The organism is Streptomyces sp. NPDC093568, assembly GCF_044764945.1.
Taxonomy (GTDB): Bacteria; Actinomycetota; Actinomycetes; order Streptomycetales; family Streptomycetaceae; genus Streptomyces.
The window spans coordinates 1-56117 of record NZ_JBIWJD010000007.1 but is presented as its reverse complement, the minus strand read 5'-3'; the positions used below and the strand labels follow the sequence as shown (position 1 = coordinate 56117).

52 protein-coding genes are annotated in these 56117 nt (G+C 70.9%); 28 read left to right on the top strand and 24 right to left on the bottom strand.

Translation table 11 applies throughout. The features are described 5' to 3' along the window. Positions 1-173: 173 nt before the first annotated feature. The 3 genes from ACIRD7_RS26840 to ACIRD7_RS26830 all read left to right on the top strand — a co-directional run bounded on the left by ACIRD7_RS26840 (position 174) and on the right by ACIRD7_RS26830 (position 3191). Positions 174-950, top strand: coding sequence for a hypothetical protein (locus ACIRD7_RS26840; protein ID WP_403457604.1), 777 nt, complete (start codon positions 174-176; stop codon positions 948-950). A gap of 484 nt (positions 951-1434) precedes the next feature. Then, complete coding sequence (locus tag ACIRD7_RS26835) at positions 1435-2097, top strand: RNA polymerase sigma factor (RefSeq protein ID WP_403457602.1); 663 nt, start codon at positions 1435-1437, stop codon at positions 2095-2097. Continuing rightward, entirely contained in the window at positions 2097-3191 is a 1095-nt protein-coding gene (locus ACIRD7_RS26830) for a hypothetical protein (RefSeq protein WP_403457600.1), read from the top strand. The genes ACIRD7_RS26835 and ACIRD7_RS26830 overlap by 1 nt, the downstream gene beginning before the upstream one ends. A gap of 198 nt (positions 3192-3389) precedes the next feature. Here the strand turns inward: ACIRD7_RS26830 and ACIRD7_RS26825 are convergent, their stop codons facing one another. Next, the gene (locus ACIRD7_RS26825; protein ID WP_403457599.1) at positions 3390-4217 is read right to left on the bottom strand and encodes a L,D-transpeptidase family protein; all 828 of its coding nucleotides are present in this window, start codon (positions 4215-4217) and stop codon (positions 3390-3392) included. A 144-nt stretch (positions 4218-4361) separates the two neighbouring features. Between ACIRD7_RS26825 and ACIRD7_RS26820 the strand changes: the two genes are divergently transcribed. Both ACIRD7_RS26820 and leuE read left to right on the top strand, forming a co-directional pair. Then, entirely contained in the window at positions 4362-5942 is a 1581-nt protein-coding gene (locus ACIRD7_RS26820; RefSeq protein WP_403457597.1) for a methylmalonyl-CoA mutase, read from the top strand. A 49-nt stretch (positions 5943-5991) separates the two neighbouring features. Then, positions 5992-6639, top strand: a complete 648-nt coding sequence (leuE, locus tag ACIRD7_RS26815; protein WP_403457596.1) for a leucine efflux protein LeuE — start codon at positions 5992-5994, stop codon at positions 6637-6639. A gap of 1 nt (position 6640) precedes the next feature. Here leuE and ACIRD7_RS26810 read toward each other — a convergent pair whose 3' ends face one another. Then, the gene (locus ACIRD7_RS26810; protein WP_403458193.1) at positions 6641-8053 is read right to left on the bottom strand and encodes an FAD-dependent oxidoreductase; all 1413 of its coding nucleotides are present in this window, start codon (positions 8051-8053) and stop codon (positions 6641-6643) included. Between the two features lie 86 nt (positions 8054-8139). Here ACIRD7_RS26810 and ACIRD7_RS26805 point away from each other — a divergent pair, with 86 nt between their 5' ends. From ACIRD7_RS26805 to ACIRD7_RS26795, 3 genes are all read left to right on the top strand, one after another. After that, the gene (locus ACIRD7_RS26805) at positions 8140-8790 is read left to right on the top strand and encodes a TetR/AcrR family transcriptional regulator (protein WP_403457594.1); all 651 of its coding nucleotides are present in this window, start codon (positions 8140-8142) and stop codon (positions 8788-8790) included. A 103-nt stretch (positions 8791-8893) separates the two neighbouring features. Further along, complete coding sequence (locus tag ACIRD7_RS26800) at positions 8894-9880, top strand: glycosyltransferase family 2 protein (RefSeq protein WP_403457593.1); 987 nt, start codon at positions 8894-8896, stop codon at positions 9878-9880. Then, complete coding sequence (locus ACIRD7_RS26795) at positions 9877-11220, top strand: alpha-2,8-polysialyltransferase family protein (protein WP_403457592.1); 1344 nt, start codon at positions 9877-9879, stop codon at positions 11218-11220. The genes ACIRD7_RS26800 and ACIRD7_RS26795 overlap by 4 nt, the downstream gene beginning before the upstream one ends. A 158-nt stretch (positions 11221-11378) precedes the next feature. On the opposite strand, the gene ACIRD7_RS26790 is transcribed toward ACIRD7_RS26795, so the two are convergent. From ACIRD7_RS26790 to ACIRD7_RS26780, 3 genes are all read right to left on the bottom strand, one after another. Next, entirely contained in the window at positions 11379-12554 is a 1176-nt protein-coding gene (locus tag ACIRD7_RS26790; protein ID WP_403457590.1) for an acyltransferase family protein, read from the bottom strand. Between the two features lie 171 nt (positions 12555-12725). Further along, entirely contained in the window at positions 12726-14084 is a 1359-nt protein-coding gene (locus ACIRD7_RS26785) for a polysialyltransferase family glycosyltransferase (RefSeq protein WP_403457589.1), read from the bottom strand. Continuing rightward, positions 14084-15064: a glycosyltransferase family 2 protein gene (locus ACIRD7_RS26780; protein ID WP_403457587.1), complete on the bottom strand. Its 981-nt coding sequence runs from the start codon at positions 15062-15064 to the stop codon at positions 14084-14086. The genes ACIRD7_RS26785 and ACIRD7_RS26780 overlap by 1 nt, the downstream gene beginning before the upstream one ends. A gap of 198 nt (positions 15065-15262) precedes the next feature. On the opposite strand from ACIRD7_RS26780, the gene ACIRD7_RS26775 reads away from it, so the two are divergent. From ACIRD7_RS26775 to ACIRD7_RS26760, 4 genes are all read left to right on the top strand, one after another. Continuing rightward, on the top strand, positions 15263-16576 hold the full coding sequence (locus ACIRD7_RS26775) for a DUF6716 putative glycosyltransferase (protein ID WP_403457585.1): 1314 nt from the start codon (positions 15263-15265) through the stop codon (positions 16574-16576). 80 nt (positions 16577-16656) lie between these two features. Beyond that, a complete protein-coding gene (locus ACIRD7_RS26770; RefSeq protein WP_403457584.1) occupies positions 16657-17910 on the top strand; it encodes a cytidylyltransferase domain-containing protein in 1254 nt (417 codons plus the stop codon). A 13-nt stretch (positions 17911-17923) separates the two neighbouring features. After that, a complete protein-coding gene (locus ACIRD7_RS26765) occupies positions 17924-18862 on the top strand; it encodes an N-acetylneuraminate synthase family protein (protein WP_403457582.1) in 939 nt (312 codons plus the stop codon). A gap of 145 nt (positions 18863-19007) precedes the next feature. Then, positions 19008-20078 carry a hypothetical protein gene (locus ACIRD7_RS26760; RefSeq protein WP_403458191.1) on the top strand — a complete coding sequence of 357 codons (1071 nt, stop codon included), beginning with the start codon at positions 19008-19010 and terminating at the stop codon, positions 20076-20078. On the opposite strand, the gene ACIRD7_RS26755 is transcribed toward ACIRD7_RS26760, so the two are convergent. Further along, the gene (locus ACIRD7_RS26755; protein ID WP_403457581.1) at positions 20065-20766 is read right to left on the bottom strand and encodes a class I SAM-dependent DNA methyltransferase; all 702 of its coding nucleotides are present in this window, start codon (positions 20764-20766) and stop codon (positions 20065-20067) included. The genes ACIRD7_RS26760 and ACIRD7_RS26755 overlap by 14 nt on opposite strands. Positions 20767-21089: 323 nt before the next feature. Here ACIRD7_RS26755 and ACIRD7_RS26750 point away from each other — a divergent pair, with 323 nt between their 5' ends. From ACIRD7_RS26750 to ACIRD7_RS26715, 8 genes are all read left to right on the top strand, one after another. Next, positions 21090-22310 (top strand): M20 family metallopeptidase, encoded by a 1221-nt coding sequence (locus ACIRD7_RS26750; protein ID WP_403457580.1) that lies wholly within the window; start codon positions 21090-21092, stop codon positions 22308-22310. A gap of 421 nt (positions 22311-22731) precedes the next feature. Continuing rightward, complete coding sequence (locus tag ACIRD7_RS26745) at positions 22732-23784, top strand: BMP family protein (RefSeq protein WP_403457579.1); 1053 nt, start codon at positions 22732-22734, stop codon at positions 23782-23784. Between the two features lie 283 nt (positions 23785-24067). Continuing rightward, positions 24068-25117, top strand: a complete 1050-nt coding sequence (locus ACIRD7_RS26740) for a BMP family protein (protein ID WP_403457577.1) — start codon at positions 24068-24070, stop codon at positions 25115-25117. Positions 25118-25328: 211 nt separating this feature from the next. Beyond that, positions 25329-26906: an ABC transporter ATP-binding protein gene (locus ACIRD7_RS26735; protein WP_403457575.1), complete on the top strand. Its 1578-nt coding sequence runs from the start codon at positions 25329-25331 to the stop codon at positions 26904-26906. Beyond that, the gene (locus tag ACIRD7_RS26730) at positions 26906-28027 is read left to right on the top strand and encodes an ABC transporter permease (protein WP_403457574.1); all 1122 of its coding nucleotides are present in this window, start codon (positions 26906-26908) and stop codon (positions 28025-28027) included. Before ACIRD7_RS26735 ends, ACIRD7_RS26730 begins: the two co-directional genes overlap by 1 nt. Next, complete coding sequence (locus tag ACIRD7_RS26725) at positions 28024-29301, top strand: ABC transporter permease (RefSeq protein ID WP_403457573.1); 1278 nt, start codon at positions 28024-28026, stop codon at positions 29299-29301. The genes ACIRD7_RS26730 and ACIRD7_RS26725 overlap by 4 nt, the downstream gene beginning before the upstream one ends. Continuing rightward, positions 29298-29705 carry a cytidine deaminase gene (locus ACIRD7_RS26720; protein ID WP_403457571.1) on the top strand — a complete coding sequence of 136 codons (408 nt, stop codon included), beginning with the start codon at positions 29298-29300 and terminating at the stop codon, positions 29703-29705. The genes ACIRD7_RS26725 and ACIRD7_RS26720 overlap by 4 nt, the downstream gene beginning before the upstream one ends. 91 nt (positions 29706-29796) lie before the next feature. Continuing rightward, on the top strand, positions 29797-31074 hold the full coding sequence (locus ACIRD7_RS26715) for a thymidine phosphorylase (protein WP_403458189.1): 1278 nt from the start codon (positions 29797-29799) through the stop codon (positions 31072-31074). A gap of 61 nt (positions 31075-31135) precedes the next feature. On the opposite strand, the gene ACIRD7_RS26710 is transcribed toward ACIRD7_RS26715, so the two are convergent. Then, entirely contained in the window at positions 31136-32056 is a 921-nt protein-coding gene (locus ACIRD7_RS26710; protein WP_403457570.1) for an AEC family transporter, read from the bottom strand. 158 nt (positions 32057-32214) lie between these two features. Here ACIRD7_RS26710 and ACIRD7_RS26705 point away from each other — a divergent pair, with 158 nt between their 5' ends. After that, a complete protein-coding gene (locus ACIRD7_RS26705) occupies positions 32215-32601 on the top strand; it encodes an STAS domain-containing protein (RefSeq protein WP_403457567.1) in 387 nt (128 codons plus the stop codon). Here the strand turns inward: ACIRD7_RS26705 and ACIRD7_RS26700 are convergent. After that, entirely contained in the window at positions 32485-33507 is a 1023-nt protein-coding gene (locus ACIRD7_RS26700; protein WP_403457566.1) for a sigma-70 family RNA polymerase sigma factor, read from the bottom strand. The two genes, ACIRD7_RS26705 and ACIRD7_RS26700, sit on opposite strands and share 117 nt — an antisense overlap. A 192-nt stretch (positions 33508-33699) precedes the next feature. Then, a complete protein-coding gene (locus ACIRD7_RS26695; protein ID WP_403457565.1) occupies positions 33700-34971 on the bottom strand; it encodes an MFS transporter in 1272 nt (423 codons plus the stop codon). A gap of 63 nt (positions 34972-35034) precedes the next feature. Here ACIRD7_RS26695 and ACIRD7_RS26690 point away from each other — a divergent pair, with 63 nt between their 5' ends. Continuing rightward, positions 35035-35988: a LysR family transcriptional regulator gene (locus tag ACIRD7_RS26690; RefSeq protein WP_403457563.1), complete on the top strand. Its 954-nt coding sequence runs from the start codon at positions 35035-35037 to the stop codon at positions 35986-35988. A gap of 23 nt (positions 35989-36011) precedes the next feature. Here ACIRD7_RS26690 and ACIRD7_RS26685 read toward each other — a convergent pair whose 3' ends face one another. Then, a complete protein-coding gene (locus ACIRD7_RS26685; protein WP_403457561.1) occupies positions 36012-36773 on the bottom strand; it encodes an alpha/beta hydrolase in 762 nt (253 codons plus the stop codon). Positions 36774-36907: 134 nt separating this feature from the next. Between ACIRD7_RS26685 and ACIRD7_RS26680 the strand changes: the two genes are divergently transcribed. Beyond that, complete coding sequence (locus ACIRD7_RS26680) at positions 36908-38071, top strand: adenosine deaminase (RefSeq protein ID WP_403457559.1); 1164 nt, start codon at positions 36908-36910, stop codon at positions 38069-38071. A 138-nt stretch (positions 38072-38209) separates the two neighbouring features. Further along, positions 38210-38611, top strand: a complete 402-nt coding sequence (locus ACIRD7_RS26675) for an ATP-binding protein (RefSeq protein WP_403457558.1) — start codon at positions 38210-38212, stop codon at positions 38609-38611. A gap of 91 nt (positions 38612-38702) precedes the next feature. On the opposite strand, the gene ACIRD7_RS26670 is transcribed toward ACIRD7_RS26675, so the two are convergent. The 5 genes from ACIRD7_RS26670 to afsQ1 all read right to left on the bottom strand — a co-directional run bounded on the left by ACIRD7_RS26670 (position 38703) and on the right by afsQ1 (position 42563). Continuing rightward, on the bottom strand, positions 38703-38909 hold the full coding sequence (locus ACIRD7_RS26670) for a PspC domain-containing protein (protein ID WP_403457557.1): 207 nt from the start codon (positions 38907-38909) through the stop codon (positions 38703-38705). Between the two features lie 111 nt (positions 38910-39020). Next, complete coding sequence (locus ACIRD7_RS26665; protein WP_403457555.1) at positions 39021-39572, bottom strand: VanZ family protein; 552 nt, start codon at positions 39570-39572, stop codon at positions 39021-39023. A 125-nt stretch (positions 39573-39697) separates the two neighbouring features. Continuing rightward, positions 39698-40309: a hypothetical protein gene (locus tag ACIRD7_RS26660; protein WP_403457554.1), complete on the bottom strand. Its 612-nt coding sequence runs from the start codon at positions 40307-40309 to the stop codon at positions 39698-39700. Next, positions 40309-41889 (bottom strand): ATP-binding protein, encoded by a 1581-nt coding sequence (locus ACIRD7_RS26655; protein ID WP_403457553.1) that lies wholly within the window; start codon positions 41887-41889, stop codon positions 40309-40311. The genes ACIRD7_RS26660 and ACIRD7_RS26655 overlap by 1 nt, the downstream gene beginning before the upstream one ends. Continuing rightward, the gene (afsQ1, locus tag ACIRD7_RS26650; RefSeq protein WP_403457551.1) at positions 41886-42563 is read right to left on the bottom strand and encodes a two-component system response regulator AfsQ1; all 678 of its coding nucleotides are present in this window, start codon (positions 42561-42563) and stop codon (positions 41886-41888) included. The genes ACIRD7_RS26655 and afsQ1 overlap by 4 nt, the downstream gene beginning before the upstream one ends. A 267-nt stretch (positions 42564-42830) precedes the next feature. On the opposite strand from afsQ1, the gene ACIRD7_RS26645 reads away from it, so the two are divergent. Next, entirely contained in the window at positions 42831-43592 is a 762-nt protein-coding gene (locus ACIRD7_RS26645; RefSeq protein WP_403457550.1) for a SigE family RNA polymerase sigma factor, read from the top strand. A gap of 191 nt (positions 43593-43783) precedes the next feature. Here the strand turns inward: ACIRD7_RS26645 and ACIRD7_RS26640 are convergent, their stop codons facing one another. The 5 genes from ACIRD7_RS26640 to deoC all read right to left on the bottom strand — a co-directional run bounded on the left by ACIRD7_RS26640 (position 43784) and on the right by deoC (position 48319). Further along, the gene (locus ACIRD7_RS26640) at positions 43784-44116 is read right to left on the bottom strand and encodes a DUF6281 family protein (protein WP_403457549.1); all 333 of its coding nucleotides are present in this window, start codon (positions 44114-44116) and stop codon (positions 43784-43786) included. A gap of 58 nt (positions 44117-44174) precedes the next feature. Continuing rightward, positions 44175-44810 carry a uridine kinase gene (locus tag ACIRD7_RS26635; protein WP_403457548.1) on the bottom strand — a complete coding sequence of 212 codons (636 nt, stop codon included), beginning with the start codon at positions 44808-44810 and terminating at the stop codon, positions 44175-44177. 184 nt (positions 44811-44994) lie between these two features. Further along, the gene (locus ACIRD7_RS26630; RefSeq protein WP_403457547.1) at positions 44995-45894 is read right to left on the bottom strand and encodes an aldehyde dehydrogenase family protein; all 900 of its coding nucleotides are present in this window, start codon (positions 45892-45894) and stop codon (positions 44995-44997) included. After that, a complete protein-coding gene (locus ACIRD7_RS26625; RefSeq protein ID WP_403457546.1) occupies positions 45891-47348 on the bottom strand; it encodes an aldehyde dehydrogenase family protein in 1458 nt (485 codons plus the stop codon). Before ACIRD7_RS26625 ends, ACIRD7_RS26630 begins: the two co-directional genes overlap by 4 nt. Before the next feature lie 5 nt (positions 47349-47353). Further along, positions 47354-48319, bottom strand: a complete 966-nt coding sequence (deoC, locus tag ACIRD7_RS26620; RefSeq protein ID WP_403457545.1) for a deoxyribose-phosphate aldolase — start codon at positions 48317-48319, stop codon at positions 47354-47356. A gap of 201 nt (positions 48320-48520) precedes the next feature. On the opposite strand from deoC, the gene ACIRD7_RS26615 reads away from it, so the two are divergent. Further along, positions 48521-49210, top strand: a complete 690-nt coding sequence (locus ACIRD7_RS26615; RefSeq protein ID WP_403457544.1) for a PH domain-containing protein — start codon at positions 48521-48523, stop codon at positions 49208-49210. A gap of 74 nt (positions 49211-49284) precedes the next feature. Here ACIRD7_RS26615 and ACIRD7_RS26610 read toward each other — a convergent pair whose 3' ends face one another. The 3 genes from ACIRD7_RS26610 to ACIRD7_RS26600 form a co-directional block, all read right to left on the bottom strand. Next, entirely contained in the window at positions 49285-50916 is a 1632-nt protein-coding gene (locus ACIRD7_RS26610) for a phospho-sugar mutase (RefSeq protein ID WP_403457542.1), read from the bottom strand. Between the two features lie 243 nt (positions 50917-51159). After that, on the bottom strand, positions 51160-51984 hold the full coding sequence (locus ACIRD7_RS26605) for a purine-nucleoside phosphorylase (protein ID WP_403457541.1): 825 nt from the start codon (positions 51982-51984) through the stop codon (positions 51160-51162). A gap of 121 nt (positions 51985-52105) precedes the next feature. Beyond that, a complete protein-coding gene (locus ACIRD7_RS26600; protein WP_403457540.1) occupies positions 52106-52543 on the bottom strand; it encodes a gamma-glutamylcyclotransferase in 438 nt (145 codons plus the stop codon). A gap of 96 nt (positions 52544-52639) precedes the next feature. Between ACIRD7_RS26600 and ACIRD7_RS26595 the strand changes: the two genes are divergently transcribed. Together ACIRD7_RS26595 and ACIRD7_RS26590 are read left to right on the top strand one after the other, a co-directional pair. Next, entirely contained in the window at positions 52640-54088 is a 1449-nt protein-coding gene (locus ACIRD7_RS26595) for an NAD(P)H-quinone dehydrogenase (RefSeq protein ID WP_403457539.1), read from the top strand. 166 nt (positions 54089-54254) lie between these two features. Continuing rightward, positions 54255-55214 (top strand): DeoR/GlpR family DNA-binding transcription regulator, encoded by a 960-nt coding sequence (locus ACIRD7_RS26590; RefSeq protein ID WP_403457538.1) that lies wholly within the window; start codon positions 54255-54257, stop codon positions 55212-55214. An 82-nt stretch (positions 55215-55296) separates the two neighbouring features. Here ACIRD7_RS26590 and ACIRD7_RS26585 read toward each other — a convergent pair whose 3' ends face one another. Beyond that, on the bottom strand, positions 55297-55845 hold the full coding sequence (locus ACIRD7_RS26585; protein ID WP_403457536.1) for a TetR/AcrR family transcriptional regulator: 549 nt from the start codon (positions 55843-55845) through the stop codon (positions 55297-55299). Between the last annotated feature and the right edge of the window lie 272 nt (positions 55846-56117).

Genomic DNA, 56117 nt, shown 5'->3' with positions numbered 1-56117 from the left:
TGTCGCACAGGTCACGCAGGTTGCGCACGTTGCGCAGTCGCGGAAGCAACACGTGCAGTCACAAGAGCAACAAAAGGCCTACCAAGCAGGTCGGACAGGAACGGGAAACGGACATGGGTGAGCGGCAGAGCGGCGGTGGGTCCCCCGGCCGTCGGCGTGTGCACCCTGACGGCATGGTGTCCCGGCCCGCCTCCGGCCAGGCCGTGGCGCTCGACGGCGCCGAGCTGGAGGCGCTGCTCTCCGCCGCCGTCCTGCGCGGTCACCGACCGGACGTCGAGGGCGAGCAGCGGGCCGTCGCCGCGTTCCGTGCCGCCCGGGAGGCGGGCGCGCTGCGGGCGGCCACCCGGCGCCGGGACGACTGGCGGCCCCGTGAGCGCCGCCGCCTCGCGCTGTCGCTGAAGACCACGCTCTCCCTGTTCTTCGCGAGTCTCACGCTGGGCGGCGCGGCGTTCGCCGCGATCGGCTCGTCGGACTCCTCGGACGACCCCGCCGCCGACAAGGGCAGGCCCACCCCGTCCGCCGGCGCCCCCGACCGTCCGGGCGAGTCGCGGTCGACGCTCGGCGCCGGCTCCGCGAGGCCCGGCCATCCGACCACCGCGCAGGACACCGAGGCCAGGTGCCGCGCCTACGACCAGGTCAAGGACGGCGGCAAGGCCCTGGACGCCACGGCCTGGCAGCGGCTGATCGAGGCGGCGGGCGGCGAGGACAAGGTGGCCGCCTACTGCGCCGCGCAGTTGGCGGCGGCGAAGCCCGATCCGACCCGCGAGCCCGACAAGGACGCCAAGGGCGGCGCGGACGGCGAGGGTGGCGCCGACGGCAACAGCGGCGTCGACGGCGAGGGTGGCGCCGACGGCACCAGTGGCGCCGACGGCAACGGTCAGGGGCAGAGCGAGAACGGCAACACCGGCAACACCGGCGACGCCGGCAGCGGTTCCGGCAAGAAGAACTGAGGCGGCGGCCGTTCGCGGCCGGGAGCGAAGTCATCGGGTCCGTGCCGGGAGCGAAGCCATCGGCTCCGCGCCGGGACTGAAATCATCGGCTCCGCGCCGGGGCTGAACCATCGGCTCGCGCCGAGCCCGAAGCCGTCCGCTCCGCGCCGAGGCAACGGCCGGGGCCGCCACCCCCCACAGGAGAGGCCCCGGCCGTCGCGCGGCACGGGCCGCGCGGCGGCCCGTACTTTCTACAGCGTCATGACTGCGTTTTCTGTCACACCCGGGCAGACACATTCCGGGATTCCGGGGTAGTTGCATGTTGTACGGACATGGACGAGCAGCGGTTTCAGGCCGTAACGTGCCTTTCGCGCCGACGGCGGAGGAGAGCAGACCACCGCAAGACCATCGGTCTTGACACCGCAACCATCCATTGAGAAACCACAACGGCGAGAACCCGGTCCGCGCGAGCGGAACCGGTCCAGGCGCAGAAGGGCGCGCACCAGTGCTGGGGGACGACGCGGAGCTGACCGCCGCGGTGCTTGCGGCACAGGACGGGGACGAGACCGCGTTCCGGACTGTGTACCGCTCCGTGCACCCGCGGTTGCTCGGGTACGTACGGACGCTGGTCGGCGACCCCGACGCCGAGGACGTCGCGTCGGAGGCATGGCTGCAGATAGCGCGTGACCTGGAGCGGTTCAGCGGGGACGCGGACCGCTTCCGCGGCTGGGCCGCCCGGATAGCCCGTAACCGCGCGCTGGACCACATACGCATGCGCGGCCGCCGCCCCGCCATCGGCGGCGACGAGACGGAGCTGACCGGGAAGGCCGCCGAGTCCGACACCGCCGGCGAGGCCATGGAGGCGCTCGCCACCGACGGCACCCTCTCCCTCATCTCCCGCCTCCCGCAGGACCAGGCCGAGGCCGTCGTCCTGCGCGTGGTGGTGGGGCTCGACGCCAAGACGGCCGCGGAGACGCTGGGCAAGCGCCCGGGTGCCGTACGGACCGCCGCGCACCGGGGTCTGAAGCGGCTCGCCGAACTGCTCGGCGACGATCCGGAATCCGCCGGGGTGCTCGACGCCCTGCCTCCCCAGCGAGGAACCCGGGACCGTGCGGTGACGTCTGCGAGTGTGACGCATATGCGTTCGCGGACGCAGAAGGATGTGTGATGGCCGACGAGCTGTACAGATGGCTGGACCGCGAAACGGCGGAGCGTTTGCTGAGCGGAGAGCCACTAGAGGCTGTCGACGGCGCCGACCGCGATCAGGCCGAACGGCTCGCCAAGACCCTTGAGTCGCTGACCGTGGAACCCCCGCTGACCAGCGAGGAACTCCCCGGAGAGGCCGCCGCGCTGGCGGCGTTCCGGGCGGTGCGCGCCCAGCGGGAGGATTGGTCCGCCGCCGTCGCCGGGAGCACCGGCCCGCACGCCCCCGACGCCTCCGACGTCGGGCTCGTCCGCATCGGCGGCCCGGCCCGCGCCGCCCGCCGCCCCCGCTGGGCCCGTCCGGTACGGCTCTCGCTCGCCGCCGCGCTGGCCGTCGGCATGGTCGGCGGGATGGCGGTCGCGGCCGGAACCGGAGTCCTGCCCACGCCGTTCGACGAGAACGAACCGGCCCGCCCGGCCGCCACGGTCTCCGCACCGGCACCGCAGCGGCCGCTCATCACGCCCTCCCCCGGGACCGGAGCGCAGGACAAGCCCACCCCCGACGGCGGCCCGAAGGCCCCGACCGGCTCCGGTGCCCCCGAGCACGTGACGCCCGGTGGCTCGGCCGGTGACCGCGACCCGGACTCGGCTTCCGGCGAACGGGACGCAACGGGCGGCCACTGGAAGGCCGTCACCCGTTACTGCCGCGACCTGCGCGACGGCAAGGCGCTGCCGCCGGACCGCCGACGCACCCTCGAGGGCGCCGCGGGCAGTTCGGCACGCGTACGGACCTACTGCAAGGCGGTCCTGGCCGGCGCGGGCGAGAACGCCCGGCCGCAGCGCGGCGACGACGAGGGCGACAGGGCCAGGGACAAGGGCAAGGGCGACGACGGCCAGGACGAGGAGAAGCACAGAGGCACGGTGAACGGGAAGGGAAAGGACCGGGGGAAGGGCACGGGCGACGGGAAGGGCAGGGACCGGGACGGGCGCCGGGGCGGCGACGAGGACCGCTCCCGTGACCACGACGGCCGCCGTACCGAAGGCATCGCACAGCCCTCGTCCACGGTGACCGGCCGCCCGGCGGACCGGACCCCGCCTTCCCCGACCACGCCCATCTGACCTGCGGTTTTCTGACTCAAGGAAAATTCTTCGGCCGCGGAGTGACGTTTTCGGCCGCCACGGCGCTGATGTGAGTGAGCCGACTGGTCATCGGCCGTCGCACAGAGCCGGGGTTCCCCCCGTACCTGCGGCTCGTGCATCGGCGCGGGCGGGACACGTTCCCCCGGTCCCGCCCGCGCCCCACATCTTCTCCGCGCCTCACCAGTGCACGACGACCTTGTCGCCGTTGCGCACCTGCGCGAACATCTCCTTGATCGCCGGCTCGTCCGCGACGTTGACACAGCCGTGCGAGGCGCCCGCGTAACCCCTCGCCGCGAAGTCGGACGAGTAGTGCACCGCCTGGCCGCCGCTGAAGAACATCGCGTACGGCATGGGGGAGTCGTAGAGCGTCGACACATGGTGCCGTGACTTCCAGTAGACGGTGAACACACCCTCCCGGGTCGGGGTGTACTGCGATCCGAACCGCACCGGCACCGTCACGACCGTCCGCCCGTCGACCATCCAGCGCAGGGTCCGGCTCGACTTGCTGACGCACAGCACCCGGCCGGTCAGGCACCGCGCGTCCGGCGCGTCGGCGGGCTGCCCGCCCATCAGGTACAGGTCCCACTTGCCGGGTTCACGGGTCATCCGCAGCAGCCGCTCCCAGGTGACCTCGTCCGTCCTGCCCGTCCTCGGCAGGCCGCGCTTGCCCTGGAAGCCCTCGACCGCCCGCTCGGTGAGATCGTCGTACGTCCCGGTCGGCCCGTCGAAGAGCCAGGCGATCTGCCGGAGCCGGGCCTGGAGCTCGCGTATGTCACGGCCCGTGTCGCCCCGCCGCCACAGCACGGCGGGCGCGGTGGGGGCGGTGGGGGCCGGGTCGGCGCTCGGCTTGTCGTCGGGCGGAGCCGACTTCGGGGACGGTGTGTCGTCCGGGAGTTCTATGCGGATCGGTGAGCGCCGCTCCTCGCCGGAGGCCTGCACCGTGCACCCGCACAGCAGCACGGTGAGCGCGGCTCCCGCGGCCAGTACGGCATTCGTTCTCCCCATCCCCATGCCCTTGGTACGCATCCCCACCCCCGGCGTCTCACACCGGCCGTCCCGATGTCACCTGAGATGTTCCCCGCGCGTGACCGGTCGCGAACTACGCGGCATCGTGGGACACAGGAGGGAACGGTCCACGGGAGGCACAGCATGGCGCGTGAGTCGGAGTCCGGACTGCCCATCGAGCCGGTCTACGGACCGGACGCGCTGTCCGGCTGGGACCCGGCCGAGAAGCTGGGCGAGCCGGGCGCGTACCCCTTCACCCGCGGTGTGTACCCCACGATGTACACCGGCCGCCCCTGGACGATGCGCCAGTACGCCGGCTTCGGCACGGCGGCCGAGTCCAACGCCCGCTACCGTCAGCTCATCGCCCACGGCACGACCGGCCTGTCGGTCGCCTTCGACCTGCCCACCCAGATGGGCCACGACTCCGACGCCCCGCTCGCGCACGGCGAGGTCGGCAGGGTCGGCGTGGCCATCGACTCGGTCGACGACATGCGGGTGCTGTTCGACGGGATCCCGCTGGGCGAGGTGTCGACGTCGATGACGATCAACGCGCCGGCGGCCCTGCTGCTGCTCCTCTACCAACTGGTGGCGGAGGAACAGGGCGTCGACCCGGCCCGGCTCACCGGCACGATCCAGAACGACGTGCTCAAGGAGTACATCGCGCGCGGGACGTACATCTTCCCGCCGAAGCCGTCCCTGCGGCTGACCGCCGACATCTTCCGGTACTGCCGGGCCGAGATCCCGAAGTGGAACACCATCTCGATCTCCGGCTACCACATGGCCGAGGCCGGGGCGAGCCCGGCGCAGGAGATCGCCTTCACCCTCGCCGACGGCATCGAGTACGTCCGTACGGCGGTCGCGGCCGGCATGGACGTGGACGACTTCGCACCCCGGCTGTCGTTCTTCTTCGTGGCGCGTACGACGCTCCTGGAGGAGGTCGCCAAGTTCCGCGCCGCCCGCCGGATCTGGGCCCGGGTGATGCGGGAGGAGTTCGGCGCCCGGAACCCGAAGTCCCTGATGCTGCGCTTCCACACCCAGACGGCCGGCGTGCAGCTGACGGCCCAGCAGCCGGAGGTGAACCTGGTCCGGGTCGCGGTCCAGGGCCTCGCCGCGGTGCTCGGCGGCACCCAGTCCCTGCACACGAACTCCTTCGACGAGGCCATCGCGCTGCCCACGGACAGGTCGGCCCGGCTGGCCCTGCGCACCCAGCAGGTCCTCGCCCACGAGACGGACGTGACCGCGACCGTGGACCCCTTCGCCGGTTCCTACGTCGTCGAGCGGATGACGGACGACGTGGAGGCGGCGGCCCTCGGTCTGATGCGGCGGGTCGAGGACCTGGGCGGCGCGGTCGCCGCCATCGAGCAGGGCTTCCAGAAGAGCGAGATCGAGCGCAGCGCGTACCGCATCGCCCAGGAGACCGACTCCGGTGAGCGGGTGGTCGTGGGCGTCAACCGCTTCCGGCTCGACGAGGAGGAGCCGTACGAACCCCTCCGGGTCGACCCGGCGATCGAGGCCCGGCAGGCGCAGCGCCTCGCGCGGCTGCGCGCCGAGCGCGACGGGCAGGCGGTGGACGCGGCCCTGGCCGCCCTGAAGAAGGCGGCCGAGGGCGAGGACAACGTGCTGTACCCGATGAAGGAGGCGCTGCGGGCGCGGGCGACCGTGGGCGAGGTGTGCGGCGCGCTGCGCGAGGTGTGGGGGACGTACGTCCCCTCGGACGCCTTCTGACGTGAGACGCCGGGGCCGGATGTCGGAGCCCCGTGCGACACTCCCTCTCATGTTCGGTGTCATCGACCTCCCCACCTATCTGGCCGGTCTTGTCCTGATCGTCCTGCTGCCCGGCCCCAACTCGCTGTACGTGCTGTCGGTGTCCGCCCGCAGGGGCGTACGGGCCGGGTACACCGCGGCGGCCGGGGTGTGGTGCGGGGACACCGTGCTGATGACCCTCTCGGCGGCCGGCGTCGCCTCGCTGCTGCAGGCCAATGCCGTGCTGTTCGGGATCGTGAAGTACGCGGGCGCCGGGTATCTGACCTGGCTGGCCATCGGCATGCTGCGCGCGGCCTGGGCGATGTGGCGGACCCGGCGGGAGAAGGCCGCCGAGGAGGGGCCCGAGCCGGTCACCGGCGAGCGGCCCTTCCGCCGTGCCTTCGTCGTCAGCCTGCTCAACCCCAAGGCGATCCTGTTCTTCGTCGCCTTCTTCGTGCAGTTCGTCGACCCCGGATACGCCTACCCGGCCCTGTCGTTCGTCGTCCTCGGGGCCTTCGCCCAGCTCGCGAGCTTCCTGTACCTCACCGCGCTGATATTCAGCGGCACGAAGCTGGCGAGTGCCTTCCGACGCCGCAAGCGCCTGTCGGCGGGCGCGACGTCGGCGGCGGGCGCGCTGTTCCTCGGGTTCGCGGTGAAGCTGTCGCTCGCCAGTTCCTGAACTACAGGCCGACGCGCGCCAGGTACCGCGGCAGCCCGGCGGCCGTGTCGCCGGCCCAGCCGACATAGCCGTCCGGCCGCACCAGGAACAGGCCCGTGCCGTACGACGCCTGGGCCGCGCCGCGGACCACGGCGACCGAGGCGGGCAGCTCCGGCGCCTGCACGCCGACCGCCAGCAGCGTCCAGTGCGGCCCCCGGAAGGCGTCGAAGAGGCGCACGCCGCCCAGCGTGCCGTCCGGTGCGCGGTCGCCGGCCCGCACCGCTCCCGGCGCCCGCCGCGTCTCGGCGGTCAGGCTCGACTCCCGGTAGCCGAGCCCCAGCTGCCGGGTCGCCTTCCCGCGTCGCACCTCACCCCGGTGCACGCTCGTCGACAGTCCGAGCATGTCCGCGGCGACCGGCCGCCGTTCCTCCTCGTACGTCTCCAGAAGGGCCTCGTCCACCCCGTCCCGCAGGACCGCGCCCAGCTTCCAGCCCAGGTTGTAGGCGTCCTGCACGCTGGTGTTGAGCCCCTGCCCGCCGGCCGGCGAGTGGACGTGCGCGGCGTCGCCGGCGAGGAAGACCCGCCCGGCGCGGAACCGGTCCGCGAGCGCCGCCCGCGGCCGGAAGTCCGAGGCCCACCGCACCTCGGTGACGTCCTCCGGCGCCAGGTGCGAGCGCGCGGCGACCACCTTGCGCACGCCCTCCAGGGAGAGGTCCACCGCCGAGCCGTCCGTGAGCTGAGCGGCGACCTGGAAGTCCTCCGTGCCCGCGAGGGGGCAGATCGCGAGGAAGCCGTCGCCCTCACCGCGGGGCGGGAAGATGTGCCAGTTGTCCCGGTCCAGGCCGGTGATCCGGACGTCCGCCACCAGCGTCGGGTTCGGGTCGACCGTCTCGCCGGTCATGCCGATGCCCAGGGCCCGGCGCACGGCCGAGCGGCCGCCGTCGGCGGCGACGACGTACCGGGCGCGGACCTCCGCCGGCGGCGTGGCCGAGCCGGCGTTCAGGCGGACCGTCACCCCGTCCTCGTCCTGTTCGATCCCGACCGCCTCCAGGCCGCAGGCGACCTTCCCTCCCAGTTCCTCCAGCCGCGCGAAGAGGATCCGCTGGGTCCGCCACTGCGGGACCATCCACGGCGCCTCGTAGGGGGAGTCCTCCGTCGACTCGGCGGGGTCGAACATCTGGTGCTCGCCCACCCGCCGCCCGTCCTGCCAGATCATCCCGACCGGGTAGCTGCCGCCCGCCGCGTGGATCGCGTCGAGCACGCCGAGATCGTCGAAGACCTCCATCGTGCGCGGCTGGATCCCCTTGCCGCGCGAGCCCGGGAACAGCTCCTCGGCCCGCTCCACGACCAGCGCGTCCACGCCCCGCCGGGCGAGGTCGATGCCCAGCGCGAGCCCGGTCGGGCCCGCCCCCACGATCAGTACCTCCGTGGACATAACGCCTGCATTCATGACCATCCCCCTTAACACCGTTAAGTGCCGTCGACGACGAGAGTGCCCTTAACGCCGTTAAGCTGTCAAGCGTGACTACGGAACGACGAGCGCCCCTCGACCGTCGGCGCGTCGCGGCCACCGCCCTGGAGCTCCTGAACGAGGCCGGCCTGGACGGGCTGACCCTGCGTGCCATCGCCAAGGAGCTGGACGTCAAGGCGCCGGCCCTGTACTGGCACTTCAAGGACAAACAGGCGCTGCTCGACGAGATGGCGACCGAGATGTACCGCCGGATGATCGCCGGGACCCCCCTCGACCCCGACGACACCTGGCGGGAGCGGCTGCTCAAGGCCAACCGCGGACTGCGCTCCGCGCTGCTCGGCTACCGCGACGGCGCCAAGGTGTTCAGCGGCTCACGCTTCACGGCCACGGTGCACGCCGAGCAGATGGAGGACACCCTGCGCCTCTTCACGGCCGCGGGCTTCTCCCTCGCCCAGGCGGTCCGCGCGACCTCGACGACGTACCTCTACACCCTCGGCTTCGTCACCGAGGAACAGGGCGTCGAGCCGCTCCCGGGGGAGCGCCGCGAGGGGTACGACGTCGACGAGCGTGCCGCCCTGATGGCCGACTTCCCGCTGTCGGCCCAGGTGGGCGCGGAGATCTTCGCCGACTACGAACAGCACTTCGAGGAGGGCCTCGCCCTGGTGATCGCGGGGATCGAGGCGCGATACGGGATCAGCTGACCGTTACTCTTCGTTCACCTGGAAGTCGGACGGGAGTTGGTATCCGGCGTCGAACATCTCCTACGGTCGTCGGGATCCCCCCGGAGAGAGCCCAGGTGTACGCGTGACCAACCGCCCCCCGACACTGTCCGTGATCGTCCCCTGCTACAACATCGAGTCGTATGTTCCCGAGACGGTGACCAGCCTGGTCAACAACGAACGGGACGACTTCGAGTTCATCTTCGTCGAGGACCGGTCCACGAAGGACAAGACGTACGAAGCGCTGCTGACGCTGACGAAGAGACTGAAGAACAGCCGGGTGATACGGCACGAGCAGAACGGCGGACTGGCCACCGCGCGCAACACCGGCATCGACGCCTCGGAAGCCCGCTACCTCACCTTCCTGGACGGCGACGACTGGCTCGCCCCGGGCTATCTCGCGGATCTCGTGGACGCCATCGAACGGTTCGACGTCGACTTCGTGCGCACCGACCACGTCCAGGTCACCGGCATCGAGCGACAGGTGCACCGGGCCCCCGAGGGCCGCCGGCACACCCCCCTCGACCCGCGCACCTCGATCCTCCCGGTCGACGACACGACCATGGTCGACTACCCCTACGCCTGGGCCGGCATCTACCACCGCCGCCTCCTCGAGAAGGGCATGCTGCGCTTCCACGACGGACTGAAGACCGCCGAGGACCGCCCCTGGATCTGGGACCTGCACCGCAGGGCCGAGTCCTACGCCGTCGCCAGCCTGCGCGGCGTCTTCTACCGCCGGGGCGTGGCCAGTTCGCTCACTCAGATCGGTGATGTGCGTCAACTGGACTTCTTCCGCTCCTTCGACCTGGTCCTCGCCGAGCTCGCCGACGACCCCGAGGTGGGAAGGCTGCGCAAGAAGGCGCTGCGCAACTACTGCGTCGTCATCGCCCACCAGCTGCTCAGCCGCGGCCGGTTCGAGCGCAGCATCGCCGCCAAGCTGAAGCAGATGGCCGCCGAGGCGCTGGGCAGGATGTCGGAGGACGAACTGGAAGAGGCCCTCGTCGGGATGGGCGAGGAGCGCGTGTACATGCTGCGCCGGATACGGGGTGGCATGAAGGGAGTGGCGGCATGATCCAGATCTTCTTCTCGGCCACGCAGTACGCGGCCGCGACCGTCACCGCCGCCATACGGTCCGGCCAGTTCGGCCCGCGCGAGGGCGTCCGCCGCATCCTCGTGGTCAGCAACACCGCCGCCATCCCCGAGGTCGGCACCCCGCTGAACAAGATGGCCGGCTTCGAGAAGCTGGCCCCCGAGTTCGACGAGGTGCGCTCCTGGAACGAGTTCATCTCCCCGCACCATCCGGCCGGCTGGTCGCCGCGCGGCCAGGACACCCTGCTGTGGGAGAAGGCCGTACGCCTCGCCTGGAACCTGGGCGACGAGCCCGTAGAGATCGCCTGTGAGTCGATCCAGGCCAACCCCTCGCGCGCGGTCGCGGACATCTTCGCGGACAGCCCGATCCATGTGTACGCGGACGGCCTGATGAGCTACGGCCCCACCCGCAACCGCATCCCGCACGGCATGAGCAGCCGCATCAAGCGCGTCCTGCACCTCGACCTGGTACCGGGCCTCGCGCCCATGCTCCTGTCCGAGTACGGCGTCACGCCCGAGGCCGTCCCGAACGACGCGATCGTCGACGTCCTCGCGCAGATCGGCGAGTCCGGCGCCGGCATCCTCGCCGAGCGCCTCCCGGCCGACAACCCGCCCACCGCCGTGCTCCTCGGCCAGTACCTCTCGGCCATCGACCTGATCACCCAGGACGAGGAGGAGCAGCTGCACATCCGCTTCCTGCGTGCCGCCGCCCGTGCCGGTCACCAGGACGTGCTGTTCAAGCCGCACCCGAGCGCGCCGGCCGTCTTCAACGAGTCACTGGAAGCGGTGGCCAAGGAACTCGGCGTCAACCTCACCGTGCTGAACGAGCCGGTCCTCGCCGAGACCGTCTTCGCCTTCCTGAAGCCGAAGCTCGTCATCGGCTGCTTCTCGACGGCACTGATGACGGCGGCCGCCTTCTACGGCATCCCGGTCGCCCGCGTCGGCACGGACCTGCTCCTCGAACGCATCACGCCGTACGAGAACAGCAACCGCATCCCGCTGACCATCATCGACGCGGCCCTCCCCGACGCGGAGAACGCCGAGATCGGCTCGCCGCTCGAACTCATCGGCATGGCCGAGGCGCTGGCCCCGCTGGTGCGCAGCGTCGGTTTCTGCATGCAGTCCCGCAAGCACCACGCCCTGCGCGACGAGGTGACGACCTGGCTCGGCGCCAACCTGGCCTCCTACCAGCGCTACTTCAAGCGCCGCCGCCTCACCAGCCTGCGCCTCCCCGGCGGCAGCCCGGTCCGCGCGGAGGCCCTGCGCAGGCACCCGGCGGTCCGCAAGGCGGTACGGCAGCTGCGGCAGACGACGAAGAAGTAACGGACGGTCCCGAAAAACGCGTTCGGCGCGTCCCCCAGCTCGGGGGATGCGCCGAACGCGTTTGGGGCGCGGGGCTGTGTCAAGGTGCGGCTCCGCCGCGTGGGCGCGCTCAGCCCCCACCGGCCCGCAGCCGAATCACGGCCCCGCCGGCGGAGCGCCTAGCGCAGCCGTACCGCGGGCAAGGCCCGCTTCAGCCGCGGCCCGAACGGCTTCTCCACGAACCGGTGCATCAGATACGCCAGCACCAGCAGACTCAGCACGGAGAGGGCCAGCGTCTCGTAGGAGCCGAGCCCCAGACCCCGGTGCAGCACCCGGATGAAGAACCAGCCCAGGTGCTCGTGGATCAGATAGAAGGGGTACGTCAGCGCCCCGGCCACCGTCAGCCAGCGCCAGTTGGCCCAGCTCGTCCAGCCCAGCGCCACCACGGCGACGGCGGCGAAGGCGCAGAAGACGATGGCCTGGATGACCAGCGGGTTGCGGTGGAAGTCGCCCTGCGCGCCCGGGTGCCACAGCGCCGTCACCGAGTAGCGCTGGCCCAGCAGGAAGGACATGCCGACGATTCCCCACAGCAGCATGTCGCTGCCGAAGCGGTGGATCAGGTACAGCGCGAGGCCGCCGATGAAGAACGGGGCGTGGTCGCGCATGACCAGCTCGTCGGTCAGCGGGTTGTCGGCGACCCGGGCGAAGGCGCCGGCCAGCGTCCACAGGATGCAGAAGGTGACCACGCGCTTGTAGGTGACGCCCTTCCAGATCACGAACAGGGCGAAGAGCACGTAGAACTTCAGCTCCACCCAGAGCGTCCAGCACACGCCCAGGACGCGCGGCACGCCCAGCGGCTGCTGCATCATCGTGAGGTTGACCAGCAACTCATCGGGCCGGACCGGGTGGACGACCACCGGCAGGAGCACCGCGGCGCCAGTGACCATCACGATGGCCACCCAGTACGCCGGGTAGAGGCGGGAGATCCGGGAGCGGAAGAAGTCGCCGAGGGTGCGGCCCCAGCTGCTCATGCAGATCACGAAGCCGCTGATGACGAAGAAGAACTGCACGCCCAGGCTGCCGTAGGTGGACAGCTGCGACAGCGTCGGGAACATCTGTCCGGGGGACTGGTGCCAGGAGTTGGCGACCTCACCGTTCTTGCCGGTGAAGTGGTACATGCACACCATCAGGGCGGCCATCAGCCGCAGCCCGTCCAGGGCGCGCAGTCGGCTCTCCTTGCGGGGCCGGACCGGAGGCCGCGCGGCTATGACCTGGTTGAGCCGGGGTTTCGCCGGCACCGCCGACGCCGGCGGTGCCGTGGCTTGTTCGGCCGTGGCCTGGTCAGCCGCGCTCATCCTGGGGCCTTTCTCCTGGGAGCCTCGGGGCGGGTTCAGTCGTACGTGATGGACGATGCCATTTCATACGATGACCGAACGCTATGTCCCTCGGACGGGTGAAAGGTGAGTGACGGTTGACGCTCAGGGAGCGCGAAGATGTCACACGGATGAACGACCACCCCTTCTTGGTTACTTTCGGCCGGCCACCTGCTTCAGCGCCCGCGCCCGGCGCGCCAGGCGGCGCACGGTCGCGTTGCGCGGAATGAAGGAGAGCTGGGCCGGCACGGCCCCGGGCAGGGCCAGCGAGGTCAGGCGCTTGCGCTTGAAGTAGCGCCAGGTGTGCGGGTTCAGGTGCTTGGAGAGGTAGGCCTCGGCCGCGCCGCGCAGCCCCGGGTAGATCTTCGGCTGCATCGCGAAGCCGACCGCCTTCAGGAGCGCGGCCAGTTCCTCGACCCGCTCGCGCGCGGGCATCGTCCAGCCGCTCACCGCGGCCGCGTCGGCGATGTCCGGCAGCAGCGCGTCGACGATGGTCAGCGGCACGCGGTTGCTGTTCTGGTACGGCGTGAGCCGCGCCAGCACGGTGTCGGTGCCGACCCGCGCGACCGGCAGGCCGTACAGCCCGGCGGCGGTGAACAGCCCGGTCGAGAAGCAGCCGACGACCAGCGCGGGGCGCAGCCGCTGGAAGGCCACCTCGGCGAGCATGGGCCGGTCCAGCAGGGTGAGCGCGGCGCCCAGCCGGGTCGCCTCGTCCTCCAGGAGCTTCGACCAGCGGGCCGGTGCGACGGGGTGCGGCTTGAAGACGAGCTTGCGATGGCCGAGCGCGACGGCGCCGCGCACCATCTCCAGGTGCAGGTCCTCCTCCTCGGCGTCGGTGAGGATGCCGAGCGCGGAGAGGTACTGGCCGAGCAGCAGCGCCGGCTGGGCGTCGCCGGAGAGCGCGGCGAGCGAGGTCTCGGCCTCGGTGAGTTCACCGAGCACCTTCAGGAACACCTCGGACGGCACGAGTTCGGACGGCACGTCGAACTCGGTGAGCAGCAGCGGGGTGAGGCCCGGGACGAGATCGAGGTGCAGCAGGCGGCCGACACGGGTGCCGACCAGCGGGTCGATCTTGTCGCGCGTGGGGCCATAGCTTATGAGGCCGTCCGCGTAGACGTCGACGGGAGCGCCGGTGAACAACTGGCACAGCGCGAGGGCCGGGTTGACCTGGACGGACTCGACGGCCAGCTGGATCTCGTCGTCGCCGAGGTTCCACAGCAGCCGGACGTACCGCTCCCACATGGGGATGTCGTTCTCGCGCGGGGACCAGCCGCTGGGGTGGAACGGCGAGATGGTCTCGTTCCAGGACAGCACCTCGTCGAAGCGCCCGCGCAGTTGGGCGAAGCCCGGCATCGCGTCGACGGACGGGGTGATCTCGGGGTTGACCGCGTTGTTGGTGATCAGCAGCAGTCGGCGGTCGGCCGGTTCGAACATCCCGGCGTCCAGCGCGGCGGCCAGGGTCGCGGCGCCGTACAGCGTCGAGGCGCAGAAGATCTGGGTGGTGCGAGGCATCAGGCGGCCACCGTCCGGGCCCCGACCGCCCTGCGGCGCACCCGCCGCAGCCGGGCCGCGCGCTGCGCGTCCATCGAGTCCATGACGTCCGCGAGCACGTCCTGCGGCATTCTTTTCAGAGCGGCGGCGCTCATCGAGCGCAGTTTTCGAGCCACGGCGGGTTCGAACCTCTCGATTTGTCCGAGATGATGAGCCATGATCGCGCAATAGGTGCGCACGGCTTTCGGAAGCAGTTTATCTGCCTGCGGGTCACGCGCCGTTTCCTCGATTACCTGGTCGAACGCGCGAATGAAATCGAGCTGTCGAACATCACCGATCTGGGTGAGTGAGGACGCCACGCCGCGCCGATAGTAGACACCGAGCAGTCCCACCGCGGCGAATGATTCCGCCTCCCGGTGCAGTTTCCAGATCCACGGCCGGTCCTCGGCGGTGCGCAGCCCGTGGGTGAACTGCAGGATTCCGCGGTCGACCAGGCGGCGGTGGTAGATCCCGGCCCAGGCGTAGGCGTAGTCCACGGACGTGGAGCGGTCGGCGGGCAGGATCGCGTCGCGCGGGTTCATCACCGTCCAGCGCCGGCCGTGCGGCACGCGGTGGATGCTGCGCGCCCGCCCGGTGGACTGCACATGGTCCGTGCGGACGAAGTCGCAGCCCAAGTCCTCGATGGCGGACAGGAGCTGCGGGAGGTAGTCGGGGGCGAGCCAGTCGTCGCCGTCCAGGAACGTCAGGTACTCGCCGCGCGCCTTCTCGATTCCGGTGTTCCGCGCGGTGGCCAGTCCTCCGTTCTGCTCGTGTCTGACGAGCACGGCGCCCGGCAGCTCGCGCTCCGCGCGCGCGAGGATGTCCGGTGTCCCGTCCGTCGAGCAGTCGTCGACGAGGATGAACTCGAAGTCCCCACGTGTGTTCGCACGCAGGCTCTTCAGGGTGTCTGGCGCGTATTGCTGCACGTTGTAGAACGGCACGATGACGGAGAGCTTGACCACCTGAGGGACGTTAGGGGTCGGTCCGGCATCCGTCTTTACTCGCAGCTTGATGTCAGGTGAACGAGACGTGGCGATGCGGTGAACCAGGCTTCTTTTCAACGACTTCTGCCCTCGATTCGTCGTTAGTCGATGTGCTGTTAACCGTTTGTTGCATTCTGGTTGGGCGGAACCTTGAAATCGCTTCCTAGCGTCGTCGACGTGCCAGCAAGTGTGACGAAGACCCGGCGAGTGGCCGTACTCGCGGATTCCGACACCCGGTGGAAATGGGGCGCGCTCACCGCGAACCGTATCGCTCCGGAGGATTCGGACATCCGTCTGGACGGTTACCTCCTGCGTGGCCGGGCCACCCCGACAGCCCGTCAGCTCCAGGAAGTCGGCGTGCACGCCGACTCCCTGCGTGAGGTGTCCGCCGTCGAGTTCCTGCGCACCATGGCGCAGGAGTCGTACGACGTGCTCGTCCTCGCGCTCGTCGGCGGCGGGGTGCAGGCCATCCTGCACGGCCTGAAGCGGGTGTGGGAGGGGGAGACCGAGCGGCCCGTCGTCGTCACCGGCTATGTCGGCGTCGTCTACGAGAAGCTCGCCGACGGCCTGCTGCTGCGGCACGGCGCGGACCTCGTCCTCGCCAACTCCCGCCAGGACGCCGAGCGTTTCCGCGCGGTGTACGAAGGGGTCGGCGCCGACGCCTCCTCGGTGACCGAGGTCGCGCTGCCCTTCCTCGGCGGGGAGCCCTACACCGGTGAACACGACCCGTACACGGTCGTCTTCGCGGCCCAGCCCTCGGTGCCGGACAACCGCCGGGACCGTGTCTACCTGCTGAACCGTCTGATCCAGCACGCCCGCAAGCACCCCGAGCGCGAGGTGCTGCTCAAGCTGCGCTCCAAGCCGGGCGAGCACACCACGCACATCGAGGAGCTGCCGTACCAGAAGCTGGTCCAGCGGCTCGAACCGCCGGCCAACTTCAAGCTGGTGTACGGCAACATGGGCGAGGTCCTCAACCGCACGGACCTGATGGTCACCATCAGCTCCACGGCGGCGCTGGAGTCACTGCACCGCCGTATCCCCACCGTCGTCCTCAGCGACCTCGGTGTGCGCGAGGTGCTCGGCAACCACCACTTCGTGGGCTCCGGCTGCCTCGCCTCCTGGGACCAGCTCGACGAGGGACACCGGCCGGTGCCCGACGAGGAGTGGGTGTCCCGGCAGGGCGTCTGCGCCGACGGCTCGTACGCCACCGCCTTCGACCCGGCCCGCGAGCGCATCGCCAAGCTGCTCGCGCGGCCCGGCGGGATGCCCGCCCTCACGCCGTACTACACGCCGGCCACCGCGCCCGGCTATCTGCCCGGCATCCTCGCCCGCCACCACCTCGGCCCGGACGGCAGCCCGCTGCCCGGCGCCCCCGCCCATGACAAGGAGCCCGGCCCGGTCCGCCAGATAGTGCGCCGTGCCGCACGCGGCGCCTACCGCCACGGCGTGCAGCGCGTGGCTCCCGTCATCCGGCGGATGGGGGAGCTGTGAGCGACCCGACGACCGATCCGGCGACCGGGGCGCCGGGACGCGCCCCGAAGCCTCTGCCAGGAGCCCAAGGAGTAATGCCCATGTCCAACTCGGAAGCAGGCCAAGGCGCTTCAGCACGCCGCGTGCTCGCCGTGATCCCCGCGCGCGGCGGCTCCAAGGGCGTGCCCGCGAAGAACCTGATGCCCGTCGGCGGCGTACCGCTCGTGGCCCGCGCGGTGCGCGAGTGCCGGGCCAGCCGGCTGGTGACCGACGTCGTCGTCTCCACCGACGACCAGGGCATCGCGGCCGCCGCCCGGCAGGCCGGCGCCGAGGTCGTGCTGCGCCCCGCCGCCATCGCCGGTGACACCGCCACTTCCGAGGCGGCCGTGCTGCACGCCATGGACGCCCACGAGGCGCAGCACGGCGCGCCGGTGGACGTGGTCCTGCTCGTGCAGTGCACCAGCCCGTTCATCATCCGCGAGGACCTCGACGGGGTCGTCAAGGCGATCGTGGCGAACGGCGCCGACACGGCCCTGACCGTCGCGCCCTTCCACGGCTTCGTGTGGCGCCACGGCGACGACGAGCCCGCCGGGACCGAGCGCGCGGCCGCCGGCGGCGGCTACGGCGTCAACCACGACAAGTCCTTCCGCCCGCGCCGCCAGGACCGCCCCCAGGACTTCCTGGAGACCGGCGCCGCCTACGCGATGGACGCGAGCGGCTTCCGCGAGCACAAGCACCGCTTCTTCGGCCGCACCGAACTCGTGCGCACCGACCCCGCCCGGGTGCTGGAGATCGACGATCCGCACGACCTGGCCCGCGCCCGCGCGCTGGCGCCGCTGTTCGACGCGGACCGTCCCGGCGCCCTCCCGACCACGGACGACATCGACGCGGTCGTACTGGACTTCGACGGCACCCAGACCGACGACCGGGTGCTGATCGATGCCGATGGAAAGGAGTTCGTCTCCGTGCACCGCGGAGACGGCCTCGGCATCGCGGCCCTCCGCCGGAGCGGCCTGAAGATGCTGATCCTCTCCACGGAGCAGAACCCGGTCGTCGCCGCCCGCGCACGGAAGCTGCAGATTCCCGTGCTGCACGGCATCGACCGCAAGGACCTCGCCCTCAAGCAGTGGTGCGAGGAGCAGGGCATCGCGCCTGAGCGCGTGCTCTACGTCGGCAACGACGTCAACGACCTCCCGTGCTTCGCCCTCGTGGGCTGGCCCGTGGCGGTCGCGAGCGCCCACGACGTCGTGCGCGGCGCCGCACGCGCGGTCACCTCCGTACCCGGCGGTGACGGCGCGATCCGAGAGATCGCCAGCTGGATCCTCGGCCCCTCTCTCGACTCCCTCACCAAGTAAGGACATCTCAGCCATGAGCACCTACTCCCGCCTCCGCAACTTCGGCGCCCGCGAGGTCGGCCCCGGCAAGCCCGTCTACATCTGCGGCGAGATCGGCATCAACCACAACGGTGAGCTGGAGAACGCCTTCAAGCTCATCGACGTCGCCGCCGAGGCCGGCTGTGACGCCGTCAAGTTCCAGAAGCGCACCCCCGAGATCTGCACCCCGCGCGACCAGTGGGACATCGAGCGCGACACCCCCTGGGGCCGGATGACCTACATCGACTACCGCCACCGCGTGGAGTTCGGTGAGGACGAGTACCGCCAGATCGACGAGTACTGCAAGGAGAAGGGGATCGACTGGTTCGCCTCCCCGTGGGACACCGAGGCCGTCGCCTTCCTGGAGAAGTTCGACGTCCCGGCCCACAAGGTCGCGTCCGCGTCCCTCACCGACGACGAGCTGCTGAAGGCGCTGCGCGGCACCGGCCGCGCCGTGATCCTCTCCACCGGCATGTCGACGCCGCGCCAGATCCGCCACGCGGTCGAGGTCCTCGGCTCGGACAACATCCTGATGTGCCACGCCACGTCGACGTACCCCGCGAAGGCCGAGGAGCTCAACCTCCGCGTGATCAACACGCTGGAGAAGGAGTTCCCGAACGTCCCGATCGGCTACTCCGGCCACGAGACGGGCCTGCAGACCACCCTCGCCGCGGTCGCGCTCGGGGCGACCTTCGTCGAGCGTCACATCACCCTGGACCGCGCCATGTGGGGTTCGGACCAGGCCGCGTCGGTCGAGCCGCAGGGCCTCGTCCGCCTCGTCCGCGACATCCGCACCATCGAGTCCTCCCTCGGTGACGGTGTCAAGAAGGTCTACGACTCCGAGCTCGGCCCGATGAAGAAGCTGCGCCGCGTCACGGGCGTCGTCGCCGAGGCGGAGATCGCCGCCGCGGCCGGCGAGCCGGTTCAGGTCTGACCCGAACGCACCGAGTTCCAGTAGTGCACCGAGTCCGAGTGCCCCGTCCGCGGGCGCTCGGACTCGGCGCCCCTTCGAGCTCCCTCCACCACGAGCTGAATACGAGCGCCCCATGAGCGCCTTACGACGGGTAGGTCGTACGTCGATGAGCCCCAGCGCCGGGAACACCGGCTCCCCCACTCTCGCCTTCGTCGAGAGCCCGGTACAGCTCTTGAACGTGCTGGAGTGGGCGCACGTCCGCGAGCACGCCGTCGGCGCGGGACTCACGCTCGTCGTGCTGGCGCCGAACGACCCGATGACCCGGGGCCAGCTGCGCCGGATGGCCGAGCTGGCGCGCGAGGACGGGCACGAGATCCGCTGGGAGGAGGCGCGCGGCGGCGCCGCGGCGCCCTTCCAGACCATCGGGGGCCTGGCCGGCCTGCTGCGCCGGGCGGACCGCGTGGTCCTCGGCGACCCCTTCTCCCGCTACGTCCAGCTGCTGCTGACCATTACCAAGGCCCGCGAACTCGTCGTCGTCGACGACGGCACGGCGACCATGGAGTTCGTCGCCCAGCTGGCCCGCGGCGAGCGCCTGGTCCGCTGGCACCGCAAGGGCGGCCGCCCCGGCCCGCGGGACCTGGTCTTCGCGCCCGTGTCGTCCGCGGCCCGCAAGCGTCTGACGCCGAGCGAGCGCCGGAGGGTCGAGATCTTCTCGTCCATGCCCATGGAGGAGACCCCGGACGGCGTCACGGTCACCGCCAACACCTTCGCCTGGACCCGCGACCGGTTCGGGCCGCCCCGCATCACCAAGGGCGCGGACATGGTCGGCACGTCCCTCGTCGAGACCGGCGTGGTCGACGGCGAACGCTATCTGGAGGCCGTCCGCTCCCTGGCCAAGGCGCACGGCACGACCCGCTACTTCGCGCACCGCCGCGAGAGCGCGGAGAAGCTGCACCGGCTGGCGGCGGAGACGGGCCTGGAGATCGTCCGCCCCGACCTCCCCCTGGAGCTGATCGCCCGCCGCGGCCCGATCGGCCGGACGATCCTGAGCTTCCCCTCGACCGTCGTCCACACCCTGCCGCTCGCCCTGACCGGCACGGAGGTCCGCGTCGCGGTCTGCGACATCGACCCCGCCTGGCTGACGCAGAACGCCTCGCCGCGGGCCCAGGGCTTCCTGTCGGGCGTCACCGGAACGGCCCGGGACGTGCACCGGCTCTCCGCGGTCAGCGCTGTGTGACCCGGGGCTTCTCGGCGAGGAGGAACGCGCGCGGGCGCTTCTCCTCGCCGTCCGGCTCCCGCACGATCCGGGCGCACAGCCGCAACCCCGCATCGCCCAGATGTCCGATGACGGTGTCCGGCGTCCGCCAGTGGTAGTCCAGCGCGATCTCCTGCCCGAAGCGCTCGGACAGGTGCAGCCGGTCCTCCTTGTCGCCGGACTGGAACGCCAGCAGGACCGGGGCGCCGGGCCGCAGGACGCGCCGGAACTCGGCGAACGTCGCGGGCAGGTGGTCGTCCGGGACATGGATGATCGAGTACAGCGCGAGAATCCCGCCCAGCGTCTCGTCCGGCAGGTCCAGTGAGGTCATCGAGCCCACGTGGAACCGGAGTCCGGGGTGCGCGCGGCGGGCCAGGTTCACCATGCGCGGCGAGAGGTCGACACCGAAGACCGGGGTGCCGAGGGCGTCGAGGTGTGCGGTGACGGAGCCGGGGCCGCTGCCGAGGTCGGCCACGGGGGCCGGGGCGTGCTCGCGGGCCAGCTCGGCGAAGGCATCGACGAGGGAGCGGTCCAGGGGAGCGCTGTCGGCCCGCCAGTCGGAGAAGCGGTCGGTGTAGGCGGGGGCGATGGCGTCGTACGAGGCCCGGGTGGACTCCAGGAAACCGGCGCACTCGGCGATCGTGGGGGGCTGGAAGTTCTGGGCGGTCACGGGGCGCACCCTAGTGCGGCCGGCGGACGGGCGTCCGGGAGTTCACCGGGGGTGTGCGATCCCGACAGGTGAACACAACCGACGGTTCTGTTCCAGGCGTGGTATCCGTGGAGTGTGGATGGCTGGCATCGTCACTCTCCGTCGAACCGCGATCGAGCTCGATTCCATGATCGACTCGACGGAAAGCCGGGCGAGTTTACCCACCCAAACCGATACCTACGCGTCGGGCGGCCAGATTTTCTTCCCCAAACGGGTTGAACTTTTGTTGATCGAGGGTCAGTTGGCCACCTCGGCGTCCTACCCTTCAGAGGGTGAACCGACTGATGTCCGCAGAGTCCGAAGCCGATCAACCCGGGGAAGGCGTCCTTCCCGGCGCCCTGCCGGAAGCGCTCCGTGCCGAACTCGTCGAGTTCCGGCGCGACTTGCACATGCACCCCGAGCTCGGCAACCAGGAGTTCCGTACCACCGCCGCGATCAAGGCCCGGCTGGAGAAGGCCGGCCTGAAGCCCCGCGTGCTCGCCATCGGAACCGGGCTCGTCTGTGACATCGGGAAGCCGGACGGCGGACGGCCCATCCTCGCCCTGCGCGCCGACATCGACGCCCTGCCCATCCCGGACACGAAGAGTGACTGCCCGTATCGCTCGACGGTGCCCGACCGGGCCCACGCGTGCGGACACGACGTGCACACGACCGTGGTGCTGGGCGCCGGGCTGGTGCTCGCCGAGCTGCACCGGCAGGGCCGGCTGCCCCGCCCCGTGCGCCTGGTCTTCCAGCCCGCCGAGGAGGTCCTCCCCGGCGGTGGCGCCGACGTCGTCGAGTGCGGGGTGCTCGAGGGAGTGGGGCGGATCCTCGCCCTGCACTGCGACCCGAAGGTGGACGCCGGGCGGATCGGCCTGCGGCAGGGGGCCATCACCTCCGCCTGCGACCGGCTGGAAATCGCCCTGGACGGGCCCGGCGGACACACCGCCCGCCCGCATCTGACGACCGACCTCGTCACCGCCGCCGCCCGGGTCGTCACCGACGTGCCCGCGGTCGTCGCCCGGCGCACCGACGCCCGCAGCGGCCTGTCCGTGACGTGGGGCCGGATCGAGTCCGGCCACGCCCCCAACGTCATCCCGCAGCACGCCGAGCTCTCCGGGACCGTGCGCTGCCTGGACCTCGACACCTGGCGGCAGGCGCCGGACCTCGTCGTCGCCGCGATCGACGAGGTGGCCAACCTCCATCGCGCCAAGTCGGAGATCAACTACATCCGCGGGGTCCCGCCCGTGGTCAACGACCCGGTCTCGACCGAGCTGCTGCGCGAGGCGATGACCGCGCGCCGGGGTCCCGACTCCGTCGAGGGCACCGAGCAGAGCCTCGGCGGCGAGGACTTCTCCTGGTACCTGGAGCACGTCCCCGGCGCGATGGCCCGGCTCGGGGTGCGCACGCCGGGGGACCGGGTGGGGCGCGACCTGCATCAGGGTGACTTCGACGTGGACGAGTCCGCGATCACGGTGGGCGTGGAACTGTTCACGGCGGCCGCGCTGCTCGACGCCACGGCCTAGGTGTGCTGTCCGGGGAGTCCCGCCTGCACGCACCAGACGCCGCGGAGCCGCCCTGCGGGCGGACGACGGGACTTTGCGGACGCGACCTGGGCGGAGCGCCGCACCGGGTGCCCCCGCGCGGCGGCCCCGGTCTCGTCGCGACCGGTCACGCCCGCGGGTGTTCCGGTTGCGGTCGGCACACGGCGGGGGGAGTCTGGCCCCATGGCGGGCGGTCCCGAGCACCATCGCGGCGAAGGCACCTCCGGTGCCGGTGCCTGTGCCCCATGCGTGCCTTTCGATCCGATGGTTCACAAGGGCGTAACCGGCCATCGGCACGAATGGATAACGGCCGGGCGAAACCCCGTTCCCAGGAGTGTCTACGCGCGTTAATGTGCGCCGAACTCAGCACCCACTGCGGGGCTTGGAGAATGGGGACTTCACGATGCGTCGGACATCCAAACTGACCCGTGTCGCGGTGGGGGTCGCGTCGATCGCGCTCGCCGCCACGGCGTGCGGTGGTACCAGCAGCGACAGCGACAGCGGCAGCGACGGCGGCGGTGACACCAAGGGTCTCGCCATCGCGTACGACATCGGCGGCAAGGGCGACCAGTCCTTCAACGACGCCGCGTACGCCGGTCTGCAGAAGGCCGCGAAGGAGTTCAACTACAAGACCGCCGACATCGAGCCCACCGAGGGCGAGACGGACGCCGACAAGGAACAGCGGCTGTCCTCCCTCGCCAAGCAGGGCTACAACCCGGTGATCGGCGTCGGCTTCGCCTACGGCCCCGCGATGGAGGCCGTGGCCAAGAAGTACCCGAAGACCACCTTCGGCATCGTCGACTCCGTGGTCGAGGGCGAGAACGTCGCCTCCCTCGTCTTCGCCGAGCAGGAGGCCTCCTACCTGGCCGGCGTCGCCGCGGCCAAGGCCACCAAGACCAACATCGTCGGCTTCGTCGGTGGCGTGGACGTGCCGCTGATCCACAAGTTCGAGGCCGGTTACAAGCAGGGCGTCCAGGACACCAACCCCAAGGTCAAGGTCCTGTCGCAGTACCTGACGCAGACCGCGGAGGAGGGCGGCTTCTCCAGCCCCGACAAGGGCAAGGCCGCCGCCGAGGGCCAGATCGAGAAGGGCTCCGACGTCGAGTACGCGGCCGCCGGTCTGTCCGGCCAGGGCGTGATCGAGGCCGCCTCGAAGGCCAAGGTCTGGGCGATCGGTGTCGACTCCGACCAGTACAAGCAGGCGGCGCTCGCCAACTACAAGAACTCCATCCTGACCTCCGCCCTCAAGGACGTCGGCGGCGCGGTCTACACGCTGGCCAAGTCCGTCGAGGACGGCAAGCCGCTGACCGGCGTCCAGACCTTCGACCTCAAGGTCAACGGTGTGGGCCTGTCCGAGTCGAACCCGGAGTTCGCCAAGATCGCGGGTCTGTCCGACGCGGTGGCGAAGGCCAAGGAAGGCATCATCGACGGCTCCATCAAGGTCAAGACCGAGTAGCAGCGGTCGTACTCACGCAGAGCGGGCGGGCATCCGGCGGGATGCCCGCCCGCTCGGCTTTTCCCAGGTCGGCGTGGATCACCCGGCACTGTTCTCAGTTTGCTGTCGGCAAGGCCTTGGTCAAGGCCGCGAGTGGAGTTGGCCACGGGGGGATAACAAGGTGTACAGAAGGGGTTTCCTGGGAGGTCTACGCGCGTTACTCTGCGGCGAAAGCCAGCGCCGTTGCTGTGAAGCTGTACCGAGCTGTACCGTCCGGCGCTTGTACCGACAGGAGTCACCACACATGCGCCGGATTTCCCGGATCACGGTCGCAGGCGCAGCGACCGCCTCTCTGGCCCTCGCGCTCTCCGCCTGCGGCGGCACCTCGACCTCGGCCTCGTCGGAGTCGAAGGACGGAGACAAGGGCCTCGCCATCGCGTACGACGTCGGCGGCAAGGGCGACCAGTCCTTCAACGACGCGGCGTACGCGGGCCTGGAGCAGGCGAAGAAGGAGTTCGGGTACGACACGCAGGACGTCGAGCCGACCGAGGGCGAGACGGACGCCGACAAGGAGCAGCGACTGGTGTCGCTGGCCAAGCAGGGCTACAACCCGGTCATCGGTGTCGGCTACGCGTACGCGACCGCCGTCAAGGGTGCCGCGGAGAAGTTCCCGGACACCACCTTCGGCATCGTCGACGACTCCACCGTCGAGGCGAAGAACGTCACCGACCTGGTCTTCTCCGAGGAGGAGGCCTCGTACCTGGCCGGCGTCGCCGCGGCCAAGACCACCAAGACGAACACGGTCGGCTTCGTGGGCGGCGTGGACATCCCGCTGATCCACAAGTTCCAGGCCGGCTTCGAGCAGGGCGTCAAGGACACCAACCCGCAGGCCAAGGTCCTCACCCAGTACCTCACGCAGACCGCGGAGGAGGGTGGCTTCGCCAGCCCGGACAAGGGCAAGTCGGCCGCCGAGGGTCAGATCGAGAAGAAGGCCGACGTCGTCTACGCCGCCGCCGGTCTGTCCGGTCAGGGCGTCATCGAGGCCGCCGCCGCCAACAAGGTGTGGGCCATTGGTGTCGACTCCGACCAGTACAACCAGGAAGCCCTTGCCAAGTACAAGGACTCCATCCTGACCTCGGCGATGAAGGACGTCGCCAAGGCGGTCTACAACCTGGCGAAGTCGGTCGAGGACGGCAAGCCCGAGACCGGTATCGTTCGTGGCGATCTGAAGACCGGCGAGGTGGGCCTGTCGAACTCCAACCCGAAGTTCGCGGACAACGCCGAGGTCCAGGAAGCCATCAAGACGGCCAAGGAGAAGATCATCAGCGGCGAGATCAAGGTCAAGACCAGCTGAGTTCAGCAACACCCTGAGCAGCGGTAACCCCGGGGTTACGTCCGCGCGACGGGGTACGGGGAGGATTCCTCTTCCGTACCCCGTTGTCGCGGTGCGTCGGCCCCCTTTCAGGCCATAGGGGCGCTACGCGCGTAGACGACCCCCGTCCCCAGGAGAGTGCGCCATCAACGCGTCCAGCAGCCCTCCGGCCGGCGCGGCGGTCAACGGTCAGGTGACCGCCGTCGAGCTCGCCGGGATCACCAAGCGTTTTCCGGGCGTCGTGGCCAACCACGACATCCACCTCACCGTCCGCAAGGGCACCGTCCACGCCCTGGTCGGCGAGAACGGCGCCGGCAAGTCCACCCTGATGAAGATCCTCTACGGCATGCAGAAGCCGGACGAGGGCACCATCGCCGTCGACGGCCAGCAGGTCACCTTCTCCTCGCCGGCCGACGCGATCGTGCGCGGCATCGGCATGGTGCACCAGCACTTCATGCTCGCGGACAACCTCACCGTCCTCGAGAACGTCGTGCTCGGCAGCGAGAAGCTCTACGGCATCGGCGCCAAGGCCCGCCGCAAGATCAAGGAGATCTCCGAGCGCTACGGCCTCGGCGTGGAGCCCGACCGCCTCGTCGAGGAGCTCGGTGTCGCCGCCCGCCAGCGCGTGGAGATCCTCAAGGTCCTCTACCGCGGTGCCACCACGCTGATCCTCGACGAGCCGACGGCCGTCCTGGTGCCGCAGGAGGTGGAGGCGCTCTTCGACAACCTGCGCGAGCTGAAGGCCGAGGGCCTGTCGGTCATCTTCATCTCCCACAAGCTCGGCGAGGTGCTCTCCGTCGCAGACGAGATCACCGTCATCCGCCGCGGTACGACCGTCGGCACGGCCGTGCCCGCCGAGACCACCTCGCGCCAGCTCGCCGAGATGATGGTGGGCAGCCAGCTGCCGACGCCGGAGACGGCCGAGTCCACGGTCACCGACCGCCCGGTCATCACCGTCGACAAGCTGCGCCTGGAGGCGGTGGGCGGCAAGGCCCTGCTGGACGACATCACCTTCACCATCCACGCGGGCGAGATCCTGGGCATCGCCGGCGTCGAGGGCAACGGCCAGACCGAGCTGGTCGACGCGCTCATCGGCCTCAAGCCCGCCGACTCCGGCACGATCAGCCTGATCGACGAGGAGATCACCGGCTGGACCACCCGCAGGCGCCGCGAGCAGGGCATCGGCTACATCCCCGAGGACCGCCACCGGCACGGCCTGCTCCTGGAGGCCCCCCTCTGGGAGAACCGCATCCTCGGCCATGTCACCGAGAAGCCCAACGCCAAGGGCGTCTGGCTGGACCCCAAGGCCGCCCAGGACGACACCCGCCGCATCGTCGAGGCGTACGACGTCCGCACGCCCGGCATCGACGTCACCGCCGCCTCCCTGTCCGGCGGCAACCAGCAGAAGCTGATCGTCGGCCGCGAGATGAGCCACAAGCCGCGCTTCCTGATCGCCGCCCACCCCACCCGCGGTGTGGACGTCGGCGCGCAGGCCGCGATCTGGGACCACATCCGCGAGGCCCGCCGCGAGGGCCTGGCCGTGCTGCTGATCTCCGCCGACCTGGACGAGCTGATCGGCCTGTCCGACACCCTCCGCGTGATCTACAACGGCAAGCTGGTCGCGGACGCCGACCCGGCCACCGTCACCCCGGAGGAACTGGGCTCGGCGATGACCGGTGCCGCGACCGGGCACCTGGAGCACGACGAGACGACCCCCGAGACTCCCGACCTGAGCAAGTCCCCCGAGTCCGGCGAAGACGAGGCCCGCTGATGAAGAAGTTCGACAAGGAGCGTGTGCTCCTCGCGGTGGCCGGACCGGTCATCGCGCTCGCCGTGGCCTTCGTGCTCAGCGCGATCGTGCTGCTCGCCTCGGGCAAGAGCCCGGTCGAGCCGTACGCCCTGATGTTCGAGCAGCTCGGCTTCTCCGACATCCAGGTGCTGATCATCAACCAGGCCTCGCTGTACTACATCGCGGCTCTGGCGGTGGCCATCGGCTTCCGGATGAACCTGTTCAACATCGGAGTCGACGGCCAGTACCAGCTCGCCGCCATGATGGCCGCCGTCGTCGGCGCCCACGCGAACCTGCCGGCCGCCCTCCAGGTCCCGCTGCTGATCCTCACCGCCGTCTGCACCGGCGCCTTCTGGTCCGGCATCGCCGGTGTCCTCAAGGTCACCCGCGGCGTCAGCGAGGTCGTCGCGACGATCATGCTGAACGCCATCGCGACCTCCGTCATCGCCTACCTGTGGCTGCCGGACGTCTTCGGCGTCAAGGTCGGCAACAACAACACCACCGGCGAGATGCACGAGTCCGGCTGGGTCCCCGGCATCAACATGGGCGACGCCGGCGAGATCTACGGCCTGGTCTTCCTCGCCGTACTGCTCGGCATCGCCTACTGGGTCGTCCTCAACCGCACCCGCTTCGGCTTCGACCTGCGCGCCTCCGGCGCCTCGGAGACCGCCGCCGCGGCCAGCGGTGTCGACCCCAAGCGCATGGTGCTCACCGCCATGCTGATCTCCGGCGGCATCGCGGGCATGGCCGGTCTGCCGATCCTGCTCGGCGACACCCACACCTACAGCCTGAACTTCCCCACCGGCATCGGCTTCCTCGGCATCGGCATCGCCCTGCTCGGCCGCAACAGCCCCGTCGGCATCGCGTTCGCCGCCCTGCTGTGGGCCTGGCTCGACAAGGCATCGCCCGAGCTGGACTTCCACGGCTACGACAAGGAGATCGCGGTCATCATGCAGGGCCTGATCGTGCTCTCGGTCGTCGTCTCCTACGAGGCCGTCCGCGAGTGGGGCCTGCGCCGCCAGCAGCGCCGGGTCGGCGCCGAACTGGCCGCCGGTCACGTCCTCGGCGCCGACAACAACAAGAAGGAGGTGGCCGGCCGATGACCACCCCGCAGACCTCAGCGGTCGACGTCAACCAGCCCACGCTGCAGCCCGCGGCGCCGACCGGCCGCCGCCTGTCGTGGCAGGTCCTGCTGCTGGTCATCGCCGGAGCCCTGGCGCTGACCTCGATCGTCCGCATCATCACCGGCGCCGACGGCATCACCAACGTCAGCCAGATGTCCACCGCGCTCCAGCTCGCCGTGCCGATCGGCCTCGCCGGCCTCGGCGGTCTGTGGGCCGAGCGGGCGGGCGTCGTCAACATCGGCCTCGAGGGCATGATGATCCTCGGCACCTGGTTCGGCGCCTGGGCCGGCTTCCAGTGGGGCCCGTGGACCGGTGTCGTCGTCGGCATCCTCGGCGGCTGCATCGGCGGCATCCTGCACGCCATCGCCACCGTCACCTTCCGGGTCAACCACATCGTCTCCGGTGTGGCGATCAACATCCTCGCCCTCGGCATCACCCGCTACCTCGCGCCCCTCGCCTTCGAGGGCCACGCGGGCGGCTCCGCCAAGCAGTCCCCGGCGGTCGACTCCCTCGGCCACTTCACGGTGCCCGGCCTGTCCGACGGGCTCAGGGACCTGAACAACAACGGCTGGTTCTTCATCTCCGACATCGCCGGCCTGCTCGGCGGACTGGTCACCAACGTCTCCTGGCTGACCGTGATCGCCATCGCGCTGATCCCCGGCACCTGGTACATCCTGTGGCGCACCGCCTTCGGTCTGCGGCTGCGCTCCTGCGGTGAGAACCCGGTCGCCGCCGAGTCGCTCGGCGTCAACGTCTACAAGTACAAGTACATCGCCGTGATCATCTCCGGCGGTCTGGCCGGTCTCGGCGGTGTCTTCCTGTCCATCGTGGCCAACCCCTTCTACCTGGAGGGCCAGGTCAGCGGCCGCGGTTACATCGGTCTCGCCGCGATGATCTTCGGTAACTGGATGCCGGGCGGACTCGCCCTCGGCGCCGGGCTGTTCGGCTACACCGACAGCCTCAACCTGCGCGGCGGCTCCACCAACGTCCACGCCCTGCTGCTGCTCGGCGCCCTCCTGCTGATCATCGGCGCCATCTGGCTCGTGGTCCGCAAGAAGTACGCCCCGTCGATGATCACCGCCGTGGTCGGCGCCCTGGTCTACACCTGGTACGCCACCACCAACGAGGTGCCCAACCAGGTCGTCTCCGCCACGCCGTACGTCGTCACGCTCGTCGTCCTCACGCTGTCCGCGCAACGCCTGCGGATGCCGAAGGCGGACGGCCTGCCGTACAAGAAGGGACAGGGCAAGTGAGCCCGGCCGTCTCCCCCGACGTCGACTGGGACAAGCTGCGCGCCGCGGCCCTGGACGCCATGTCCCGTGCCTACGCCCCGTACTCCGGCTTCCCGGTCGGTGTCGCGGCCCTCGTCGACGACGGCCGCACGGTCACCGGCTGCAACGTCGAGAACGCCTCCTACGGACTCGCCCTGTGCGCCGAGTGCGGGCTGGTCTCGGAGCTGCAGAACACGGGCGGTGGCCGGCTGACGCACTTCACGTGCGTGGACGGCAAGGGCGAGGTCCTCGTGCCGTGCGGCCGCTGCCGTCAGCTGCTCTTCGAGTTCGGCGGCCCGGAGCTGCTGCTGGAGACCCCGGCGGGCATCCTGCCGCTGTCGGAGATGCTGCCGCAGGCCTTCGGGCCCGGGCACCTGCGCAAGTAATTCCCGTACGGCCCCTCCGAGTCGCTCACGCGACCGGTTCGGAGGGGCCGTACCACTTCTGGAACCCTCGGAAGGAAGCCAAGCCATGGCCATGGACGCCATCTCCGTCATCCGCACCAAGCGGGACCGCGGTGAGCTCAGCGACGAGCAGATCGACTGGGTCATCGACGCGTACACCCGCGGGGAGGTCGCCGACGAGCAGATGTCCGCGCTCGCCATGGCCATCCTGCTCAACGGCATGAACCGCGGGGAGATCGCCCGCTGGACCGCCGCGATGATCGCCTCCGGCGAGCGCATGGACTTCTCGTCCCTGTCCCGCCCGACGGCCGACAAGCACTCCACGGGCGGCGTCGGCGACAAGATCACCCTGCCGCTGGCCCCGCTCGTCGCCGCCTGCGGCGCGGCCGTGCCCCAGCTGTCGGGCCGGGGCCTCGGTCACACGGGCGGCACGCTGGACAAGCTGGAGTCGATTCCCGGCTGGCGCGCGCTGCTGTCGAACGAGGAGATGCTGCACGTCCTCGACACCACGGGCGCGGTGATCTGCGCGGCCGGCGACGGGCTGGCCCCCGCGGACAAGAAGCTGTACGCGCTGCGGGACGTGACCGGCACCGTCGAGGCGATCCCGCTCATCGCCTCCTCGATCATGTCGAAGAAGATCGCGGAGGGCACCGGCTCGCTGGTGCTCGACGTGAAGGTCGGCACGGGCGCCTTCATGAAGACGATCGAGGACGCGCGGGAGCTGGCGTCCACGATGGTGGGCCTCGGCACGGACCACGGCGTGAAGACGGTGGCGCTGCTGACGGACATGTCGACCCCGCTGGGCCTGACGGCGGGCAACGCGCTGGAGGTCCGCGAGTCGGTGGAGGTCCTGGCCGGCGGCGGCCCGGCCGATGTGGTCGAGCTGACGATCGCCCTGGCCCGCGAGATGCTGGACGCGGCCGGAGTGAAGGACGCCGACCCGGCCAAGGCCCTCGCGGACGGCTCGGCGATGGACGTCTGGCGGCGCATGATCGCGGCGCAGGGCGGCGACCCGGACGCGGAGCTGCCGGTGGCGCGCGAGCAGCACGTGATCAAGGCCGCCTCGTCCGGTGTCCTGACCCGCCTCGACGCCTACGACATCGGCGTGGCCGCCTGGCGCCTCGGTGCGGGGCGCGCCCGCAAGGAGGACCCGGTGCAGGCGGGCGCGGGCGTGGAACTGCACGCCAAGCCCGGCGACACGGTGACCGAGGGCCAGCCCCTGCTGACCCTGCACACGGACACCCCGGAGCGCTTCGAGTACGCGCTCCAGTCGGTGGAGGGTTCCTACGACATCGCGGCAGCGGGGACCGACTTCACGGCGTCGCCGGTGGTGCTGGAACGTATCGCCTGAGCCGGGTGAGCGTGCGGCGGGCCGGGGCCTTCGGGTCCCGGCCCGCCGTGTTTTGCCGGGGTCAGCCGAGCAGCGCGGCGACGACCACCAGCACCGGCACCGACAACACCGTCGACAGCAGGATCGAGTCCCGCGCCAACCGCTCACCCACCCGGTAACTCGACGCGTACGTGTACAGGTTCTGCGCGGCCGGCAGCGCCGACGTCACCACCACGTCCAGCAGCGGAGCGCCCCGTAGGCCGAAGACGCCTGCCGCCAGTGCCCACGCCACCGCCGGCTGTCCCACCGACTTCAGCGCGACCGAGAGGAACACCGGATGTCGGTCCGGCCCCCGGCCCGGCATGGTGCTGCCGCACAGGGAGATGCCGAAGGCCAGCAGCACCGCCGGTACCGACATGCCGCCGATCAGGGACAGCGGGTCCAGGACGGGGGCAGGGATCCGCAACCCCGTCGCCGACACGGCCACACCCGCCAATGAGCCGACCGCGATCGGATTGCGCAACGGCGTCAGCAGGCGGCGCCACATCGACCCCTTCTCGCCCTCCCCGGACAGGTCGAGGATCGTCAGGGCGACGGGGGTGACCCCGACGAGCTGGAACAGCAGGACCGGCGCCACGAGCGAGGCGTCGCCCAGGACGTACACGGCGATCGGGATGCCGAGGTTGCCGGAGTTGACGTAGCTGGAGCACAGGGCGCCGATCGTGGTCCGGCCCACGCCCCAGCGCCGTACGGCACCCACCGCGACGAAGACCCCGGCCGCCGCGGCCGTGCTCAGTGCCGTCACCAGGAGGCGGCTGGAGAAGATCACCGAGAGGTCGGTCTGCGCGAGCGTCGTGAACAGCAGGGCCGGAGAAGCCACATGGAAGGCCAGCTTGGTGAGGACCTCGCGGCCCTGGTCGCCGAGGTAACCGCGCCGGCCGATCACATACCCCACGGCGATGACGACCGCGATCACCGCGAATCCCGTCAACACCCCTTGCACGGAACCTCCTTGGCGGGGCGCGGGCCGCAGGGTATTCGGGGGCGAGACGATAGGTGGGGCATACAGCAAACCCTCATGGGCGGGAGGGGACCGGGTCAATGTGATCTCGGTCGGCGGACACGCCTCGAGGCGCCAGTAGCGGGAGAACTCCGGCCGCGATGAGTTATCGCTTCCCGCCCGGTCTACCGATCGTGGACGCCATGACACCCGCTGTACTCGTGCTGGCCGGCCCCGTCACCCGGGACGAGGTGACGGGGCTGTGCGACGACGTACGGGCCCGGCTGGAGGCCGGCGGGGCGAGAGTCGTGGTGTGCGACGTGGGTGGGCTGGGACCGCCGGGACTGGGTGTCGTGGACCTGCTGGCGCGGCTCCAGCTCGCCGCACGGAGGGCCGGGGGCCGGATCCGGCTGCGCGACCCCGACCCCGCGCTACACGCCCTCCTCGACCTGGTCGGTCTCCGCTTCGAGGTGGAGGGGGAGCCCGAACAGCGGGAACCAGCGCTTGGTGTCGAGGAAGAAGTGGAACCCGGTGAGCCGGCCGTCTGAGATCTCCAGGACCTGCACCGCCCACGGGGTGTATCCGCCCGCCTCGGGGTCCGGCTTGTACTGGGCGAAGCCCGGCAGGCCGTTCACCTGGACCGGCACCAGCCGGGAGCCCTCGCAGGCGGAGCCCAGCGTCGTCATGAAGCCGGCGATGTCGTCGTGGCCCGTCAGCCACAGGTCGAACGGCGGCATCGTCATGATGGCGTCCTCGTGCAGCAGGGCCGTCAGCGCCGTCATGTCATAGCCTTCGAAGGCCGCGACATAGCGGTCCAGGAGCTTTTGCTGCTCGTCGTCCAGCGGGTCGGAGACGGCGGCCTCGGCTCCCGGCTGCTGCTGCTGCTCGGCGAGGGTCGCGCGGGCCCGCTGGAGGGCGCTGTTGACCGACGCGACCGTGGTGCCGAGCAGCTCGGCGACCTCGTTCGCCTTCCAGGCCAGCACCTCGCGCAGGATCAGTACCGCCCGCTGTTTGGGCGGCAGTTGCTGGAGGGCCGCCATGAAGGCGAGCCGCACCGACTCCTTGGCGACCGCCGCCTCCGCCGGGTCCTCGGTGGTGGGCAGCACCCGGCTGTCCGGCATCGGCTCCAGCCAGGTGTTGTCGGGACGGGGCGAGAGCGCCGCCTGGGCCAGCGGCGTCGACTCCGTCAGGTCCATGGGCCTGGCCCGCTTGTTGCCCGCCGTCAGCATGTCCAGGCACACGTTGGTCGCGATGCGGTACAGCCACGACCGGAGACTGGAGCGTCCCTCGAACTTGTCGTAACTCCGCCAGGCGCGCACCATCGTGTCCTGCACCGCGTCCTCGGCCTCGAAGGACGAGCCGAGCATGCGGTAGCAGTACCCGGTCAGTTCGACGCGATGTTTCTCCAGCCTGACGTCGAGGTCCGTTGTCGTAGTCGCCGTGCCGTCGCTCATCGTCCACCCACCCCTGTGGCCGTATCCCGTCGGCGCCTCGTCGCGCCAACACTTCGGAAGCTACCGCAGCCCACTGACAACGGCCCCCGGAGCAGACGAACACGCAGGTGAGAGGCGTGCAAAAAGCCGATCCCCCCGACCGGCCGACCCCGGTCGGGGGGAAATCCGGGGAGGGGAAACGGGACGTGCGGCTCAGGCCGTCGCGAGCCGCTGCTGAGCAGCCCGAGCCGCACGCGTTCCGAGGACGGTGATCGTCACCACGCCGAGCACCGCCAGCAGGCCGACCCCGACCGTGCCGGCCCAGCCGCCGGCGTGGAAGGCGATCGCGCCGAGGGTGCTGCCCGCGCTGGAGCCGACGTAGTAGGCCGACTGGTACAGCGCCGCGGCCTGGGCGCGGCCGTGGGTGGCCGTCTTGCTGACCGCCGAGGACGCCGCCGCGTGGCCCGCGAAGAAGCCGCCGGTGATCAGGACCAGGCCGAGCAGGACCATGGGGAGCGAGTCCGCCAGCGACAGCAGCAGGCCGGTCGCCGTGGTCGCGCCCGCCGCGTACAGGGCGCCGCGCCGGCCCAGGCGGCCCACCAGGCGCCCCGCCGTCGACGCCGAGACGGTGCCGACCAGGTAGACCAGGAAGATCGACCCGATGATGCCCTGGGGGAGGCCGAACGGGGCCTCCGTCAGGCGGTAGCCGATCACCGTGTACACGCCGCCGAACACCGTCATGAACAGCGCGCCGATCGCGTACAGCCGGCACAGCAGCGGGTTGGAGAGGTGGTCGCGGACCGTGCGGGCCAGGACGCGCGGGCGCAGCGAGCCGGGCTTGAAGTGGCGCGGTGCCGGGAGCAGGAGGCGGAACGCCACCGCGCAGGCCATCGCGATCGCGCCGATCACGCCGACCGCGACCCGCCAGCCCCACTCCTGCGCGACCCAGCCGGTGATGACCCGGCCGCTCATCCCGCCGACGCTGTTGCCCGCGACGAACAGGCCGATCGCCGTGACCAGCGCCTTCGGGCGGACCTCCTCGGCCAGATACGCCGTCGCCGACGCCGGGAGACCGGCCAGCGCGGCGCCCTGGACCGCCCGGAGCACGACCAGGGCGGTCAGGTTCGGCGCGAAGGGGACCAGGAGTCCGACGCCCACCGCGACCGCGAGCGACGCCGTCATGACCGCACGGCGTCCGAACCGCTCCGACAGCGCGCTCATGGGCAGGACGAACAGCGCCAGACCGCCCGTCGCCGCCGCCACCGTCCAGCTCGCGTCGCTCGCCGTCACGCCGAAGTCGCCCGAGATCAGCGGCAGCAGGGCCTGCGTGGAGTACAGGAGCGCGAAGGTCGCGACACCGGCGAGGAAGAGGGCGAAGCTCATCCGGCGGTAGCCGGGGCCGCCCGGGGCCATACGGGAGTCGACGACGGGGACTGCGGGTGTGGCGGCCACCGTGGTGGACGCCCCGGTACTGGCGGGAGACATGCCTCGAAGTTACGTACGGCCTCGCTGATCCGTCCAATGCATGGAATCGCGATAATCGTTCCCATGGTGCATCAACAGAGGTCACAGGATCGACTGTCACCGTCCAGTGACACAGAAGACATGGTGATGTTGCTGGCGCCGCGCCTCGCCTACTTCGCCGGCGTCGCCCGGACCGAGCACGTCACCCGTGCCGCCCAGGAGATGCGGGTGCCGCAGTCCACGCTCTCGCGTGCCATGGCCCGCCTCGAACAGGACCTGGGCGTCGACCTGTTCGCCCGCCACGGCCGCACGGTCTCCCTGACCCCGGCAGGGCGCACCTTCCTAGGCTCCGTCGAACGCGCCCTCGCCGAGATCGAGCGGGCCGCCGAGGAGGTCCGCGCCGACGCCGACCCGGCCACCGGCAAGGTCGCCTTCGGCTTTCTGCACACCATGGGCGCCGAGACGGTACCCGGCCTGCTGCACGCCTTCCGCGAGGACCACCCGCGCATCCGCTTCAGCCTCGTCCAGAACTACGGCGAGGCGATGATCGAGCGGCTGCGGGCCGGCGAGCTCGACCTGTGCCTGACGTCCCCCGTGCCGGACGCCCCCGACCTGGTGGCCCGCCGCCTGGACGAGCAGAAGCTCCGCCTCGTCGTCCCCGCCGACCATCGGCTGGCCTCGCGCAGGCGCATCCGGCTGGCGGAGGCGGCCGACGAGATCTTCGTGACCCTGGAGCCCGGGTACGGCATGCGCCGGATCACCGACGACCTGTGCAAGGAGGCGGGCTTCAAGCCGCGCATCGCCTTCGAGGGCGAGGAGGCGGAGACGCTGCGGGGCTTGGTGGCGGCGGGCCTGGGCGTCGCCCTCCTGCCGCCGCCGGCCGTGCCCCGCCCGGGAGTGGTGGAACTGACGGTGACGGCCCCCAGAGCCGCCCGTGAGATCGGCGTGGCCTGGCTGGCGGACCGCCCGGACACGCCTCCGGTGGCGGCGTTCAAGAGGTTCCTGTTGTCGCGGAGGGGCAACCTGCTGCCGAACTGACGACCGGCGGACGGCCCGGCCCGCTACCGCCGCAGCGACTTCCCGAACCCCGCCGCCAGCGGCATCCGCAGCCCCAGCGGCGGCGGAGCCGCGAACGCGTCGGCCACCGGCCGGGAGAAGGCCTTGCCGAACAGCGCGCCCATGACGAAGTCCTCCGCCAGCGCGAGGACTTCACCGCGGTGCTGGTGCAACCCGTGCCGGTCGGAGTGCACTTCGAACCGGCACACCTCCCGGTTCGCCTTCTTCGCCCGCTCGGCCAGCCGGAACGACAGCTCGGGGTCGGTCCGCTCGTCGTTCGTGCCGTGCACGAACAGCACGCGCCGCCCCGCGAGTTGTTTCACCGGTTCGGGTGTGGCCGCCGCGTCCTCCTCCGGCAGCCAAGGGGCGATCGCCAGCACGGAGTTGACGGCCTCGTGACCGCCGGCGTGCAGGGCCGCGCGGGCACCCATGTCGAAGCCGACCAGGCACACGGGGACGTCACCGTAGCGCCGTACGATCTCGTCGGCCGCCCACTGCGCGTCGCTCGCGAGGTCCGCCGCGTGGCCGTTCCAGCCGCGGAAGCGGTAGCGGACGACATGCGTGGCCAGGCCGTCCTCGCGTCCCGCCCGGCTCAGACGGCGGCCCAGTGTCCGCACGTAGGAGGTCGCCAGCACCGGCGCCGGCTTGCGATGTGAGACCTCGTCACCGCCGGGGAGCAGGAGTACCACTCCGCTCACCGCCGTCGGCTCGGGCCCGATCGCCCTGCCCAGCCGGACCCTGCGAACCGGCGTCGCTTGGTGTGCCATGACAGAACAGTGTCAGAAGCATGGGTGTACGCCACCCGTCCCTGGGATCACCGTTACGTATCGACGGATCGGTACAACCAGGGAAATCGGGTGTTCAGGGGGTGATCTACGCGCGTAGGCTGTAGAGTGCGGAAATGACGAGCGAGACTGCCCAGAAGGCGAACACCCCGAGCTCGGACCAGATCCGCCGGGCGCCGAAGGTTCTGCTGCACGATCACCTCGACGGCGGGCTCCGCCCCGGCACCGTCGTCGACCTCGCCCGCGAGTCGGGCTACGCCCAGCTCCCGGAGACCGACCCCGGCAAACTCGGCCTGTGGTTCCGTGAGGCCGCCGACTCCGGCTCCCTGGAGCGCTACCTGGAGACCTTCTCCCACACCGTCGCGGTGATGCAGACCCGCGAGGCCCTCGTCCGGGTCGCGCGCGAGTGCGCCGAGGACCTCGCCGAGGACGGCGTCGTCTACGCCGAGGTGCGCTACGCGCCCGAACAGCACCTGGAGGGCGGGCTCAGCCTCGAAGAGGTCGTCGAGGCCGTGAACGAGGGCTTCCGCGAGGGCGAGCGGCTCGCGCGGCAGAACGGTCACCGCATCCGCGTGGGCGCCCTGCTCACCGCCATGCGGCACGCCGCCCGCGCGCTGGAGATCGCCGAGTTGGCCAACCGCTACCGCGACCTCGGCGTCGTCGGCTTCGACATCGCGGGCGCCGAGGCGGGCCACCCGCCCACCCGCCACCTCGACGCCTTCGAGTACCTCAAGCGGGAGAACAACCACTTCACCATCCACGCCGGCGAGGCCTTCGGGCTGCCGTCCATCTGGCAGGCCCTGCAGTGGTGCGGCGCCGACCGGCTGGGGCACGGGGTGCGCATCATCGACGACATCCAGGTGCACGCCGACGGCACCGTGAAGCTCGGGCGGCTCGCGTCGTACGTACGCGACAAGCGCATCCCGCTGGAGCTGTGCCCGAGCTCCAACCTCCAGACGGGCGCCGCCGACTCGTACGCCGACCACCCCATCGGGCTGCTGCGCCGGCTGCACTTCCGGGCGACCGTGAACACCGACAATCGGCTGATGTCCCACACCAGTATGAGCCGGGAATTCGAGCACCTTGTCGACGCGTTCGGTTATACGCTCGATGACATGCAATGGTTCTCCGTCAATGCGATGAAATCATCGTTCATTCCTTTCGATGAACGGCTCGCGATGATCAATGACGTCATCAAGCCCGGATATGCCGAACTCAAGTCCGAGTGGTTGTTCCGGCAGACCGCGTCTACCAGCGGTTCTCCGGAGGAGCAGGGCTGACCTGGGGCCTTGTGGTCACAAGGCATGCGGGCTCCATTCACAATCCGTCCTCATTTCGATGTTTGCGGCGGGGTGCGGGGCGTGTTTACGGTCGTGGACCGCTTACATCCCCGTAACCAATTTTCGAGGACGCATTTCATGAAGCAGTCTGCTGCCAAGACCCTCGGTGTCGCCGCTCTCGGTGCCGCTTTCGCCGCCGCGGGCGCGGGCGCCGCGAACGCCGCGCCGGTCACCCCGGACGCCGCCGGCACGGCGCTCGACACCGTCACCCGGACGCTCCCCGCCGAGAACCTCTCCCAGGCGCCGGGTGCCACCGAGGGGCTGGCCCAGGGGCAGGAGGCGCTCGCCACCGGACTGTCCGCCGCGCAGCCGGCCGCCGCGCAGGCCGTCGCCGGCGGGCCGACCACCGTCGTCGCCGAGCTGCTCGGCGGGCTGCCGGTGCAGGGGCTCCCGACCGAGACGCTCCCGGTGCAGGGCCTGCCCGCCGCCCCGGCGCTGCCCACCCAGGGGCTGCCGGTGAACGGCCTGCCGCTCGCCTGAGCCCGCCTGATCCGGAACGCACCGCTGGGGCGTACCCCTTGGACAGGGGGTACGCCCCAGCGGCGTTCGCGCGGACGTCGGTGGGTGGTGGCTACCAGGCCGTACGGGCCTTCGCCTTGTCCTCCGAGGGAAGCAGGATCCACAGGGCTATGTAGAGCAGGAACTGCGGGCCCGGGAGCAGGCATGAAACCAGGAAGATGACGCGCATCGTCGTCGCGGAGGTGCCGAAGCGACGCGCCAGCGCGGCGCACACTCCGCCGATCATGCGGCCGTTGGTGGGTCGGGCGAGCGCGGTCATGGTGCGGCTCCTTCGCGAGCGTCGGTCGAAGGTCTCCCTCTTTCGGGGCCTTTCGAGTGGGTGCCTCATCTGACATCCACGCTACGAAGACGAACCGGGCAAAGCGTCACTCTACGGAGCTATCCCGACCCTGGGAATCGTCGGGGTCCGACCCTGAGTCGGCTCCTCCTGAAGGGCGGTGGTCCGGCCCACGCGCTCGGACCTGCGGCGGAGGTGGAACCGGGCCGCCGGGACGACCGCCGCGTGCGCGAGGGCCACGCCGAGCGGGTTCAGGAACAGCGAGTCGACGTCGACGATCTGGCCGGGGACACCGGTCTGCAGCAGCTCTATGCCCAGGGAGATCAGGGCGCCCGCGGCGACCGTGCGGACCAGGGAGCCGAGCGGGGAGGCGGTGAGCCTGCCGTGTGCCATCGGGATCAGGACGCCGAGGGGCGCGAGCAGGGCGAGGCCCTCCGCGATACGGCGGGCGGCCTCCTGCCAGCCGAGGGCGAGATCGGCTCTGATGCCGGCGAGCGGCTGCAGGTTCGCCGGGGTCACCCAGGGGACGTCCAGGGGGCGCAGCGTGAGCCAGGCGACGAACGCGAGGTGTGCGAGCAGGAGGATTCCTCCCGTCGCACGGATGCGGATCGCGGCGCTGCCGCCGATGGAGCCTTGACGCTGCACGCCCCCCTAGACGCGCCCCCCGGCGGGATCGGTTCCGGGCGGCGCGCCAACCGGGTGAGGTGTCCGCCACACGGGTGGCTCCGGGAGGGCCGCCCAGCACGGGACCGGGGCCCTCGCCGAGCCGCTCAGCCGTCCGTCACCTCGGTCGACGGGGGCTCGTTGCTGCCCGGCCGGGTGCGGACCTCGTCCGTGCACTCGTAGCGGCGCGGGGGCGCGGTGGTGGGGCCGCCCAGGATGACCGAGCCGTCGCCCTCCGCCGCCGAGGAGTCCGAGAAGGTGCAGACGATCTGGGCCAGGGCGAACGACGTGAGGTCCTCGGGCGACACGCTCAGCCGGAGGGTCTCCTCCGGGTCGTCGCGGCGCGGGCCGGTGACGCCCATGGCGCCCCGCACGTCCGTGGTGTAGCCCGCCTCCTTCTCGGCCGGTGACGGTGTCGCCTCCAGCTCGTCCAGCAGGCCCTGGGCCACCAGGACGCGGCGGGCCGAGTCCGCCGTGCCCTCCGGTACGCGTACGGTCCGGTCCACCGCGACCAGTTGGGAGCCGCACAGCAGGAAGACCTGCACGGGCAGCCCCCGGGCGGCCTGCGTCGACACGTTCGGTTCCGAAAGGGAGCAGTGCACGCGGGAGGGGGCCGGCCCGAAGTCGGTGGGCACCTCCGTGGAACGTATGCCGCAGCCGGCGAGCAGGGCGCCCGACAGCGCGCAGAGGGCCAGCAGACGATGGCCGAGCTTTTGCATCAGGCGTCTCCCTTCTTCTCGTCGTCGGCGTTCTTGCCGTTGCCGTTGTTCAGCCGCTCCGCCAGATCCGAGGCGTCCCTGGGCAGGGTGAGGGTGAACACCGCACCGCCCTCGGGGGAGTTGGCGGCGGTGATCTCGCCGCCGTGGATGTGGGCGTTCTCCAGGGCGATGGACAGGCCCAGGCCGCTGCCCTCGGAGCGGGGGCGGGAGGCGCTGGCCTTGTAGAACCGGTCGAAGACGTGCGGCAGGACGTCCTCGGGGATGCCGGGGCCGTGGTCCCGGACCTCGATGACGACCGAGTCGTCCGCCTCGCGGACCGCGACGCGCACCGGGGAGCCGCCGTGCTTGAGGGCGTTGCCGATGAGGTTGGCCAGGATGACGTCCAGGCGGCGCGGGTCGAGGCGGGCCACGATGCCGCGCGCGGCGTCCAGGTCGACCGCGTCCAGCCAGGCGCGGGCGTCGATGCAGGCCGTGATCTGGTCGGCGACGTCGACGTCGTCGAGGACGAGACGGGCCGTGCCCGCGTCGAAGCGGGTGACCTCCATCAGGTTCTCCACCAGGTCGTTCAGCCGGCGGGTCTCGCTGACGACGAGGCGTACGGCAGGCTCGATCATGGGGTCCATCGAGCCGGACTCCGCCTCCAGCTCCTCCTCCAGCACCTCGGTCACGGCCGTGATCGCGGTCAGCGGGGTGCGCAGTTCGTGGGACATGTCGGCCACGAAGCGGCGGGAGGACTCGTCGCGCGAGGCCATGTCGGCGACCCGCTTCTCCAGCGCCGCGGCCGCGTTGTTGAACGTCCGGGACAGGTCGGCCAGTTCGTCCGTGCCGGAGACGCGCAGACGGGTGTCCAGCTTGCCCTCGCCGAGGCGGCGGGCGGCGACCCCGAGGCGCTGCACCGGCTTCAGTACGGTCGTGGCGGCGGCCTGCGCGAGCAGCGCGGAGCCGATCAGGGCGAGGCCCGTGGCGATGCCGAGCGACCAGGCCAGCGAGTTGAGGTCCTTGGCCTCCTGCTCCAGCGACTTGAGCATGTACCCCGTCGGACCGCCGCCGTTGACCTTCGTGCCGGCGATCAGATACGGGGTGTCGTTCTCCACGATCCGCTGCCAGTACAGGTGGTACTCGGCCTTGTTGGTGGAGTTGACCTGCTGCTTCTCGTTCACCGCGGTGCGCAGCGACTCGGGCACGTCAGCGAGGGTGAAGCCGTCCAGGCCGCCGGAGCTGCCGTACGCGGGCTGGCCGGCGGCGTCCTGGGCGACGAGGAGGACGCTGAAGCGCTGGCTGCTGTTGGCCATCTGACCGGCGGTGTGCTGGAGTTCGTCCTGCGTGGGCTCCTGCGGCAGCAGGCCCGCGCGGTTCTGCATCTCCTGCTCGAAGTCGCGCAGCACCGCGTCCTGCGTCCGGGTCAGGACCGCCTCACGGTTGAGCCAGTACGCGATGCCGGACGCCGACACGGCGGCCGTGAGCGCGACCAGACCGAAGACGACCACCAGCCGCAGCCGCAGGCTGGTGAAACGCAGCCTCGACCACACTCCCTTGCGAGCCGCGACCCAGCCGCGGAATCCCCCCTGCGCGTCCGTCACTGAGGCGCGTCCAGGCGGTAGCCGACACCGCGGACGGTACGGATGAGCGTGGGGGACGACGGGACGTCCTCGACCTTGGCGCGCAGCCGCTGGACACACGCGTCCACGAGGCGGGAGTCGCCGAGGTAGTCGTGCTCCCAGACCAGGCGCAGCAGCTGCTGGCGGGACAGGGCCTGGCCCGGCCGGCGGCTCAGTTCGAGCAGCAGACGCAGCTCGGTCGGGGTGAGCTGGAGGTCCTCGCCGTTCTTGGTCACGGTCATCGCGGCGCGGTCGATGACGAGGCTGCCGAAGGTCGCCGCGTCGTTGGACTCCCGCTCGCCGCGCCGCAGCACGGCCCGGATGCGGGCGTCCAGGACCCGCCCCTGCACGGGTTTGACGATGTAGTCGTCCGCGCCGGACTCCAGTCCGACCACGATGTCGATGTCGTCATTGCGCGCGGTCAGCAGGATGATCGGCAGCTGGTCGGTGCGCCGGATGCGACGGCAGACCTCGAAGCCGTCGATGCCGGGCAGCATCACGTCCAGCACGATCAGGTCCGGCCGCTGCTCACGCAGCAGTTTCAGACCGTCCTCGCCGGTGGCAGCGGTGGCCACCCGGTGTCCCTGGCGCGTCAGTGAGAGCTCCAGGGCCGTGCGGATGGCGTCGTCGTCCTCGATCAGCAACAGGGAAGGCACGGGGCACATTCTGGCCCATGCGGGGGTGGTCTTTCGACACCTGTACGAGCAGTACGGATACGTGCGCGTAGCGCTGCTCACTGTGCTCGCGCTGTGCCGGTGCCGGGGGCGGGCTGTGGCACAGGCCCCTGTGACAGGTCTGTGACAGTCGGCGGACACAGCGATGAAGGTGCCCGGGCAAGCTTTTCGGCACAGGCAAGACAGCAGGACGCAACACAGCGAGCCGCACCAAGCAGAACACCGGAAGTCCACGACGGGGGGCGCGAGATGAACACGCTGCACGGCACCAGCAACAGCGCAGTGATCACGCGTCTGCACGACGTGAACGGGGGCCGGGGTTCCGAGAAGTCCGGTGCCGTGAGCGGGCGGGGGTGCGCTCGCGGCACCGGGCGTCAGCACACCGTGTACATGACGGTGGTTGACAGTTCCACGGGGGAAACGCACGGGGGAGCCGCGTACAGGGAGGACTCGGGGGAGCGTCGTCGCCCGACGACGGAGGCCGTGGACGCCGAAGCGGCGTTCACCGCCTACGTCCAGGAGCGCCGCGCCTCCCTGTACGCGACCGCCTACCACCTCACCGGTGACCGCTTCGAGGCCGAGGACCTGCTGCAGAGCGCGCTGTTCTCGACGTACAAGGCGTGGGACCGGATCAGTGACAAGGCCGCGGTCGGCGGATACCTCCGCCGCACCATGACGAATCTGCACATCAGCGCGTGGCGCCGCCGCAAGCTGAACGAGTACCCGACCGAGGAGCTGCCGGAGACGCCCGGCGACACGGACGCGATGCGCGGCACCGAGCTGCGCGCGGTCCTGTGGCAGGCGCTGGCCCGGCTGCCCGAACTCCAGCGGACGATGCTGGTCCTTCGCTACTACGAGGGCCGCACCGACCCGGAGATCGCGGAGATCCTCGGCATCAGTGTCGGCACGGTGAAGTCGAGCATCTGGCGGTCGCTCCGCCGGCTGCGCGAGGACGAGGTCCTCAGCTTCGGCCGTGACGAGGAGGACGCCTTCGGGGAGCTTGTCGCCTGAAGGTCCGGGGGGACCGCGGGGGAGCGGTAACAAGGGGGGGACCACGGGGGCTGGGGGGCCAACGGGGGACCCACCGAGGAGGGGAAGCACGGGGGAACGGGGGATGCTCCGCCACGGGGGACGTGGGCGGAGCACAACGTGAGCGGGGCTGGAGGGCCGGGGGGTCCGTCCAGTCCCGCTTCGCTGTGCGGTCAGCGGGCGGCCATGGGAGCCGCCTCGGCGGGACTGTCCCCCACGGCGACGCCTTCGGCGGGATCGATCCCCTCGATCGCGTAGACGCCGGTCGTGCTCTCGGGGATGCCGGCCTCCCCGTCGTTCGGGGTGTCGTCGCACTCCGGGACCGTGGCGGTTCCCAGCCGCTCGCCGACGGTGAAGACCGACTTCTCGGTGGGCAGGTAGTCGCGGCCGTCGTAGGTCACCAGGCCCGAACAGGAGGCCCCGGCCGAGGTCCCGCCGCTCGCGCCGCCCGTACAACCGGCCACCGCCAGTACCGCCACCGTCACGAGCAGAGCCGCACGCTTCATCGTCGTCCTTTTCCGTCGCAAGATCTCAGGCCTACGACGGAGGAGGCGCCGTCTTCGTTCAGGCGGCCGGAGTCGCCGCCGGGCGGCGTCCTGCCGCTGCCGCGGTCAGCCGGCCCAGGGCCTCGTCGCGGTCGCAGGCGTGTGCGCCCAGGGACGTCTGGTGGGCGACGATCGAGCGCTCCAGGCGCATCAGGCGCCAGCCGCGGCGCAGCAGGAAGGGCACCGACTTGCGGCCCTCCTTGAGATCGCGCAGGAAGCGGCGGCGGAAGGTCTTCATCGGTCCGCGGCTCAGGCACAGCGCGTCGGCCAGCACGCCGAGTTCCCGGCAGCGCGTGACGATCTCGGCCGCGAAGATGCCCTCGGCGATGAAGAGCGGGGTTCGCCCGATGTCGACCGTCTCCGCGCCGGTGCGGGCGCTCAGCGAGATGTCGTACACCGGCACGTCCGTACGGCCCGTGCGGCAGAGTTCCGCGATCGCGGCCACGGCCGTGTCCGCGTCCCAGGAGTCGGGGTGGTCCCAGTCGATGTCGGAACTCGCCGGGACCAGGGGCAGAGTCGGGTCGTCGCCTTCTTTGTAGAAGTCGTCGAGCCGCAGCACCGGAAGACCGGAGCGGGCCGCGAGAAGGGACTTGCCGGAGCCGGAGGGGCCGCAGAGCAGCACGACTCGCGTCGGTATGGGCGATGGGGAACTCACGGGACACCAGTGTGAGGCATCGAGGGGCCCGGGAACGACCCGGCGGACCACGTTTGATGCGCGGATCACACCGCGACTGCACGCGGCGTTAACCCGGCCGCCCCGCCTCCGCGCGCGGCAGAGAGCCGCGCCTCCCCGGGACGGCGGGGAAGCGCGGCTCTCCGGTCTCGGTGCCGGCCGGGCCTCAGTAGGACGAGCCGGACGCGCCCAGCGAGCCCGTCGGGTGCCAGACCGTCTTGGTCTCCAGGAACGCCGTCATACGGTCGATGCCGGGCGTGGCGGCGTGATCCACAGGCTGTGGACGCAGCACGCGCTTGAGGTTGTCCGCCGCCGCGATCTCCAGCTCCTTGGCCAGGTCCTCGTCGGCGCCCGCCAGGTCGATCGCGTTGACGTCCTGGTGGGCGGCGAGCGGCGTGGCGATCTCCGCCGTACGGCCGGACAGGACGTTGACGACACCGCCGGGCAGGTCGGAGGTGGCCAGCACCTCGCCCAGGGACAGGGCGGGCAGCGGGGCCTTCTCCGACGCCACCACGATCGCCGTGTTGCCCGTCGCGATCACCGGGGCGAGCACGTTCACCAGACCCAGGAACGACGACTCCTGCGGGGCCACGATCGCGACCACGCCGGTCGGCTCGGGCGAGGACAGGTTGAAGAACGGGCCCGCGACCGGGTTCCCGCCGCCCACGACCTGGGCGATCTTGTCCGTCCAGCCCGCGTACCAGACCCAGCGGTCGATCGCCGCGTCGACCTGAGCGGCCGCCTTCGACTTCGACAGGCCCTCGGCGTCGGCGACTTCGCGGACGTACTGATCGCGGCGGCCCTCCAGCATCTCGGCGATGCGGTAGAGGATCTGGCCGCGGTTGTACGCCGTCGCGCCGGACCAGCCGCCGAACGCCTTGCGCGCGGCGACCACGGCGTCACGGGCGTCCTTGCGGGAGGAGAGGGGCACGTTGGCCAGCCAGTTGCCCTTCGAGTCGGTCACTTCGTACACCCGGCCGCTTTCGGAGCGGGGGAACTTGCCCCCGACGTACAGCTTGTAGGTCTTGAAGACGGAGAGTCGGGTCGCGTCAACTGTGTTTTTCATCGCTCGCCCTCCGGGCTCGACGGGGCGAGGTACGCCTCCAGGCCGTGGCGGCCGCCCTCGCGGCCGAAGCCCGACTCCTTGTAACCGCCGAACGGCGAGGTCGGGTCGAACTTGTTGAACGTGTTGGACCAGATCACGCCTGCGCGCAGCTTGTTCGCGACCGCGAGGATCCGCGAGCCCTTCTCGGTCCAGATACCGGCCGACAGGCCGTACGGCGTGTTGTTGGCCTTGGCGACGGCCTCGTCCGGCGTACGGAACGTCAGCACCGACAGCACCGGGCCGAAGATCTCGTCGCGGGCGATCCGGTGCGCCTGGGTGACGTTCGTGAACAGCGTCGGCGCGAACCAGTAGCCGCTCTCCGGGATGTCACAGGCCGGCGACCAGCGCTCGGCGCCCTCCGCCTCGCCCTGCTCGACGAGCGAGGTGATCCGGGTGAGCTGCTCCTCGGAGTTGATCGCGCCGATGTCGGTGTTCTTGTCCAGCGGGTCGCCGAGGCGGAGCGTGGAGAGCCGGCGCTTGAGGGAGTCCAGCAGCTCGTCCTGGATCGACTCCTGGACCAGCAGCCGGCTGCCGGCGCAGCAGACCTGGCCCTGGTTGAAGAAGATGCCGTTGACGATGCCCTCGACGGCCTGGTCGATCGGGGCGTCGTCGAAGACGATGTTGGCGCCCTTGCCGCCCAGTTCCAGGGTGACCTTCTTGCGGGTGCCGGCGATCGTGCGGGCGATCTCCTTGCCGACGGCCGTGGAGCCGGTGAAGGCGACCTTGTTCACGTCCGGGTGCGCGACGACGGCGGCGCCCGCGTCGCCGTATCCGGGAAGGATGTTGACGACGCCCTTGGGCAGGCCCGCCTGGCGGCAGATGTCCGCGAAGAAGAGCGCGGAGAGGGGGGTCGTCTCGGCGGGCTTCAGGACGACCGTGTTGCCGGTCGCGAGCGCCGGGGCGATCTTCCACGCCAGCATGAGGAGCGGGAAGTTCCAGGGGATGACCTGGCCCGCGACGCCCAGCGGGCGGGGGTTCGCGCCGAAGCCCGCGTGGTCGAGCTTGTCGGCCCAGCCCGCGTAGTAGAAGAAGTGCGCTGCGACCAGCGGGAGGTCCGCGTCGCGGGTCTCCTTGATCGGCTTGCCGTTGTCCAGGGTTTCGAGCACGGCGAGCTCACGGGCTCGTTCCTGGATGATCCGGGCGATGCGGAAGAGGTACTTCGCGCGCTCCGAGCCCGGCAGCGCCGACCACTTCTCGAACGCCTTGCGGGCCGCCTTCACGGCACGGTCCACGTCCGCCTCGCCCGCCTGGGCGATCTCGGCGAGGACCTCCTCGGTGGACGGCGAGACGGTCTTGAAGACCTTGCCGTCGGCCGCCTCCACGAACTCGCCGTCGATGAACAGGCCGTACGACGGCGCGATGTCGACGATCGAGCGGGACTCGGGGGCCGGTGCGTATTCGAATACCGATGCCATGGTGATCAGTCCACCGTCACGTAGTCGGGGCCGGAGTAGCGGCCGGTGGCCAGCTTCTGCCGCTGCATCAGCAGGTCGTTCAGAAGCGAGGAGGCGCCGAAGCGGAACCAGTGGTTGTCGAGCCAGTCCTCGCCGGCGGTCTCGTTGACCAGCACGAGGAACTTGATGGCGTCCTTGGTCGTCCTGATCCCGCCGGCCGGCTTCACACCGACCTGGATGCCGGTCTGGGCGCGGAAGTCCCGCACCGCTTCCAGCATAAGGAGGGTGTTCGGGGGAGTGGCGTTCACCGCGACCTTGCCGGTCGACGTCTTGATGAAGTCGGCGCCGCCCAGCATGCCGAGCCAGCTCGCCCGCCGGATGTTGTCGTAGGTCGACAGCTCGCCCGTCTCGAAGATGACCTTGAGGCGGGCCGCCCCGCAGGCCTCCTTCACGGCGACGATCTCGTCGTAGACCTTCATGTAGTTCCCGGCGAGGAACGCGCCCCGGTCGATGACCATGTCGATCTCGTCGGCGCCGGCGGCGACGGCCTCGCGGACGTCCGCCAGCTTCACCCCGAGGGGCGCGCGGCCCGCGGGGAAGGCGGTCGCGACCGAGGCGACCTTCACGGTCGACCCGGCGACGGCCTCCTTGGCGGTGGCCACCATGTCGGGATAGACGCAGACGGCGGCCGTCGGCGGCACCGTGCGGTCGGTCGGGTCGGGACGGACCGCCTTGGCGCCGAGCGCCCGGACCTTGCCCGGGGTGTCCGCGCCTTCCAGCGTCGTCAGGTCGACCATCGAGATGGCGAGGTCGATGGCGTACGCCTTGGCGGTCGTCTTGATGGAACGGGTACCGAGGGACGCGGCCCGCCCCTCCAGGCCGACCGCGTCGACACCCGGCAGCCCGTGGAGGAAGCGGCGCAGCGTGCTGTCGGACGCGGTGACGTCCGTGAGTGCGTGAGCTGCGGCAGATGCATTGGTGGGCATGGTCACCAGACGAGCATATCTACGCGCGTAGCGGCTGTACACCCCGAGGAGGTGGCTTGCTGTGATCGCGGGTGGCATCACGCCCTGAGGGGCGCGGGGAACTGCGCGACCAGCCACACGCGGCCCGCGTCCGCCATACCGGACCAGAGCCTCTGCGGTGAACGGGCACTCGTTCGAGCGTCGCAGGCATGGGGCACAATCGGGCCCATGACCACCCCGGAGCATCAGCCCCCCACCCCGGACCCCGCCACGAAGGACCGGGTCTACCGCTCGCCCATGGGCATCGTCGGCGGCGTCCTGCTGCTGCTCATCGTGCTCTGGCTCGGTCTCGACGCCCTGCTGCGCGGCGAGAGCCGCACGCAGTGGCTCGCGCTCGCGGCGCTGATCCTCCTCGTGCCGATGGTGACCGCGTTCACCCTGCGCCCCGCCGTCTACGCCAACGAGGAGCGGCTGAGGATCCGCAACCCGCTCCGTGTGATCGTGCTGCCCTGGGGGCAGATCGCCGCGCTGCGCTCCGGCTACTCGAACGAGGTCGTCGCCAAGTCCGGCACCAAGTTCCAGCTGTGGGCGGTGCCGGTGTCGCTGCGGGCCCGCAAGAAGGCCGCGCGGCGCACGGCCCGGGCTGCCGCGGACCGCAGCGCCGCCGCGCGCGGTGAGCGGCGTGGGGGCGGTGGCATGGGGTTCGGCGGGCTCGGTGTGCCGCGGGCGGACGTCGACGCGGACGGGCCCATGCGGGCCGAGACCGACAAGGTCATGGACGATCTGCGTCAGCTGCTGGAGCATCGCGAGAACGCGGAGTCCGCGCAGGGTGAGGTGACCGTGCGGTGGGCGTACGAGGTGGTGGGGCCGGCCGTGGCGGGGGCCGTGCTGCTGGTGATTCTGCTGGCGATCGGCTGAGCGGGGCGCGACCCGAAAGGGTGCCTCCGCGTGGGGGCACCCTTTCGAGAGGGATCACGGGGTGGCGGTGCGGATCAGATGCCTGCCGCCGTGGACAGGTCCCGCTTGATCGTCGCCAGGAGGTCGGTCGCCTTGGCTCGGGCGGCCGGGAGGTCGGCGTGGGACGCGACCGAGACGACTACCTCCAGGTAGCACTTCAGCTTGGGCTCGGTGCCGCTGGGTCGCACGATGACGCGGGCGCCCTCGAGCGTGTAGCGCAGGCCGTCCGTGGGCGGGAGGGTCTCGGTGCCCTTGGTGAGGTCCTCGGCGCGGGTGATGGCCAGGCCGGCGAGCTCGGTCGGGGGCTGCTCGCGCAGGCGCCGCATGGCGTTCGCGATGACCGACAGGTCCTGGACGCGCACCGAGAGCTGGTCCGTGGCGTGCAGGCCGTGCTCCACGGCGAGGTCGTCCAGCAGGTCGAGGAGCGTGCGGCCCTCGGCCTTGAGGACCGAGGCCAGCTCCGTGATCAGCAGGGCGGCGGTGATGCCGTCCTTGTCGCGTACGCCCTCGGGGTCGACGCAGTAACCGAGGGCCTCCTCGTAGCCGTAGCGCAGGCCTTCGACGCGGGCGATCCACTTGAAGCCGGTGAGGGTCTCCTCGTAGCGGAGGTTCGCCTTCTCGGCGATCCGGCCGAGGAGGGAGGAGGAGACGATCGACTCGGCGAAGGTGCCCTGTGCTCCGCGGTTCACCAGGTGGGCGGCGAGCAGGGAGCCCACCTCGTCGCCGCGGAGCATCCGCCAGTCCGCGCCGTCCTTGACGGCCACGGCGCAGCGGTCGGCGTCCGGGTCGTTGGCGATGACCAGGTCGGGGTCCGTCTCGCGGGCCTTGGCGAAGGCCAGGTCCATCGCGCCGGGCTCTTCCGGGTTGGGGAAGGCGACGGTGGGGAAGTCCGGGTCGGGGTCGGCCTGCTCGGTGACCAGGGCGGGGGTGGGGAAGCCGGCGCGTTCGAAGGCGGCGAGGAGGACGTCCTTGCCGACGCCGTGCATCGCCGTGTAGACGGTGCGGGCGGTGCGCGGAGAGTCGGGGGCGAGGACCGCGTCCGTGCGGGCGAGGTAGGCCTCGAGGACGCTGTCGTCGAGGGTCTCCCAGCCTTCGGTGGGGCGGGGGACGACGGTGAGGGACGGGACCGCGGCGATCTCCTGCGCGATGTCGATGTCCGCGGGCGGGACGATCTGGGAGCCGTCGCCGAGGTAGACCTTGTAGCCGTTGTCTCGGGGCGGGTTGTGGCTGGCGGTGACCTCCACGCCGGCGGCGGCGCCGAGGTGCCTTATCGCGTACGCGAGGACCGGGGTGGGCAGCGGGCGGGGGAGTACGGCGGCGCGCAGGCCGGCGCCGGTCATGACGGCGGCCGTGTCGCGGGCGAAGTCCTCCGACTTGTGGCGGGCGTCGTAGCCGATGACGACGAGGCCGTCCGTGTGGCCCTGCTTCTTGAGGTACGCGGCGAGGCCGGCGGCGGCGCGGATGACGACCGTGCGGTTCATGCGCATCGGGCCGGCGCCGATTTCGCCGCGCAGGCCCGCGGTGCCGAACTGGAGGGTGCCGGCGAAGCGGTCCGCGAGCTCGGTGAGGTCGCCGGATTCGATGAGCTTGGCGAGCTCGTCGCGGGTCTCCGGGTCGGGGTCCTCGGCGAGCCATGCCTGGGCCCGGGCGATGAGGTCGTCTTGCACGTCGGGTCAGCCTCTCGTGGTCGGTGGGTGCGGGTGTGATGCCTGCGGCGGCCTGCGCGGGTGCGGTGGGGTGCGCGCAGCGCCGACGGTTGTGTCGTGGGGCGGGGCCGGGGTGGGGGGGTGTCCGTCCTCGGTCGGGCGGTTGCCGTACGTCAGGAGAGTCTCCCGCGTTGACGCACGCCGCACCCCCACCCCGTCGCCTCACCGCCGTGGGCGACCGCGACTCCCAGGGGCGCGGACTCGTCAGAGACGGCCCAGCACCTGGCCGAGGAGGGAACCCATCCGCGTCGCGCTGTCGCGGCCCGCCTGGAGGACCTCCTCGTGGTTGAGGGGCTCGCCCGTCATGCCCGCCGCCAGGTTGGTGACGAGGGAGATGCCCAGCACCTCCGCCCCGGCCTCGCGTGCGGCGATCGCCTCCAGGACCGTCGACATGCCCACCAGGTCCGCGCCGATCACGCGGGCCATGCGGATCTCGGCCGGCGTCTCGTAGTGCGGGCCGGGGAACTGGGCGTAGACGCCCTCCTCCAGCGTGGGGTCGATCTCCTTGCACAGGGCGCGCAGGCGGGGGGAGTAGAGGTCGGTGAGGTCGACGAAGTTGGCGCCGATGATGGGGGAGGTGGCCGTGAGGTTGATGTGGTCGCTGATCAGGACCGGCTGGCCGGGGCGCATGCCCTCGCGCAGGCCGCCGCAGCCGTTGGTGAGGACGATCGTCTTGCAGCCGGCCGCCACGGCGGTGCGGACGCCGTGGGATACGGCGGCCACGCCGCGGCCCTCGTAGTAGTGGGTGCGGCCCAGGAAGACCAGGGCGCGCTTGTTGCCGATCCGGTAGGAGCGGACCTTGCCGCCGTGCCCTTCCACCGCCGGCGGGGGGAACCCGGGCAGCTCGGTGACCAGGAACTCGGCCTCGGGGGCGCCGAGGGCGTCCACGGCCGGAGCCCAGCCGGAGCCCATCACGAGGGCGACGTCGTGGGTCTCGGCGCCCGTCAGTTCGCGCAGGCGCGAGGCGGCGGCGTCGGCGGCGGCGTGCGGGTCGCCCTGGATGTCGTCCGGAAGAAGAGATGCGTTCACGCGACTGAGGGTAGCCGGTTTGGGCCTACGCGCGTAGATGACAGAGCTCACGGGATGGCGATCGTTGTCTTGTCGTTTCCAACGAAAACGTGGGGCCGGTGGGGTTGGAGGGGCCTGTGGGTCAGCAGGGGCGCTTGCGCAGCTCCATCACGTAGTCGTGGGGTGCGCCGGCCGACTCCGCCGCGTCCGCGATCTCGCCCAGGTAGCGGGCCGACGGCAGGCCGCCCTCGTAGGCGTTCAGGACGTACGTCCAGGCCTGCTCCTCGCCCTCCAGGGTGTGCACCCGGACCCGGAGGCGGCGGTATATGCCCAGCCCCACGCCCTCCCAGCGATCGAGGGAGTCCTCGTCCATCGGGGCGACGTCGTACAGGGAGACGAAGACCTGTTCCAACGGGTCCTCGACGAGCGTTGCGAGCGCGCCCTCCCAGCCCAGCTGCTCGCCCCCGAACGTCAGCCGCCAGCCGTTCAGCCAGCCGGTGGCGCGCAGCGGCGAGTGCGGGGCGCGGCGGGTCATCAGCCGCGCGTCGAGATTGCCGGCGTACGCGGCGTAGAGCGACATGGGGAGAGGGTACGGCAGGTGGATCGTGTGCCCCTCCCGTAACGGTGGTGTCTCGGGCGGGGCCCCGGGCAGTGGCTTGGTGAGGTGTGCGGGACAATGGAGTACGTGACTCGGATCGTGATCATCGGTGGCGGACCCGGCGGATACGAAGCGGCGCTGGTCGCCGCTCAGCTCGGCGCGGAGGTGACCGTCGTCGACTGCGACGGTCTGGGCGGGGCGTCGGTGCTCACCGACTGCGTGCCGTCGAAGACCCTGATCGCCACGGCCGAGGTGATGACGACCTTCGACTCCTCCTACGAGGAGCTGGGGATCATCGTCGCCGACGACACCCCGCACATCGACACGCCCGCCCGCGTCGTGGGCGTCGACCTGGGCAAGGTCAACCGGCGTGTCAAGCGGCTCGCGCTCGCGCAGTCCCACGACATCACCGCTTCGGTGACGCGGGCCGGCGCGCGGGTGATGCGCGGCCGGGGGCGGCTGGAGGGCATGCAGGGGCTCGACGGGTCGCGCAAGGTCGTGGTGAGCGCCGCGGACGGGAGTGAGGAGACGCTCGTCGCGGACGCGGTTCTGATCGCCACCGGGGGTCATCCGCGTGAGCTGCCCGACGCCCAGCCCGACGGTGAGCGGATTCTCAACTGGACCCAGGTCTACGACCTCAACGAGCTGCCCGAGGAGCTCATCGTGGTCGGGTCGGGTGTCACCGGCGCCGAGTTCGCCGGTGCCTACCAGGCGCTCGGGTCGCGGGTCACCCTCGTGTCGTCCCGTGACCGTGTGCTGCCGGGTGAGGACCCGGACGCGGCGGCCGTGCTGGAGGACGTCTTCCGGCGGCGTGGCATGAACGTCATGGCGCGCTCGCGCGCCGCCGCCGCCAAGCGGGTCGGCGACCGGGTCGAGGTCACGCTCGCCGACGGGCGCGTCATCAGCGGCACCCACTGCCTCATGGCCGTCGGCGCCATCCCGAACTCCGAGGGCATGGGCCTGGAGGAGGCCGGCGTCAAGCTGCGCGAGTCCGGGCACATCTGGACCGACAAGGTGTCCAGGACGACCGCGCCCGGTGTGTACGCCGCCGGTGACGTCACCGGTGTCTTCGCGCTCGCCTCGGTGGCCGCCATGCAGGGTCGTATCGCCATGTACCACTTCCTGGGCGATGCCGTGGCTCCGCTGAACCTGAAGACCGTGTCGTCGAACGTGTTCACCGACCCCGAGATCGCCACCGTCGGCTACACGCAGGCCGACGTGGACGCGGGCAAGATCGACGCCCGGGTCGTCAAGCTGCCGCTGCTGCGCAACCCGCGCGCGAAGATGCAGGGCATCCGGGACGGTTTCGTCAAGATCTTCTGCCGGCCGGGCACGGGCATCGTGGTCGGCGGTGTGGTCGTCTCCCCGCGCGCCTCGGAACTGATCCACCCGATCTCGATCGCGGTCGACAACAATCTGACGGTCGAACAGATCGCGAACGCCTTCACCGTGTACCCCTCCCTTTCGGGCTCGATCGCCGAGGTGGCACGGCAGCTGCACACTCGGAAGTCCGGCGGCGAACTCTGACGGCTGAAACCGATTCGTCGCTGGTCACGGGGAGTTGTCGAGCATGCGTACGGCATAGGCGGGGAGACTAGGCTCTATACCACTCCTTGCCCTTGCGTGCGAACAACTTCTGTTATTCGGCGCAAACTGCTGAAACCAGACGGTCGTTGGGGTTACTGTCAGTTTCGTGTTCGCTGCAGAACGTCGCCAATTGATCCTCGAAATGGTGCGAGCGAACGGGGCCGTGTCGCTCCGTGAGCTCGCCCGCGTCGTCCAGACCTCCGAAGTGACCGTACGGCGGGACGTGCGCGCACTGGAGGCAGAAGGACTCCTCGACCGCCGGCACGGCGGTGCGGTATTGCCGGGCGGGTTCACGCGGGAGTCCGGCTTTCCGCAGAAGTCACATCTCGCGACCGCCGAGAAGACCGCCATCGCCGACCTCGCCGCGAACTTCGTGGAGGAGGGCGAGGCGATCGTCGTCGGGGCGGGGACCACCACCCAGGAACTGGCCCGCCGGCTCGCCCGGGTGCCCGGACTGACCGTCGTCACCAACTCCCTCCTGGTCGCACAGGCGTTGGCCCATGCCAACCGGGTCGAGGTCGTGATGACGGGCGGTACGCTCCGCGGCTCCAACTACGCCCTCGTCGGCAGCGGAGCCGAGCAGTCCCTGCAAGGACTGCGGGTGTCGCGCGCCTTCCTCTCCGGGAGCGGGCTCACCGCCGAGCGCGGGCTGTCCACGTCCAACATGCTCTCCGCGTCCGTCGACCGGGCGCTGGTCCAGGCGGCCGCCGAGGTCGTCGTCCTCGCCGATCACACGAAGCTCGGCACGGACACGATGTTCCAGACGGTGCCGACGGACGTCATCACGCGGTTGGTGACCGATGAGCCGCCGGCTCATGACGACCGTGCCCACACCGAGCTGCAGGCCCTTGCCGATCAGGGGGTGCAGATCGCCGTGGCCGGGGCGAGCGGGGCACCGGGGGGTGACGAGGTCCCGGCGCGGCGACAGACGCGTGCGCTGCCGGGGCCGAGGCGAGGGCAGGTCCCTCCGGGGGGCGGGCCGGGGTTGCGCAGTGCCGCCACGGTGCTCGGTGAGCCCGGGGGCGAGCGGGAGCGCGCGCGGGTCGCGGACATGCGGCGGCGGTAGTTCGGCTGCTCGCCGCAGGGCGTGTGCGGATACGCGAGTGTGGGGTGTGTCCCCGCCTGTCGTGGAGCCGCACATCGTGCCCCTAGGCGGGCTTCAGGCCCCGGAGTGTCAGGTGCAGCAATCTGTCCGCCAACTCCGGGTCCCCCGGTGTCTCCTCCGCCGCCAGCGCGATCGCGTGGGTGAGCTGGAGCAGGTCGCCGATCGCCACGTCGGGACGGACTGTTCCCGCCTCCTGGGCCCGTGACAGCAGTGCGCCGCCCGCCTCTCTGATGGGGTCGCTGCACCGGGCCAGGGCGGAGGATTTGTCGTCGGACACCGACATCAGGGCGTGGGCCAGGCCGCGGTACTCGCCCGCGTGCGTGACCATCTCGCGCAGCCACGTCACCAGAGCCGCGCACGGCTCCGGCGAGCGCAGGAGCTCCCGGGAGCGGGCCAGCAGGTCGCCGGCCGCCTCCTCGAAGACCGCGCTCAACAAGGCGTCGCGGTTGGGGAAGTGGCGGTACAGGGTGCCGATGCCGACGCCCGCCCGGCGGGCCACGTCCTCCAGGGACGCGTCCGTGCCGTGCTCGGCGAACGCGGAGCGGGCCTCGGTGAGCAGACGCTCGTGATTGCGGCGGGCGTCGGCGCGCATGGCACGTGATGGTGCCGCCACGCCGGGGCTCTCCGTGGCATCGCTCGAAGTCGCGCCCGCCATGCCCGCACCCGCCTTTCGCCCGCCCGGTGTGCCTCCAGAATGCCACCGGGCACAGAACGAGGCGCCCGGCGGACTGTCAGCTCCAGTCCGCCGGGCGCCTCGTCGCCGTATCCGTCAGTCCTTGATCTCGCAGATGGGGGCGCCGGAGGTGAGGGAGGCGCCGACCTCGGCGGCCAGGCCCTTGATGGTGCCGGCCTTGTGCGCGTTCA

Excerpts from the sequence above, each read along its gene's own strand:
- leuE (WP_403457596.1), top strand. The coding sequence starts at position 5,992 with ATGTTCGGTGTCATCGACCTCCCCACCTATCTGGCCGGTCTTGTCCTG.
- ACIRD7_RS26760 (WP_403458191.1), top strand. The coding sequence starts at position 19,008 with ATGAGCCCCAGCGCCGGGAACACCGGCTCCCCCACTCTCGCCTTCGTC.
- ACIRD7_RS26625 (WP_403457546.1), bottom strand. The coding sequence starts at position 47,348 with ATGGCATCGGTATTCGAATACGCACCGGCCCCCGAGTCCCGCTCGATC.
- ACIRD7_RS26695 (WP_403457565.1), bottom strand. The coding sequence starts at position 34,971 with ATGTCTCCCGCCAGTACCGGGGCGTCCACCACGGTGGCCGCCACACCC.
- ACIRD7_RS26685 (WP_403457561.1), bottom strand. The coding sequence starts at position 36,773 with ATGGCACACCAAGCGACGCCGGTTCGCAGGGTCCGGCTGGGCAGGGCG.
- ACIRD7_RS26680 (WP_403457559.1), top strand. The coding sequence starts at position 36,908 with ATGACGAGCGAGACTGCCCAGAAGGCGAACACCCCGAGCTCGGACCAG.
- ACIRD7_RS26705 (WP_403457567.1), top strand. The coding sequence starts at position 32,215 with ATGAGTTATCGCTTCCCGCCCGGTCTACCGATCGTGGACGCCATGACA.
- ACIRD7_RS26615 (WP_403457544.1), top strand. The coding sequence starts at position 48,521 with ATGACCACCCCGGAGCATCAGCCCCCCACCCCGGACCCCGCCACGAAG.
- ACIRD7_RS26795 (WP_403457592.1), top strand. The coding sequence starts at position 9,877 with ATGATCCAGATCTTCTTCTCGGCCACGCAGTACGCGGCCGCGACCGTC.
- ACIRD7_RS26790 (WP_403457590.1), bottom strand. The coding sequence starts at position 12,554 with ATGAGCGCGGCTGACCAGGCCACGGCCGAACAAGCCACGGCACCGCCG.
- ACIRD7_RS26840 (WP_403457604.1), top strand. The coding sequence starts at position 174 with ATGGTGTCCCGGCCCGCCTCCGGCCAGGCCGTGGCGCTCGACGGCGCC.
- ACIRD7_RS26825 (WP_403457599.1), bottom strand. The coding sequence starts at position 4,217 with ATGGGGAGAACGAATGCCGTACTGGCCGCGGGAGCCGCGCTCACCGTG.
- ACIRD7_RS26830 (WP_403457600.1), top strand. The coding sequence starts at position 2,097 with ATGGCCGACGAGCTGTACAGATGGCTGGACCGCGAAACGGCGGAGCGT.
- ACIRD7_RS26660 (WP_403457554.1), bottom strand. The coding sequence starts at position 40,309 with ATGCAAAAGCTCGGCCATCGTCTGCTGGCCCTCTGCGCGCTGTCGGGC.
- ACIRD7_RS26690 (WP_403457563.1), top strand. The coding sequence starts at position 35,035 with ATGGTGCATCAACAGAGGTCACAGGATCGACTGTCACCGTCCAGTGAC.
- ACIRD7_RS26725 (WP_403457573.1), top strand. The coding sequence starts at position 28,024 with ATGACCACCCCGCAGACCTCAGCGGTCGACGTCAACCAGCCCACGCTG.
- ACIRD7_RS26700 (WP_403457566.1), bottom strand. The coding sequence starts at position 33,507 with ATGAGCGACGGCACGGCGACTACGACAACGGACCTCGACGTCAGGCTG.
- ACIRD7_RS26595 (WP_403457539.1), top strand. The coding sequence starts at position 52,640 with ATGGAGTACGTGACTCGGATCGTGATCATCGGTGGCGGACCCGGCGGA.
- ACIRD7_RS26670 (WP_403457557.1), bottom strand. The coding sequence starts at position 38,909 with ATGACCGCGCTCGCCCGACCCACCAACGGCCGCATGATCGGCGGAGTG.
- ACIRD7_RS26640 (WP_403457549.1), bottom strand. The coding sequence starts at position 44,116 with ATGAAGCGTGCGGCTCTGCTCGTGACGGTGGCGGTACTGGCGGTGGCC.
- ACIRD7_RS26810 (WP_403458193.1), bottom strand. The coding sequence starts at position 8,053 with ATGTCCACGGAGGTACTGATCGTGGGGGCGGGCCCGACCGGGCTCGCG.
- ACIRD7_RS26675 (WP_403457558.1), top strand. The coding sequence starts at position 38,210 with ATGAAGCAGTCTGCTGCCAAGACCCTCGGTGTCGCCGCTCTCGGTGCC.
- ACIRD7_RS26820 (WP_403457597.1), top strand. The coding sequence starts at position 4,362 with ATGGCGCGTGAGTCGGAGTCCGGACTGCCCATCGAGCCGGTCTACGGA.
- ACIRD7_RS26770 (WP_403457584.1), top strand. The coding sequence starts at position 16,657 with ATGTCCAACTCGGAAGCAGGCCAAGGCGCTTCAGCACGCCGCGTGCTC.
- ACIRD7_RS26745 (WP_403457579.1), top strand. The coding sequence starts at position 22,732 with ATGCGTCGGACATCCAAACTGACCCGTGTCGCGGTGGGGGTCGCGTCG.
- ACIRD7_RS26715 (WP_403458189.1), top strand. The coding sequence starts at position 29,797 with ATGGACGCCATCTCCGTCATCCGCACCAAGCGGGACCGCGGTGAGCTC.
- ACIRD7_RS26585 (WP_403457536.1), bottom strand. The coding sequence starts at position 55,845 with ATGCGCGCCGACGCCCGCCGCAATCACGAGCGTCTGCTCACCGAGGCC.
- ACIRD7_RS26765 (WP_403457582.1), top strand. The coding sequence starts at position 17,924 with ATGAGCACCTACTCCCGCCTCCGCAACTTCGGCGCCCGCGAGGTCGGC.
- ACIRD7_RS26630 (WP_403457547.1), bottom strand. The coding sequence starts at position 45,894 with ATGAAAAACACAGTTGACGCGACCCGACTCTCCGTCTTCAAGACCTAC.
- ACIRD7_RS26730 (WP_403457574.1), top strand. The coding sequence starts at position 26,906 with ATGAAGAAGTTCGACAAGGAGCGTGTGCTCCTCGCGGTGGCCGGACCG.
- ACIRD7_RS26600 (WP_403457540.1), bottom strand. The coding sequence starts at position 52,543 with ATGTCGCTCTACGCCGCGTACGCCGGCAATCTCGACGCGCGGCTGATG.
- ACIRD7_RS26750 (WP_403457580.1), top strand. The coding sequence starts at position 21,090 with ATGTCCGCAGAGTCCGAAGCCGATCAACCCGGGGAAGGCGTCCTTCCC.
- ACIRD7_RS26785 (WP_403457589.1), bottom strand. The coding sequence starts at position 14,084 with ATGCCTCGCACCACCCAGATCTTCTGCGCCTCGACGCTGTACGGCGCC.
- ACIRD7_RS26645 (WP_403457550.1), top strand. The coding sequence starts at position 42,831 with ATGAACACGCTGCACGGCACCAGCAACAGCGCAGTGATCACGCGTCTG.
- ACIRD7_RS26740 (WP_403457577.1), top strand. The coding sequence starts at position 24,068 with ATGCGCCGGATTTCCCGGATCACGGTCGCAGGCGCAGCGACCGCCTCT.